The organism is Streptomyces sp. NPDC002825, assembly GCF_040295385.1.
In the GTDB taxonomy this organism is placed as follows: Bacteria; Actinomycetota; Actinomycetes; order Streptomycetales; family Streptomycetaceae; genus Streptomyces.
The window spans coordinates 130,271-186,969 of record NZ_JBEOVH010000010.1 but is presented as its reverse complement, the minus strand read 5'-3'; the positions used below and the strand labels follow the sequence as shown (position 1 = coordinate 186,969).

52 protein-coding genes (2 of these 52 running past the window's edge) are annotated in these 56,699 nt (G+C 73.3%); 21 read left to right on the top strand and 31 right to left on the bottom strand.

Annotated elements, in window-relative coordinates:
- Positions 1 to 381 carry the 3' portion of an ABC transporter permease gene (locus ABT041_RS16115; protein WP_351184486.1) on the top strand. Its footprint begins 462 nt before the window's first position, so 381 of the gene's 843 nt are visible here — the last part of the coding sequence; its start codon lies beyond the left edge, outside the window; the stop codon is at positions 379 to 381.
- An 18-nt stretch (positions 382 to 399) separates the two neighbouring features.
- Here ABT041_RS16115 and ABT041_RS16110 read toward each other — a convergent pair whose 3' ends face one another.
- The 4 genes from ABT041_RS16110 to ABT041_RS16095 form a co-directional block, all read right to left on the bottom strand.
- Complete coding sequence (locus tag ABT041_RS16110; RefSeq protein WP_351184419.1) at positions 400 to 2,673, bottom strand: protein kinase domain-containing protein; 2,274 nt, start codon at positions 2,671 to 2,673, stop codon at positions 400 to 402.
- A gap of 5 nt (positions 2,674 to 2,678) precedes the next feature.
- Positions 2,679 to 5,276 carry a serine/threonine-protein kinase gene (locus ABT041_RS16105; RefSeq protein WP_502976495.1) on the bottom strand — a complete coding sequence of 866 codons (2,598 nt, stop codon included), beginning with the start codon at positions 5,274 to 5,276 and terminating at the stop codon, positions 2,679 to 2,681.
- 107 nt (positions 5,277 to 5,383) lie between these two features.
- Entirely contained in the window at positions 5,384 to 5,881 is a 498-nt protein-coding gene (gene greA / locus ABT041_RS16100; RefSeq protein WP_351184415.1) for a transcription elongation factor GreA, read from the bottom strand.
- Between the two features lie 191 nt (positions 5,882 to 6,072).
- On the bottom strand, positions 6,073 to 6,474 hold the full coding sequence (locus ABT041_RS16095; protein WP_351184413.1) for a DUF4307 domain-containing protein: 402 nt from the start codon (positions 6,472 to 6,474) through the stop codon (positions 6,073 to 6,075).
- A gap of 98 nt (positions 6,475 to 6,572) precedes the next feature.
- On the opposite strand from ABT041_RS16095, the gene mca reads away from it, so the two are divergent.
- Both mca and ABT041_RS16085 read left to right on the top strand, forming a co-directional pair.
- Positions 6,573 to 7,454, top strand: a complete 882-nt coding sequence (gene mca / locus ABT041_RS16090) for a mycothiol conjugate amidase Mca (protein WP_351184411.1) — start codon at positions 6,573 to 6,575, stop codon at positions 7,452 to 7,454.
- Entirely contained in the window at positions 7,447 to 7,686 is a 240-nt protein-coding gene (locus tag ABT041_RS16085) for a hypothetical protein (protein WP_351184409.1), read from the top strand. Before mca ends, ABT041_RS16085 begins: the two co-directional genes overlap by 8 nt.
- Before the next feature lie 395 nt (positions 7,687 to 8,081).
- On the opposite strand, the gene ABT041_RS16080 is transcribed toward ABT041_RS16085, so the two are convergent.
- A complete protein-coding gene (locus ABT041_RS16080; RefSeq protein ID WP_351184407.1) occupies positions 8,082 to 11,465 on the bottom strand; it encodes a tetratricopeptide repeat protein in 3,384 nt (1,127 codons plus the stop codon).
- A 110-nt stretch (positions 11,466 to 11,575) separates the two neighbouring features.
- Here ABT041_RS16080 and ABT041_RS16075 point away from each other — a divergent pair, with 110 nt between their 5' ends.
- Complete coding sequence (locus ABT041_RS16075) at positions 11,576 to 13,597, top strand: thioredoxin domain-containing protein (protein WP_351184405.1); 2,022 nt, start codon at positions 11,576 to 11,578, stop codon at positions 13,595 to 13,597.
- A 90-nt stretch (positions 13,598 to 13,687) separates the two neighbouring features.
- Here the strand turns inward: ABT041_RS16075 and ABT041_RS16070 are convergent, their stop codons facing one another.
- Together ABT041_RS16070 and ABT041_RS16065 are read right to left on the bottom strand one after the other, a co-directional pair.
- Complete coding sequence (locus ABT041_RS16070) at positions 13,688 to 14,095, bottom strand: rodlin (protein ID WP_351184403.1); 408 nt, start codon at positions 14,093 to 14,095, stop codon at positions 13,688 to 13,690.
- 94 nt (positions 14,096 to 14,189) lie between these two features.
- Positions 14,190 to 15,230, bottom strand: a complete 1,041-nt coding sequence (locus tag ABT041_RS16065; RefSeq protein ID WP_351184401.1) for an LCP family protein — start codon at positions 15,228 to 15,230, stop codon at positions 14,190 to 14,192.
- Between the two features lie 174 nt (positions 15,231 to 15,404).
- On the opposite strand from ABT041_RS16065, the gene ABT041_RS16060 reads away from it, so the two are divergent.
- Positions 15,405 to 15,554, top strand: coding sequence for a hypothetical protein (locus tag ABT041_RS16060; RefSeq protein ID WP_351184399.1), 150 nt, complete (start codon positions 15,405 to 15,407; stop codon positions 15,552 to 15,554).
- A gap of 81 nt (positions 15,555 to 15,635) precedes the next feature.
- Here ABT041_RS16060 and ABT041_RS16055 read toward each other — a convergent pair whose 3' ends face one another.
- The gene (locus ABT041_RS16055; protein ID WP_351184397.1) at positions 15,636 to 16,046 is read right to left on the bottom strand and encodes a rodlin; all 411 of its coding nucleotides are present in this window, start codon (positions 16,044 to 16,046) and stop codon (positions 15,636 to 15,638) included.
- Positions 16,047 to 16,268: 222 nt separating this feature from the next.
- On the opposite strand from ABT041_RS16055, the gene ABT041_RS16050 reads away from it, so the two are divergent.
- Positions 16,269 to 16,679, top strand: a complete 411-nt coding sequence (locus tag ABT041_RS16050; protein ID WP_351184484.1) for a rodlin — start codon at positions 16,269 to 16,271, stop codon at positions 16,677 to 16,679.
- A gap of 200 nt (positions 16,680 to 16,879) precedes the next feature.
- On the top strand, positions 16,880 to 17,113 hold the full coding sequence (locus tag ABT041_RS16045; protein WP_351184395.1) for a chaplin: 234 nt from the start codon (positions 16,880 to 16,882) through the stop codon (positions 17,111 to 17,113).
- Between the two features lie 66 nt (positions 17,114 to 17,179).
- On the opposite strand, the gene ABT041_RS16040 is transcribed toward ABT041_RS16045, so the two are convergent.
- Both ABT041_RS16040 and ABT041_RS16035 read right to left on the bottom strand, forming a co-directional pair.
- Entirely contained in the window at positions 17,180 to 18,436 is a 1,257-nt protein-coding gene (locus tag ABT041_RS16040) for an FAD-dependent oxidoreductase (protein WP_351184482.1), read from the bottom strand.
- Between the two features lie 26 nt (positions 18,437 to 18,462).
- A complete protein-coding gene (locus ABT041_RS16035; RefSeq protein ID WP_351184393.1) occupies positions 18,463 to 19,770 on the bottom strand; it encodes a carboxylate--amine ligase in 1,308 nt (435 codons plus the stop codon).
- A 155-nt stretch (positions 19,771 to 19,925) separates the two neighbouring features.
- Between ABT041_RS16035 and ABT041_RS39030 the strand changes: the two genes are divergently transcribed.
- Positions 19,926 to 21,503 (top strand): glycoside hydrolase family 26 protein, encoded by a 1,578-nt coding sequence (locus ABT041_RS39030; protein WP_502976491.1) that lies wholly within the window; start codon positions 19,926 to 19,928, stop codon positions 21,501 to 21,503.
- A 27-nt stretch (positions 21,504 to 21,530) separates the two neighbouring features.
- Here ABT041_RS39030 and ABT041_RS16025 read toward each other — a convergent pair whose 3' ends face one another.
- From ABT041_RS16025 to ABT041_RS15985, 9 genes are all read right to left on the bottom strand, one after another.
- The gene (locus tag ABT041_RS16025) at positions 21,531 to 22,673 is read right to left on the bottom strand and encodes a GNAT family N-acetyltransferase (RefSeq protein ID WP_351184391.1); all 1,143 of its coding nucleotides are present in this window, start codon (positions 22,671 to 22,673) and stop codon (positions 21,531 to 21,533) included.
- A complete protein-coding gene (locus tag ABT041_RS16020) occupies positions 22,670 to 23,353 on the bottom strand; it encodes a YveK family protein (protein WP_351184389.1) in 684 nt (227 codons plus the stop codon). The genes ABT041_RS16025 and ABT041_RS16020 overlap by 4 nt, the downstream gene beginning before the upstream one ends.
- A 12-nt stretch (positions 23,354 to 23,365) precedes the next feature.
- Positions 23,366 to 24,493: a glycosyltransferase gene (locus tag ABT041_RS16015; protein WP_351184387.1), complete on the bottom strand. Its 1,128-nt coding sequence runs from the start codon at positions 24,491 to 24,493 to the stop codon at positions 23,366 to 23,368.
- On the bottom strand, positions 24,490 to 25,290 hold the full coding sequence (locus tag ABT041_RS16010; RefSeq protein ID WP_351184385.1) for a polysaccharide deacetylase family protein: 801 nt from the start codon (positions 25,288 to 25,290) through the stop codon (positions 24,490 to 24,492). Before ABT041_RS16010 ends, ABT041_RS16015 begins: the two co-directional genes overlap by 4 nt.
- Positions 25,190 to 26,863: a murein biosynthesis integral membrane protein MurJ gene (gene murJ, locus ABT041_RS16005; RefSeq protein ID WP_502976489.1), complete on the bottom strand. Its 1,674-nt coding sequence runs from the start codon at positions 26,861 to 26,863 to the stop codon at positions 25,190 to 25,192. The genes ABT041_RS16010 and murJ overlap by 101 nt, the downstream gene beginning before the upstream one ends.
- Before the next feature lie 448 nt (positions 26,864 to 27,311).
- Positions 27,312 to 28,631 (bottom strand): O-antigen ligase family protein, encoded by a 1,320-nt coding sequence (locus ABT041_RS16000; RefSeq protein ID WP_351184381.1) that lies wholly within the window; start codon positions 28,629 to 28,631, stop codon positions 27,312 to 27,314.
- A gap of 2 nt (positions 28,632 to 28,633) precedes the next feature.
- The gene (locus tag ABT041_RS15995) at positions 28,634 to 30,082 is read right to left on the bottom strand and encodes a sugar transferase (RefSeq protein ID WP_351184379.1); all 1,449 of its coding nucleotides are present in this window, start codon (positions 30,080 to 30,082) and stop codon (positions 28,634 to 28,636) included.
- Positions 30,079 to 31,215: a glycosyltransferase gene (locus tag ABT041_RS15990; protein WP_351184377.1), complete on the bottom strand. Its 1,137-nt coding sequence runs from the start codon at positions 31,213 to 31,215 to the stop codon at positions 30,079 to 30,081. The genes ABT041_RS15995 and ABT041_RS15990 overlap by 4 nt, the downstream gene beginning before the upstream one ends.
- Before the next feature lies 1 nt (position 31,216).
- Entirely contained in the window at positions 31,217 to 32,275 is a 1,059-nt protein-coding gene (locus tag ABT041_RS15985) for a DUF3344 domain-containing protein (RefSeq protein WP_351184375.1), read from the bottom strand.
- A gap of 382 nt (positions 32,276 to 32,657) precedes the next feature.
- On the opposite strand from ABT041_RS15985, the gene ABT041_RS15980 reads away from it, so the two are divergent.
- The 6 genes from ABT041_RS15980 (at position 32,658) to ABT041_RS15955 (ending at position 36,857) form a co-directional block, all read left to right on the top strand.
- Positions 32,658 to 32,897, top strand: coding sequence for a chaplin (locus ABT041_RS15980; protein ID WP_351184373.1), 240 nt, complete (start codon positions 32,658 to 32,660; stop codon positions 32,895 to 32,897).
- Between the two features lie 275 nt (positions 32,898 to 33,172).
- Complete coding sequence (locus ABT041_RS15975) at positions 33,173 to 34,009, top strand: hypothetical protein (protein ID WP_351184371.1); 837 nt, start codon at positions 33,173 to 33,175, stop codon at positions 34,007 to 34,009.
- A gap of 224 nt (positions 34,010 to 34,233) precedes the next feature.
- Positions 34,234 to 34,509, top strand: coding sequence for a hypothetical protein (locus tag ABT041_RS15970; protein WP_351184369.1), 276 nt, complete (start codon positions 34,234 to 34,236; stop codon positions 34,507 to 34,509).
- A gap of 235 nt (positions 34,510 to 34,744) precedes the next feature.
- Positions 34,745 to 35,650, top strand: coding sequence for a chaplin family protein (locus ABT041_RS15965; protein ID WP_351184367.1), 906 nt, complete (start codon positions 34,745 to 34,747; stop codon positions 35,648 to 35,650).
- A gap of 156 nt (positions 35,651 to 35,806) precedes the next feature.
- Positions 35,807 to 36,283, top strand: a complete 477-nt coding sequence (locus ABT041_RS15960; protein ID WP_351184365.1) for a hypothetical protein — start codon at positions 35,807 to 35,809, stop codon at positions 36,281 to 36,283.
- Between the two features lie 301 nt (positions 36,284 to 36,584).
- Positions 36,585 to 36,857 carry a chaplin gene (locus tag ABT041_RS15955; RefSeq protein WP_351184363.1) on the top strand — a complete coding sequence of 91 codons (273 nt, stop codon included), beginning with the start codon at positions 36,585 to 36,587 and terminating at the stop codon, positions 36,855 to 36,857.
- Between the two features lie 62 nt (positions 36,858 to 36,919).
- Here the strand turns inward: ABT041_RS15955 and ABT041_RS15950 are convergent, their stop codons facing one another.
- Entirely contained in the window at positions 36,920 to 37,786 is an 867-nt protein-coding gene (locus ABT041_RS15950) for a tyrosinase family protein (RefSeq protein ID WP_351184361.1), read from the bottom strand.
- The gene (locus tag ABT041_RS15945; protein WP_351184360.1) at positions 37,770 to 38,186 is read right to left on the bottom strand and encodes a tyrosinase family oxidase copper chaperone; all 417 of its coding nucleotides are present in this window, start codon (positions 38,184 to 38,186) and stop codon (positions 37,770 to 37,772) included. Before ABT041_RS15945 ends, ABT041_RS15950 begins: the two co-directional genes overlap by 17 nt.
- 150 nt (positions 38,187 to 38,336) lie before the next feature.
- On the opposite strand from ABT041_RS15945, the gene ABT041_RS15940 reads away from it, so the two are divergent.
- The 3 genes from ABT041_RS15940 to ABT041_RS15930 are packed head-to-tail and all read left to right on the top strand — an operon-like array spanning position 38,337 to position 40,528.
- Positions 38,337 to 38,840 carry a DUF5949 family protein gene (locus ABT041_RS15940; protein WP_351184358.1) on the top strand — a complete coding sequence of 168 codons (504 nt, stop codon included), beginning with the start codon at positions 38,337 to 38,339 and terminating at the stop codon, positions 38,838 to 38,840.
- Between the two features lie 19 nt (positions 38,841 to 38,859).
- Positions 38,860 to 39,507, top strand: a complete 648-nt coding sequence (locus ABT041_RS15935; RefSeq protein WP_351184356.1) for a vitamin K epoxide reductase family protein — start codon at positions 38,860 to 38,862, stop codon at positions 39,505 to 39,507.
- Between the two features lies 1 nt (position 39,508).
- Positions 39,509 to 40,528: a glycoside hydrolase family 26 protein gene (locus ABT041_RS15930; protein ID WP_351184354.1), complete on the top strand. Its 1,020-nt coding sequence runs from the start codon at positions 39,509 to 39,511 to the stop codon at positions 40,526 to 40,528.
- Here ABT041_RS15930 and ABT041_RS15925 read toward each other — a convergent pair.
- Entirely contained in the window at positions 40,491 to 41,096 is a 606-nt protein-coding gene (locus ABT041_RS15925) for a TetR/AcrR family transcriptional regulator (RefSeq protein WP_351184353.1), read from the bottom strand. The genes ABT041_RS15930 and ABT041_RS15925 overlap by 38 nt on opposite strands.
- A gap of 40 nt (positions 41,097 to 41,136) precedes the next feature.
- On the bottom strand, positions 41,137 to 41,823 hold the full coding sequence (trhA, locus tag ABT041_RS15920) for a PAQR family membrane homeostasis protein TrhA (RefSeq protein ID WP_351184351.1): 687 nt from the start codon (positions 41,821 to 41,823) through the stop codon (positions 41,137 to 41,139).
- 198 nt (positions 41,824 to 42,021) lie between these two features.
- Between trhA and ABT041_RS15915 the strand changes: the two genes are divergently transcribed.
- A complete protein-coding gene (locus tag ABT041_RS15915) occupies positions 42,022 to 43,839 on the top strand; it encodes a phosphoenolpyruvate carboxykinase (GTP) (protein ID WP_351184349.1) in 1,818 nt (605 codons plus the stop codon).
- Positions 43,840 to 43,962: 123 nt separating this feature from the next.
- On the opposite strand, the gene ABT041_RS15910 is transcribed toward ABT041_RS15915, so the two are convergent.
- The 7 genes from ABT041_RS15910 to ABT041_RS15880 form a co-directional block, all read right to left on the bottom strand.
- Entirely contained in the window at positions 43,963 to 44,895 is a 933-nt protein-coding gene (locus ABT041_RS15910; RefSeq protein WP_351184347.1) for a poly-gamma-glutamate hydrolase family protein, read from the bottom strand.
- 17 nt (positions 44,896 to 44,912) lie between these two features.
- Positions 44,913 to 45,503, bottom strand: a complete 591-nt coding sequence (locus ABT041_RS15905; RefSeq protein ID WP_351184345.1) for a hypothetical protein — start codon at positions 45,501 to 45,503, stop codon at positions 44,913 to 44,915.
- The gene (locus ABT041_RS15900) at positions 45,490 to 47,178 is read right to left on the bottom strand and encodes a substrate-binding and vWA domain-containing protein (RefSeq protein WP_351184343.1); all 1,689 of its coding nucleotides are present in this window, start codon (positions 47,176 to 47,178) and stop codon (positions 45,490 to 45,492) included. Before ABT041_RS15900 ends, ABT041_RS15905 begins: the two co-directional genes overlap by 14 nt.
- Positions 47,175 to 48,395 (bottom strand): toxic anion resistance protein, encoded by a 1,221-nt coding sequence (locus ABT041_RS15895; protein ID WP_351184341.1) that lies wholly within the window; start codon positions 48,393 to 48,395, stop codon positions 47,175 to 47,177. The genes ABT041_RS15900 and ABT041_RS15895 overlap by 4 nt, the downstream gene beginning before the upstream one ends.
- A complete protein-coding gene (locus ABT041_RS15890; RefSeq protein ID WP_351184339.1) occupies positions 48,392 to 49,528 on the bottom strand; it encodes a hypothetical protein in 1,137 nt (378 codons plus the stop codon). The genes ABT041_RS15895 and ABT041_RS15890 overlap by 4 nt, the downstream gene beginning before the upstream one ends.
- Positions 49,529 to 49,674: 146 nt before the next feature.
- Positions 49,675 to 50,070 carry an SCO4983 family protein gene (locus ABT041_RS15885; RefSeq protein ID WP_351184337.1) on the bottom strand — a complete coding sequence of 132 codons (396 nt, stop codon included), beginning with the start codon at positions 50,068 to 50,070 and terminating at the stop codon, positions 49,675 to 49,677.
- Positions 50,071 to 50,172: 102 nt separating this feature from the next.
- A complete protein-coding gene (locus ABT041_RS15880; RefSeq protein WP_351184335.1) occupies positions 50,173 to 51,384 on the bottom strand; it encodes a pyridoxal phosphate-dependent aminotransferase in 1,212 nt (403 codons plus the stop codon).
- 147 nt (positions 51,385 to 51,531) lie between these two features.
- Here ABT041_RS15880 and ABT041_RS15875 point away from each other — a divergent pair, with 147 nt between their 5' ends.
- Genes ABT041_RS15875 through mptB form a run of 3 tightly spaced genes read left to right on the top strand, consistent with a single transcriptional unit; the run spans position 51,532 to position 55,936 of the window.
- Positions 51,532 to 51,990, top strand: coding sequence for a hypothetical protein (locus tag ABT041_RS15875; protein WP_351184333.1), 459 nt, complete (start codon positions 51,532 to 51,534; stop codon positions 51,988 to 51,990).
- Positions 51,987 to 54,452, top strand: coding sequence for a bifunctional polysaccharide deacetylase/glycosyltransferase family 2 protein (locus ABT041_RS15870; RefSeq protein ID WP_351184331.1), 2,466 nt, complete (start codon positions 51,987 to 51,989; stop codon positions 54,450 to 54,452). Before ABT041_RS15875 ends, ABT041_RS15870 begins: the two co-directional genes overlap by 4 nt.
- A gap of 11 nt (positions 54,453 to 54,463) precedes the next feature.
- A complete protein-coding gene (mptB, locus tag ABT041_RS15865; RefSeq protein WP_351184329.1) occupies positions 54,464 to 55,936 on the top strand; it encodes a polyprenol phosphomannose-dependent alpha 1,6 mannosyltransferase MptB in 1,473 nt (490 codons plus the stop codon).
- On the opposite strand, the gene ABT041_RS15860 is transcribed toward mptB, so the two are convergent.
- Positions 55,910 to 56,699: the final stretch of an N-acyl-D-amino-acid deacylase family protein gene (locus ABT041_RS15860; protein ID WP_351184327.1), read on the bottom strand. 794 nt of this gene lie beyond the right edge of the window; 790 of the gene's 1,584 nt are visible here — the last part of the coding sequence; its start codon lies beyond the right edge, outside the window; it ends in the stop codon at positions 55,910 to 55,912. The genes mptB and ABT041_RS15860 overlap by 27 nt on opposite strands.

Below are 56,699 nucleotides of genomic sequence, written 5' to 3'. Positions count from 1 at the left end.
CCCAAGGCGCTCGGCGCCTTCGCCCTCCTGCTCCTCCTGGGCTACGCCTTCTCGTGGATCGGCGCGCTGATCGGCCTCTCGGTCCGCACCCCGGAGGCGGCGACCTCGGGCGGGCTGATCTGGCTCTTCCCGGTCACGTTCATCTCGATCGCCTTCGTGGACTCCAGCAACCTGCCGTCCTGGCTGCAGCCCATCGCCGAGTGGAACCCGTTCAGTGCGACCGTCCAGGCCTGCCGTGTCCTCTTCGGCAACCCCGGCGTCTCCACCTCCGACGCCTGGCCCATGCAGCACCCCGTGTGGGCGTCGCTGCTCTGGTCGATCCTGATCATCGCGGTCTTCCGGACGCTGTCGGTACGGAAGTACCGCTCGGCGACGGCATGAGCGGAACTCGGGCGGAACTCAGGGCAGGTAGGCGGAGACCACCTGTCCTTCGGGGAAGGCGAGGAACGCCGCCCCGCCTGCGGCGAGCGCCTCCGCCGGGAACTCCGGCTCCTCGGCGCCGTCCGGGAACTTGGGCCGGTAGTCCTCGGAGCCGTTCGCGCCGACGGGCCCGGTCGCGGGGTACGAGGTCACCCGGTCCTCGTTCACCGTGAGGAGCCGGTCGCCCGCGAAGTAGACCCGCTTCGCCGTCACGTCGGGGACGACCCACCGCCGCTCGCCGCTCTTCACGTCGTACGTGACGAGCGCGCCCGTCTCGCCGAGGACGGCCACCAGCCCCTTCCCGTTCACCGCGACCGGGGCCACCGCCCGGGTCCCCAACCGGTGCCGCGGGGCCAGGGTCCCGGCGTCGAGGACGGTGACCGCCGCGTCCTGCAGGCCCGTGCAGAGCACGCTCGCGCTCTTCTCGTGCACGGCGAGCGCGGCGCACGGCTCCCCGGCCCGGCCCACCACCCGACCCGTACCGGAGTCCAGCGCGACCGGCCGCTCGGAGCCCATCGCCACGAAGACCCGCCCGCCGCCCACGACGAGCTGCTCCGGCACCCCGTCGACCGGAGTGCGCCACAGCAGCTTGCGGTCCTTGAGGCGCACGGCGGCCACCAGCCCCTGCCCGTCCTCCCGCACGTCGAAGTACGAGGAGTACAGGACCCCGTCCACCAGGTCCGCGCTCTTCACGCCCCAGCCGCCGTCCGGCACCGGGATCCTGCCCCGCGCCCCGCCGTCCGCGAGACCGTACGCGCTGATGCCGTACTCGTCCGTCAGATACACCGCGTCGTCGACGATCGCCGGGTACCCGGGGCCGACCGGCGAGGTGTCGCGCCGGCCCGGCACCGTCCACAGCCGCTTGCCGTCCGAGGCGCGCAGCCCGACGGCCGAGCCGCCCGCGCCCCCGCACACGAGGACCTCCGGGGCGAGCGCGCAGGCACCGATCGGCATGTCCGTCTCCACCGACCAGGGCGACCAGCCGGCCGGACGGTGGGCGCGGTCCGCGCCGACCTCGCCGAAGTCATGGGTGTGGCCCGTGCCGCCGTACGGCAGGACGACCCGGCTCAGCGCGGCGACCGGCGCCGAGCTGCCGGCGCCGCTGCTCGGCGGCCCGGCGACCCCGCCCGTGGCCGTACCGCCCGTCCCCTCGTTCCGGTCGAGCAGCACCACGCCGCCGGTCGCCACCACGGCCACCGCCACCGCGCCCGCGACCAGCGCGCCCCACGGCCGGCGCCGCTGCGCGGGCGGAGCGGCCGGCACCGGCCGCTCCGTCATCGCGGTGGGGGAGTACGGCACGACCGGCCCGAGCGTCGGCAGCTCGGCCACGCCCGCGCCGGAGGCCGCCGCCTCCCCGGCGCTCCGGGCCGCCTCCCCGTACTCGGCGAGCAGCGAGAGCACCGCGCCGGGCCACGGGAACACCTCGGGCCCGCCGCCGCCCAGCAGCTCCACGAGCTCCGCGGCAGAGGGCCGCTCGGCCGGGTCGAGCCGCAGACACCGCTCCAGGACCGGCCGCAGCTCCGCCGGAACCCCGTCGAGCTCGGCCTCGGCCCGGCTGATCCGGTAGATCACGGCCGCCATCTCGTCGTCGTGGAACGGCCCCCGGCCGCTCGCCGCGAACGCGAGGACGGCGCCCAGGCAGAACACGTCCGACGCGGGCACCACCGCCCGGCTGCCCACCAGGTGCTCCGGCGACATGAAGCCGGGGGAGCCCACCACCAGACCGGTCGAGGTCAGCGCCGTCGCCTCGAAGGCCTGCGCGATCCCGAAGTCGATCAGCTTCGGCCCGGCCGCGGCGAGCAGCACGTTCGCCGGCTTGAGGTCCCGGTGCAGCACCTTCACCGCGTGCACGCCCGCGAGCGCCCGCGCGAGGGCGACCCCGAGGGCCCGGACGGTCGCCGCGGGCAGCGCCCCGGACCGCACGACGGCCTCCGCGAGCGAGGGCCCCGGCACGTACTCGGTCGCCAGCCACGGCGAGTCCGCGTCCGCGTCCGCGTCGACGAGCCGCGCGACCCCCGGCCCGTCCACGGTCCGCGCGGCCGCGATCTCGCGCCGGAAGCGGGTCCTGAAGTCCCCGTCGACCTCCAGGTCGTCCCGTACGGTCTTCACCGCGACCATCCGGTACGGATCGGCCGTGGGCGCGTCCGCACGGCAGGCGAGATGCACCTCGCCCATGCCTCCGGCGCCGAGGCGGGCGAGCAGCAGATAGGGGCCGTGGAGCCGCGGGGGGCCCGGCGGCAGTGCTTCCAGCACGGGGGCTACTCCTTCTCGCCGGGCAGCGCGACGGAGGCGACGGCCCCGGTGTCGTACACGACGTGGGCGACCCCGCCGAGCGGCAGGACCACCGGCGGCCGGATCTCCCGGTCCAGATAGGTGCTGTTCACGCGGTCGTACGGGTCCCTGGCGCGGGGCCCGGGAGCGCCCGGCACGGGCACGGCGCGCTCCTTGCCGGGGGTGCCGTCCCTCCCCAGCGGCACCACGTGCAGGGCGGAGAAGTCGGCGTACACGAGCGCGTTCCCCGCGATCAGCGGGTCGGAGACGAGCTGCTGCCTCCCGTCGGCGGAGGCGAGCGGGGGGAGGGGGTAGTGGCCGAGGGCCTTGCCGGTGGCCGGGTCGAGGACGAACACGCCTTCGGGCGCGCTCGTCGTTCCCCAGTCGGCCCAGCTCATGGCCCCCCTGTCGAGGACGACGGCGTCGTGGGCGGACAGGGCGGTCGGCCAGGCACCCGACCCGGCGACCGCGGCGGGCACGGGGAGCTTGCCGCTGCCCACCGGGGCGAGTGTCGTGGCGTCCAGGCGGTACAGCGCGAGCGGGGACTCGTTCCTGGCGTCGAGCGGTGCGCAGTAGGCGTACTTCCCCTGGACGTGGAGGCTGGCGCAGTTCTTGGCCTCCGGCGGGACCTGGCCGCGCTGCTGTCCGTTCTTCGCGTCGAACGACACGAAGCCGCCGTCGCTCAGCGCGTAGACGAGACCGTTCGCGTAGGCGACGGGCTCGAAGTCGCGGAACCCGCCCCGCGCGAGGTCGGCGTTGGTCAGCGACTTGGACCACAGCTGCCGGCCGTCGGCCAGAGCGAAGGCCGTCATCCGGTCCTTGTCCTCGCCGCCGGTCGGGACGAAGACCGTGCCGTCGCCGACGACGGGCTGGGTGCGCATCCCGGCCTGCGCGGTGTTCGCCTTCTCCCAGCGCACCGTGCCGCTGCGGGCGTCCCGGACCTGGAGGCGCCCGTCGGAGTGCAGCACGACGGAGTCGCCGTGGACGGCGGGGACGTTCGTGGTGCCCGCGATGAAGATCCCGCCGGTGGGCCCGATGAAGCTCATGTCGTCGCGGGGGTCCTTGACCAGGTCCGCGCTCCACAGCCGCTTCCCGTTCGCCGGGTCGAGGGCCTCGTAGCGCCCGTCGGTCGTCCGGCACACCAGCGCCTTCTCCCCGGCCGAGCAGCCGAACGCGGGGGCGGTCAGCTGCGCCCGCCACGGCTGCCAGCCGGCCGGGCGCTGGGCGGCGTTCTGCGCGACGACGCCCGAGGCGTCGGCGGGGCCTCGGTCGCTCACGCCGGGGACGCGGGGTCCGGCGGCCTTCGCGGGCGCCTGCGGCGGCGTCGTCGGATCGGGCCACAGGAGGTACGCGCCGAGCCCGCCGGCGACGACGGCGAGCGCGAGGGCGGCGGCGAGCGCGCGCCTCCGCCGCTTCCGGGGCGCTCCGGCGGCGGGCGTGGCGGGCGCGGTGTGCGCGGACACGGGCGCGAGCGTCGGTACGGAGTGCAGCCCGGGGACCGCCGGCGTGACGACGGGCCCGGACGCGACGGGCGCGGCCTCCAGGAGCGGCCCGCCCGCGGCGACGAGCTGGGCGAGCTCCCTGCCGTACTCGCCGATGTGGTCCCGTACGCCCTCCGGCCACGGGAAGACCTTCGCGGCCCCGGTGCCGAGCAGCCCGACGAGCGCCTCCGGCTTCGGCCGGTCCGCCGGGTCCACGGCCAGGCAGGCGGCGACCGTCCCGCGCAGCTCCTCCGGGACGCGGGACAGATCGGCCTCGGCCTGCGAGACCCGGTACAGGACGGCGGCGAGGGGGCCGTCGCCGAAGGGGTCCTCGCCGGTCGCCGCGTAACAGAGGAGCGAGCCGAGGCAGAACACGTCGGACGCGGCCGTGACCCGGCGGGCGCCGGCCACGTGCTCGGGCGACATGAACGACGGGGTCCCGACCATGAGACCGGTCGCGGTCATGGTGGTGGCGGTGCTGCTGCGGGCGATGCCGAAATCGATGAGCCGGGGGCCGTCGACGGAGAGCATGACGTTGCCGGGCTTGAGGTCCCGGTGCAGGACCCCGGCCGCGTGCAGGTCGACGAGGGCCCGGGCGACGTCCGCGCCGAGCGCCCGGACGGTGGCGACGGGCAGCGGCCCGCCGCGCCGCACGGCCTGCGAGAGGCTGGGCCCGGGGACGTACGCGGTGGCCAGCCAGGGCACCTCGGCGTCGGGATCACCACCGACGGGGGCGGCGGCGTAGGGGCTGTCGATGAGCGAGGCGACCCGGATCTCCCGCCGGAAACGGTCCCGGAAGGCGGGCTCCCCGACGACATCGCGCCGCACGGTCTTGAGAGCGACGAAGCGCCCACGCGCGAGACGACCCACGGAGGCGGCACCGGAACCGCCCGCGGCACCGTCACTGCGCCCGTCCCAGGAACCGCCCGCGGCACCGTCACTGCGCCCGTCCTCGGAGCCGGCCCCGGCACCGGAGCCGTCCCCGGCGTCCTCCTCGGCGTCTCGCGCGAGGAACACCTCGCCCATGCCGCCCGCGCCGAGGCGGGCGAGCACCTCGTACGGTCCGATCCGGCGTGGTGTGCCCTCGCGCAGCGGTCCCAGCACCTCGTCCTCCCCCTGGTGACGTGACGTCAGAACTCGCATCATTGCATGTGCATGCAGAACGAAGGGCCGGCCCCTCGGGGGCCGGCCCTTCGTTCACGCAGTGCGGCTCAGCCGGTGTACGGCTTCGCGCTGAGGATCCTCACCGTGGCCTTCTTGCCGTTCGGCAGCTCGTACTCGGCGTCCTCGCCCACCTTCTTGCCGTTGACGCCGACGCCGAGCGGCGACTGCGGCGAGTAGGTGTCGATGTCCTCGCTCGCGTACTCGCGGGAGGCGAGCAGGAAGGTCATCGTGTCGTCCTCGTCGCCGTCGAAGGCGATCGTGACGACCATGCCGGGGGCGACGACGCCCTCCTCCGCCGGGGCCTCGCCGACCTTGGCGTGCTCCAGGAGCTGGGTGAGCTGGCGGACCCGGAGCTCCTGCTTGCCCTGCTCCTCCTTGGCCGCGTGGTACCCGCCGTTCTCGCGCAGGTCGCCCTCTTCGCGCGCCGCTGCGATCTTGGCGGCGATCTCGGTACGCGCGGGACCAGTCAGGTACTCAAGCTCGTCCTTGAGCTTGGTGTACGCCTCCTGGGTGAGCCAGGTGACGTTGTCGCTGGTCTGGGTCACGGGTGCTCCTCGTAGGTACTGGGAATACAAAGCATCGCCCTACACGGGAAAGCGGTGCAAATCCCGGGCGGGCGAAACCACGAGCCTAACAATGAGTGGCGAAAAGCGGGAGGACATAAACCATAAAGATGGCGTCTCCCCAGGTCACCGTGGTGACTCGCCGGGACTCGACACCCCGTCCCTACCCACCGCTACCGCGCCGTACACCCGATGAGTTCGGCGCTCGTCGCGCGGGCGGTCGTACGGAGCGAGAAGACGCGGTCGATCCGGGTGGCGGCGTCGTCGACGCGGACGTCCTTGCGGGCCACCTCGGCGCCGTCCTCGGAGCGGGAGCGCAGCGTGCAGACGCCCTTGGCGTCCTTGTCCTTGCGGATCTCCAGGTGCACCTGGACCTCCTCGGCGCTCACCACGTCGAACTTGATCATCTCGGCGCTGATCTTGCTGTCGACGACGTAATGCCAGCCGAACCAGCCCATGACCCCGAGAAACAGGACCCCGAGCACCGCCCCGGTGATCCTGAGCTTGCGGTCGGCCCGCTCATCCGCGGAGCGCCCGTAGCGTCCCTCGGGCAGCTGCTCTCGCACCGCGCTCATGGGGGATCCTCTCGAAGCCGGGGGTGGCGGAATTTTCACTCCCCCGATTCCGTCACTATAGAGACCACGCTCCGCGTCGAATCACTGAGGATCGAGTCTTGACTGAGCAGCTGCGACTGATGGCCGTTCACGCCCACCCCGACGACGAGTCGAGCAAGGGTGCGGCCACGATGGCCAAGTACGTGTCCGAGGGGGTGGACGTCATGGTGGTGACGTGCACGGGCGGCGAGCGCGGCTCGGTCCTGAACCCCAAGCTTCAGGGCGACCCCTACATCGAGGCGAACATCCACGAGGTGCGCCGCAAGGAGATGGACGAGGCCCGCGAGATCCTCGGCGTCTCGCAGCACTGGCTGGGATTCGTCGACTCGGGCCTGCCCGAGGGCGACCCGCTGCCGCCGCTGCCCGAGGGCTGCTTCGCCCTCGAGGACGTGGACACGGCGGCCGGGGCGCTGGTCCGTGAGATCCGCTCGTTCCGTCCGCAGGTCGTCACGACGTACGACGAGAACGGCGGGTACCCGCACCCCGACCACATCATGACCCACAAGATCACCATGGTGGCCTTCGACGGGGCGTCCGACGCGGAGAAGTACCCGGAGGCCGAGTTCGGCCCGGTCTGGCAGCCGCTGAAGCTCTACTACAACCAGGGCTTCAACCGCCCCCGCACCGAGGCGCTGCACGAGGCCCTCCTGGCGCGCGGCCTGGAGTCGCCGTACGGGGACTGGCTGAAGCGCTGGGACGAGTTCGGCGGCAAGGCGCGCAACCTGACGACGCACGTGCCGTGCGCGGACTTCTTCGAGATCCGCGACAAGGCGCTGATCGCGCACGCGACGCAGATCGACCCCGACGGCGGCTGGTTCCGGGTGCCGATGGAGATCCAGAAGGAGGTCTGGCCGACGGAGGAGTACGAGCTCAGCAAGGCGCTGGTCCCGACCTCCCTCCCCGAGGAAGATCTCTTCGCGGGCATCCGCGACAATGCCTGACATGAGCGCACACCTGGCACTGACCCAGCTTGTCCCCTTCGCCGCCGAAGAGCTGGACAAGAACAAGGTGACCCCCGGCGTCCTCGGCTTCGTCGTCTTCGCGGCCCTGGCCCTTGCGGTCTGGATGCTGATGAAGTCGATGAACCGCCACATGGGCAAGGTCACCTTCGAGGAGGCCCCGGACCCGAAGGCCAAGCCCTCGGACACCCCGGCACCGACCCCCGGCAAGTAGCCAAGGAACGACCCCCCCCGTGTGGGCAATCGTCCCTCCCCCAGACTTCGTCCGGGGGGACCCCCAGGGCGGGAGGGTGGGCACACGGACGGCGCCCTCAGCGGCGCCTCCGCGTTCCGAGCCTGGACCCGCACCACCAGTGCACTGCGCACGGGGTGCGGGTCCATGCACGTGAGCCTCCGGCGCCGGTAGGGGCGCCGTCCGTTGTGCCCACCCTCCCCCAAGCTCTCGGCTTCGCTCGAGCAGGGGGGACCCCCATCGCCCTGGGGGCACCTCCCGGACGAAGTCTGGGGGAGGAACGCCTGCCCACAACGGGGGGTGGGCACCGCCCCGGCGGAACGCCTGCCCACAACGGGGGTGGGCACGGCCCCGGCGGTACGCAGGACCACAACGGCTCAGCTGACCGCCGGCACGCCCAGGACCTCCCGCGCCGGGCGGGACGGGAGCAGGCCCAGGTGCCAGGCCTGCCACGGGCCCGTCGGGGCGACGCCCCGGTCCAGGAGCAGGACGTGCGCCTCGACGCAGTCGTCGACCCTCGGGTCGCGCGCCGGGTGCCGTCCCGCCGCCAGCGCCGCGAGCTCCTCGCGCGCCGCCGCCACACCCGGCTCCGGAGTGCCCGGCGCCGCGTGCGGCAGCAGCCCGCACCGCAGCAGCCGCGCCCAGTCCGAGCCCCGCCGGTCGCCGTACCCGTCGAAGAGCGCGCGCGCCTCCTCGCACAGCGCGAGCGCCTGCGGGACGCGCCCGTTGCCGGCGTCGACGATCGCCAGCTCCAGACAGGCCCACGCCTCCCCGTGCGCGACGCCGATCCGGCGGAAGTCCGCCCGCGCGTCCACGAGCAGCTGCCGGGCGAAGCCCGAGTTCCGCAGGTTCCCCGCCCGCGCCGCCTGCTGGTCCCGGGTGACCCGCCCCAGCTGGTGCCGCGCACAGGCGAGCCCGTACAGGTCCCGCATCCGCGAGAACATCGACCGCGCCCGCCCCAGCTCCCGCACCGCCTCGTCCCGGTCGCCCCGCTCCTCCAGGGCCTGCCCCAGGTGGTAGAGCGTCCACGCCTCCCCGCGCGCGTCCTCCTGCTCCCGGTGCCGCGCGAGCGCCCCGCGCAGCTCCTCGACCGCCGCCTCGGCCTCCCCGCCCGCGAGCCGTGTCCGGGCCAGCTGGGTCAGCGCCCAGGCCTCGCCGCGCCCGTCGTGGACCCGCCCGTACGTCTCCAGGGCCCGCCGCAGCTCGCCCTCCGCGCCCGGCACGTCGCCCCGGAGCAGCAGCACCTGCCCCCGCTGGAAGTGCGCCCAGGCCTCGCCGTGCAGCGACTCGTGCTCCCGGTGCAGGGCGAGGGACCGGTCGAGCAGCGCCGTCGCCTCGGCCAGATCGCCCCGGTCCCGCTCCACCGCGGCCAGCGCGTGCAGCGTCCAGCCCCGGTCGGCGGCCAGCGACTCCGGCTCCTGGAGCGCGAGCGCCTCCCGCAGCCGCGCCGCCGCCTCGGTGAGCCGCCCCTGGTGGTGCAGCGTGATCCCGAGCGAGCAGAGCGCGAGCGCGGCCCCGGCGTCCTGATGGGCCTCCTGGTACTGGGAGACGACCGAGGTCAGCGTCTTGTGCGCCTTGTCGAGCTCGCCGAGCTGCCGCGCCGCGATACCGGTCCGCCACCGCACCGAACGGGTCAGCAGCCCCTGCCCGACGGACTCCGCCAGCTCGTTGATCTCGCCCAGCCGGTACAGGTCGCCCCGCAGCAGGCAGTAGTCGCACAGCGCGCTCAGCAGCCCGAGGACCGTCTCCTGGTCGACGCCCTCCGCGTGCCGCAGGGCCGCCGTGATGAAGCTGGACTCCTCGTCGAGCCAGCCGAGCGCCGCCTCCAGGGAGCCGAAGCCGTGCCCGTCGAACCGGTCGGCCCGGGTCGACATCTTGCCGTCGACCATCCGGATCACCGCGTCGGCGAGCTCCGCGTGGTTCCGTACGAGCCGCTCCTGCGCCGCCGCGATCTCGGCCGCGTCCTCCTCGTCCACGAGCCGGGCGGCGGCGAAGCCGCGCACCACGTCGTGCAGCCGGTACCGCTCCCCGCGGACGTGGTCGAGCAGCCCGGCGCCGGACAGCTCCCGCAGCCGGCGGGCGGCCTCCGGCCCGCCGCCCCCGCCGAGCAGCGCGGCGGCCGCCGCCGCACCGAGGGAGGCCCGACCGGCCAGCGCGAGCCGCCGCAGCAGCTGCCGGGCGTCCTCGTCGAAGTCGAGGAAGTACCTTACGGACAGGGCGCGTTCGACGGGGTCGGTGCCCCAGCCCGGCCGGGCGAGCACATGGCTCACCTCCTCCATCGAGCGGCGCCCGAGCAGCGAGCCCACGACCCGCAGCGCCAGCGGCAGGCCTCCGCACAGCTCCCGTATCCGCTCGAAGGCCTCGGCGTCGTACGGGCCGGGGTCCGGCCCGCCGGCCGCCGCGCGCAGCAGTTCCTCGGCCCCGGCGGCGTCGAGCGCGGCGACCGGCAGCGCGTGCACCTCGGCCGGTACGTCTCCGCCGAGGTCCAGCGGCTCCCGGCAGGTCACGAGGACGAGGCTGTCGGACCGCTCCGGCAGCAGGGCCCGCACCTGGGAGGCGTCGGCGGCGTCGTCGAGGACGAGCACCACGGGCACCCCGCTCAACTGCCGCTGGTACAACTCCGAGAGCCGCCGCACCTGTTGCTCCGCCGTCGCCCCTTCGCGGAAGAGGAGCCGGTCGCGCGGGGCGCCGAGCCGGTTGAGGAGGTGCAGCAGCGCCTCCCGGGTCGAGACGGGCCGCTCGCCGCTCGCGGCGCCCCGCAGGTCGACGACGCAGGCCCCGCGGAACTGGTCGCGCAGCGCGTGCGCGGCCCGCACGGCGAGGGCGGTGCGCCCGGATCCGGGGTCGCCGTGCAGCAGGACCACGGTGGGCCGGGTGACGGCGGAGGCCCTCCCGGCCTGAACCCACCGGGTGACGGCGGCCAGCTCCTCCCGCCGCCCGGCGAACACGCCACCGGGATCGGGCAGATGTCCGAAGGACCGCGCGAGCACGGCCCGGGCCCGGGCGGCGGCACTCCGATCACCCCCACGCACCCCCCGTCCACCGGCCCCGACCTCGACGCCCGGCCGCCCTCCGACCACGGAACCCCCGCCCTCACCCACCCGGTCCCGGGCCGCCGAAGTCCCACCCCCGGAACCCCCGACTTCACCCGCCCGCCCCTCGGCCCCCGAAGCCCGGGCCTCACCCACGGACCCCACGGCCTCCGCCGCCCGTACCAGCTCCCGCTCCCGCTCCAGGAACGGCCCCACCCCCCGTGCCTCCAGCGCCGTCAACCACTCCACCCGCAGCCGCTCCACCCCACCCGACTGCCCCCGCCCGCTCGGTTGCCCCGGCCTTGCCGGCCGCCCCGCCCCACCCGTCCCGCCGCGCCCGCCCGTCACCCGCAGCACCGTCGCCGCCGCCCCGGCCACCGCCACCGCCACCGCCACCGCCGCGCCCGCGCCGAGCGCCGTGCCGACCGCCGTGCCCAGCGCCAGGTCCGCGCCGAAGGCCGCCGCCGCGGCGACGCCCGTGACCAGCGCGGGCCCCCCGAGCGCCGAGCCGCCGAAACGGTCCGCCGGACGGGTGCGGCCCGCCGCCTCGGCCTCCTCCACCGCCCGCAGGTACGCGGCGTAGGCGTCCGCCGCCATCCCGTCCAGCTCCGCCCGCCCCCGCGCGAGCAGCGCCTCCGCGGCGGCCGGGGAGGCGCCGGAGGCCCGTACCTCCTCCCTCACGGCCCGTTCCAACAGCCCTTCGGCCTCGACCCGGTGACTCTCCCGCATCTGCGTTCCCCCTCCGCGCGTGCCCGACGAATCCGGCCCAGTGTCCTGCGTCGCGCGCGTCGGCGCGAGGGAGCGGAGAAAGGAGGAGACCGCTGCGGCAGGATGGAGACATGCCGAACCGACTGGCCCATGAGACCTCCCCGTACCTCCTGCAGCACGCCGACAACCCGGTCGACTGGTGGCCGTGGTCGGCCGAGGCCTTCGAGGAGGCCCGGCGCCGCGACGTCCCCGTGCTGCTGAGCGTCGGATACAGCTCCTGTCACTGGTGCCACGTCATGGCGCACGAGTCCTTCGAGGACGACACCACCGCCGCCCTGGTCAACGACAACTTCGTCGCCGTCAAGGTCGACCGCGAGGAGCGCCCCGACGTCGACGCCGTCTACATGGAGGCCGTGCAGGCGGCGACCGGCCAGGGCGGCTGGCCGATGACCGTCTTCCTCACGCCGGACGCCGCCCCCTTCTACTTCGGTACGTACTTCCCGCCCGAGCCCCGCCACGGCATGCCGTCCTTCCCGGAGGTCCTGGAGGGCGTCAGGGCCGCCTGGGCCGACCGCCGCGGCGAGGTCGACGAGGTCGCGGACCGGATCGTGAAGGACCTGGCGGGCCGCTCCCTGGCCTACGGCGGCGACGGCGTCCCCGGCGAGGAGGAGCTCGCGGGGGCCCTCCTGGCCCTCACCCGGGAGTACGACGCGACCCGCGGCGGCTTCGGCGGCGCCCCGAAGTTCCCGCCGTCGATGGCCCTGGAGTTCCTGCTGCGCCACCACGCCCGTACGGGCTCCGAGGGCGCCCTCCAGATGGCCGCCGACACCTGCGAGGCGATGGCCCGCGGCGGCATCTACGACCAGCTCGGCGGTGGCTTCGCCCGCTACGCCGTCGACCGGGCGTGGGTGGTCCCGCACTTCGAGAAGATGCTGTACGACAACGCCCTGCTGTGCCGGGTGTACGCGCACCTGTGGAAGGCCACCGGCAGCGACCTGGCCCGCCGGGTCGCCCTGGAGACCGCCGACTTCCTGGTCCGTGAACTCCGCACCCCCGAGGGCGGTTTCGCCTCCGCGCTCGACGCCGACAGCGACGACGGCAGCGGCAGGCACGTCGAGGGCGCCTACTACGTGTGGACCCCCGCCCAGCTGACCGAGGTCCTGGGCGCGGAGGACGCCGCCCTCGCCGCCGCCCACTACGGCGTCACCGAGGACGGCACCTTCGAGCACGGCAGCTCCGTCCTCCAGCTCCCGCAGCAGGCGGGCCCGGCCGACGCCGACCGGATCGCCTCGATCGCGGCCCGGCTCCTCGCCGCCCGCGAGGAGCGCGAGCGCCCCGGCCGTGACGACAAGGTCGTCGCCGCCTGGAACGGCCTCGCGATCGCCGCCCTCGCCGAGACCGGCGCCCTCTTCGACCGCCCCGACCTGATCGAGCGTGCGACCGAGGCCGCCGACCTCCTCGTCCGCGTCCACATGGACGAGTCGGCCCGGCTGACCCGGACGTCCAAGGACGGCCGGGCCGGCACCAACGCGGGTGTCCTGGAGGACTACGCCGACGTCGCCGAGGGCTTCCTCGCCCTCGCCGCCGTCACCGGCGAGGGCGCCTGGCTGGAGTTCGCCGGCTTCCTCCTGGACCTCGTCCTCGACCGCTTCACCGCCGAGGGCGGCGCGCTGTACGACACGGCCCACGACGCCGAGTCCCTCATCCGGCGCCCCCAGGACCCCACCGACAACGCCGCCCCGTCCGGCTGGACCGCCGCCGCCGGAGCGCTGTTGTCGTACGCGGCGCACACCGGCTCGGACGCCCACCGCGCCGCCGCCGAGGGCGCCCTCGGCGTGGTCAAGGCCCTCGGCCCGCGCGCGCCCCGCTTCATCGGCTGGGGCCTGGCCGTCGCCGAGGCCCTCCTCGACGGACCCCGCGAGATCGCCGTCGTCGGCGACCCCGCCGACCCGGCCTTCCGGGAGCTGCGCCGTACGGCCCTGGCGGCGACCACCCCCGGAGCGGTCCTCGCCACCGGAGCACCCGGCAGCGAGGAGTTCCCGCTCCTGAAGGACCGGCCGCTCGTGGCCGGGTCACCGGCCGCGTACGTGTGCCGTCACTTCACCTGCGACGCGCCGGTCACCGACCCGGCCGAGCTGCGCCGGAAGCTGTAGGGCCGGGCCGGGCCGGGCCGGAACGGGGACGGCCCCGCGACCCCTCCGAGGAGGGGCGGCGGGGCCGCGCCGTTGGCCGGGTGCCGCGACTCAGCTGTTGCCGGCGCCGTTGCCGGAGAGCACCGGGATGTCGCTGAGGATGTGCGACAGCGGCTCGTCACCCTTGGCCTGGGTGGAGTTCTCGGTGCACTGCTGGTTCTGCGGGGAGGACAGGACGTTGATGTCCTGGACGCTGATCGGCACGACGCCGACGATCGAACCGGCGTTGACCTTGGCGGGCAGGCCGATGCAGGGCTTGTTCAGGGACCCCTGGACGAGCGCGAACTGCGGGCTCATGTCGCCGTAGGTCGCGGAGTTGCCGAACTCCTGGTGCGCGCCGTTGCCGGACAGCGAGGTGGTGCCACCGTCGTCGGCGATCGCGAGCGCCTGACCGGCACCCGCCGCCGTCGCGCCGAGGACGGACGCGGCCACTGCAGCCGTCGCCAAGAGCTTCTTCATTGTTCAGGCCTTTCGGATACTGGCCCGCTGAGTGCCGAGCCGTGCTGATCAACTGGCCGGTGGCCCGGAGGTTCCGGGTAGTCCACCGGACGGACTACGGGCAGATGAGCGACGACCCCGTGTCCGGCTTGTACGTGGCCGCCGGGATCTGGCTCGGCGCGACGGCCGTGCGGGCGGGCAGCGGCCGGTCCTCGGCGAGGCTCCCGAAGACCTCCGCGGCCCCTTCCTCGTCCCAGCCGACGGTGGACCCGACGCCCTCGATGTCGGGGTTGAAGCCCCGTACGGGCACGGTCGCGAACTCCGTACGCTCCGGGGGCAGGTCCTTCAGGTGCGCGGCGAGCGTCAGCAGCTCGGCCGTGGAGATCCCGCGCTCGGCGGCCGCCGTCCCGCGCAGGGTCGCCGCGAAGGCCCTCAGCTGCTCGGGGTCGTCGAGGATCCCGTCGTGGAGACGGAGCAGGGTGTTCACGATGAACTTCTGCTGCTTCCGGATGCGGCCGAAGTCCATCTGCCCGTCGGCCTTCCGGGACCGCACGTACTGGAGCGCCTCGCCGCCCGCGACCCGCTTGGTGCCGGGCTGGAGGTCGATGCCGGTGGACGGGTCCTTGAGCGGCTCCGTCGTACAGATGGGGACGCCGCCGTCGACGCGGTTCACGGTGTCCATGAAGCGCCGGAAGTCGATCTCCAGATAGCGGTGGACCGGCAGTCCGGTCATCGACTCGACGGTCTCCACGGCGAACGCGGAGCCGCCCTCCGCCCAGGCGTTGTTGATCTTCGCCGGGTGGGCGGCGTGCACCTTGCCGGTGCGCCGGTCGCGGTGTCCGTCGGGGAAGGAGGCGAGGGAGTCGCGGGGCAGGCTGACGACGTCGACCCGGTCGTTCGCCGCCGAGACGTGCACGAGCATGATCACGTCCGTGCAGTCGCACTCCTTCCCGCCCAGGTGGAATCGTTCCTTCTCGTCCGCGGTGACGCCCGTGCGGCTGTCGATGCCGACGACCAGGAGGTTCAGCCCCTTCTCCGGGGCGGGGAGACCGGTGGGGGCGGCGGCGAGGGCGCCGGGAGCGAGGGCGGCGAGGGCGGCGAAAGCCGCCGCGGCGAGCAGCGGACGCCGGGCCGGCCGTAGACGCGGGAATTTCATGTCCGCACCGTATTTCGACCCGCTCGCACACAGGTACGCGACGCGACATGAACAGGACGAATCACTCTCCTGCTGCGCCTGTGTAATGATGCGGGAATCGCAGCGGAAGGAGCGAAAATGGCGCCGGATCCCGGAAAATGGGAACGGATGGCCTTCATTCCGAAGAGCCGATATGTGAGCGACCCGCCCCCGGCCGACAGCAATCCGGTCCCCCTCTATTCCGCACTGGTCGCCCAGTGGGTGCAGGCGGGACGGGCGGTGCCGGGGATGCCGGACAGGGAGTGGGAGCGCCTGATGGCGACCCCGGTCTGGCCCAACTGGTAGCACCGGCAACGGGGGAGACGAAAGGGGCCGCCCAGGAGGGCGGCCCCTGACGTGTGAACGTCGTCGTGCTCAGGCGGAACGTCAGTGGTTGTTGACGCCGTTGCCCGACAGGACCGGGATGTCGTCCAGGATGTGCGACAGAGCCTCGTCACCCTTGGCCTGGGTGGAGTTCTCGGTGCACTGCTGGTTCTGCGGGGACGACAGAACGTTGATGTCCTGAACGGTGATCGGCACGACGCCGACGATCGAACCGGCGTTGAGCTTGGCCGGCAGACCGACGCAGGGCTTGTTCAGGGAGCCCTGGACGAGCGCGAACTGCGGGCTCATGTTGCCGTAGGTCTTGGAGTTGCCGAACTCCTGGTGCGCGCCGTTGCCGGACAGCGACGTGGTGCCGCCGTCGTTGGCGATGGCGAGCGCCGGGGAGGCCACGGCGGCGGTGGCGCCGACGATGGAGACGGCTGCGGCCGCGGTGGCCATAACCTTCTTGATCACGGGAGTTCCCTTCTAGAACCGGCTCCGTGCAGGGAGCGACCTGATCAACAGGCCGTCGGACGCCGGGGTTCCGCTGTGTCACCCCCTTGGCGGAGCGCGCGCGGCAGCGCGAAACGCGGACACAGTCGAACGAGTGAAGCGCCGGAACCTAAGCCCGCGACCGCAGTTGATCCCGTCGCATCAATCAGGTCGATTGGTGGGAACAGGAACGGAATCACCGTGATCAAGAAGATTATGGCGGCTGCGGCTGTGACGGCCTCTGTTGTCGGCGCTTCTGCTGCGGCGGCCTCCCCGGCGCTCGCCATCGCCGACGACGGCGGCACGACCTCGCTCAGCGGCAACCACGCGCACCAGGAGTTCGGCAACTCCGAGACCAAGGGCAACCAGAGCCCGAACTTCTCGGCCGTCCAGGGCTCTCTGAACAAGCTCTGCCTCGGCGTTCCGGCCAAGGTCAACGCCGGTTCGATCGTCGGCATCCTCGTTCCGGTCACGGTCCAGGACATCGACGTCCTGTCCAACCCGCAGAACCAGCAGTGCGCGGAGAACTCCACCCAGGCCAAGGGTGACGAGCCGCTGTCGCACCTCGTGGAGGACATCCCGGTCCTCTCCGGGAACGGCGCCTTCAACGGCTGATCCGCCGCGCGGACGACAGGGCCGGAGGGAACGCCGCGTTCCCCCGGCCCTCTTGCGTACCGGGGCGGGCGTGCGGGTGGTGGTGCGGGCAATGGAGTGAAAGAACAGGTGCCCCTGTTATTCCGGTTTCCTTTGTGCGGGATGTTCGTTGTGTTCTGTGCCGCGGAAATGCATTCCGCCGAGGAAAGGATCCAGACGAAATGAACTGTAAGAAGGCCGCAGCCGTCGTCGCCGGAATCATCATGGCCATGGGTGTGGCGTCGCCGGCCTTCGCGGACGCGGAGGCGGAGGGCCTCGCAGTCGGTTCGCCGGGTGTCCTCTCCGGGAACGTCGTGCAGGTCCCGATCCACATCCCGATCAACGTCTGCGGCAACAGCGTGAACGTCATCGGCGCGCTGAACCCGGCCGCGTTCAACACCTGCGTCAACGCCTGAGTCCCGGCGCCCGCAGGCGCGGAGGGCCGGTCCCGGCGAGCAACCGCTCCCGTGACCGGCCCTCCGTCACGCCGTGACCGGCGCCCGCCCGCCCGTACGGGGCCGGCCGGGCGGGCCGGAACCGGCCTCCGCCCGCAGCCGTCGCCGGACGCCCTTCACCAGCCGTCCCGCCGTGTACTCGGCGCCGAAGACGAACCGCATCGACGGCCCGTACGAAGGGGCCGTGAGCAGACCGGCGAGGAAGAGGCCCGGCCAGGAGGACTCGAACAGGCCCCCGACCTCGGGGGCGCCGCCCGCGCCGACCCGCCGCAGCGCCCCGCGCAGGGCGGGCGAGAGGACCCCGGCCCGGTCCAGGCTCGGGGTGAAGCCGGTCGCCGCGATCACATGGTCCGTCTCCAGGACCGTCGTCCCGTGCGGCCCGGCCACGTCGAGCCGCAGCCGCTCGTCCCCGGTCACCCGCGCCGTGGTGATCCGCTGCCCCAGGCGGACGTCGCCGACCGCCGCGAACCGCTCGCGCAGCCACCAGGCGCCCGCCGGGCCGAGCGCCGAGTCGAAGATCCGCTCGCGGGCGCCGGCCGGGAACCGCCGGAAGATCCCCGGGGTGTCCGCGTACAGCCTGTTCTGCCAGCCGCAGCCGAGACCCGTGTGCGGGGCACGCAGCGAGGGCCACAGGCCGCGGTCGAGGGCCGGCGGCACGGTGTTCCAGCGCAGCCCGCCGGCCCGCGCGAGGATCCGTACGGCCCCGGCGCCCCGCTCGACGAGCAGTGCGGCGGTCTCCAGGGCCGCCTGACCTGCCCCGACGACGGTGACGTCACGGCCGGCGAAGCCGTCCAGCTCGCCGTGGTGGCTGGAGTGGGTGACGTACCGCCGGGGCAGTCCCCGCAGGGGGCCGGGGATCTCCAGGAAGGGCAGGACGCCGACGGCGAGCGCCACCGTCCGGGCGCGCACCGCCTCGCCGTCCTCCGTGCGCAGCTCGAAGCCCCCGGCGGCCGGCGCGACCGAGCCGACGAGCCGCTCGTCGAGCACGGGCACGGTCTGCCGGGCGAACCAGTCGCCGTACGCGGCGAAGAAGCCGACCGGCAGGGGCACGCCGTGCTCGGCGCGGACGCCCCTGGCCGCCGCGTAGGTGTCCAGGCCGTACGCCCCCTCCGGGTCGGAGAGGTGGGACGCCCAGGGCTCCGACTTCAGGAACATGCCGGAGGGCATGGCGTGCCAGGCCTCCATCGAGCGGCCGAAGGCGCGGAGGCGCAGCCCGTGGGCCGCGGCGTGGGCGGCCACGGACAGGCCGTAGGGTCCGGCCCCGACGACCACCAGGTCGTACATCGACTTCGACATCGTGCCTTCCGCGTTCATCGTGGGGTGAGCTGATCGGTGGAGGTACGGGCCGGGGGCGGGCCCGGTGTGACGGCAGGAGTCGCCCGGCGGGCCACGAGCGCCCGCCGCAGGGCCGCCAGCGCCCTGCGCAGCAGGTGCGCGAGCCAGGCGCGGCCCATGGCGAGCGCGGGCAGGGGGTCGTCGGCCGCGAACCAGGCGCACTCGGTCCGCCCGCGCGCGCCGCCCGGCTCGGGCGCGTACCGGCGGTGCGGGGAGGCGAGCAGGGACAGGGCCGCGTAGTTCTCGACCAGGAAGCGGCGGCCGTACACGGGGGAGTGCGGCGGTACGGGCCGGCCGGTGAGGTCCAGGTGGAGGGCCCGGACCACGTCCAGGCCGTCCGGGTCGGTGAAGAGCCGGAACTGGGCGCCGGGCCGCGGGTTGAAGTCGAGCAGGTGGTACGCGCCGGTCGCCCTGTTCAGCCGGAAGTCCAGGTCGCACACGCCCCGGTAGCCGAGCGCGTCGAGCAGCTCGCGGGCCGTCCGGTCGACGACCGGGTTCACCGTCCAGCGGCCGGAGGCGGTCAGCCCGGCCCCGTCCGGCCAGGAGCGCTCCTTGCGCCCGGTCGCCCCGGTCGAGCAGCGGCCGGCGGAGTCCACGTACCCGTGGAAGAACCAGTCGAGGTCCCGGCCCGCCGGGAGCAGCTCCTGGAGCAGCAGCCGGCTGCCGGCCTCCGCCGTCCGGGCGTACAGCTCACGCACCTCGGCCAGGGACCGAGCGATCGTGGTGCTCCGCAGCCCGCGGCCGGCCGGGAGCAGCCAGGGCCGGCTCCACTTGGCGACCACCGGAAGCCCGAGCGACCAGGCCATGGCGGCGGCCTCGTCGGCGCCCTCGGGGAGTTCGGTACGGGGATGGGGCAGGCCCAGGCCGGCGCAGGTCTCGGCGAGCGCAGCCTTGTCGGCGACCCGGAGCAGCTGCTCCTCGGTCTGCTCGGGCAGCAGGAAGCGCGAAACCAGTCCGGGGCGGCGGCGGGCCAGTGCGAGGGCGCTCACATCGTCCAGCGGCACGGCGAGCAGGGGACGGGAGGGGCCGTCGGTGATCTCCTCGGCGATGTCGTTCAGGAGGGCGGCGAGTTCGGCGGAGGAGTTCGTCCCGGGGCGCACGCGGGCCGAGCGGAGAAAACGGGAGCGGGCGACGGGACTGGTGCTCGATTCGATGACGGCGTGGACCGGAATTCCGGCCCGTCCCAGGGAACGGGCGGCGCCGAGCGTGCCGTGATGGAAGGGGTTCCGGTCGAGCCGCACAAGGACGGTGGGGACGCTGGTGTCGAAACGCTGGCGCGGCACGGCATGCCCTTCATATCGGTGCCCCAACCGGGCGATGAAATCCTCTAATGGACTACTGATCAGATGGAAGCGGAGTTCACGGTCGGCTTATTAGGAATACTTTCTGAGCATCGGATTGACGGACCATCAAATGGCGTAGATGTGAAGGAGTGGCCATGGCAGCTGCGTACCGGAGAACATCGAGAAGATGGTTGGGGGTGTTCACCGCCGGTCTCCTCGCCACGGGCTCGGTCGTCCTCTCGTCCCCCGCCCACGCCGCCGAATCCGCCCCGGCGAAGGACCCCGGACCCACCCTCGCCACCGCCATGGGGGCCTTCCTCGACTCGGGCGACCGAGGGGTCTCCCGCATCAGGCAGCTCGAAGGGTGGCTCGGCGGCCACGAGCTGCGCGTCGGCCACACCTACCTGCCCGGAGACCTCTGGAAGAACATCGAGGGACCCCCGGGCTTCCTCGACGCCTGGGCCGACTGGCGCAACGAGCGCACCGACCGGATGCTCGTCCTCAACGTGCCCATGCTGGAGCGCAACGAGGCCCGCGTCTCCGACCGGGAGGTCCGCCGCCAGCTCCAGCTCGGCGCCGCCGGCTACTTCGACCACCACTTCACGACCCTCGCCGAGCGTCTCGTCGAACAGGGGGCCCTCGACACCGTCGTCGTCCTCGGCTGGGAGATGAACGGCACCACGTACACCCACCGGTGCGCCCCCGATCCCGAGGCGTGGAAGAAGTACTGGAACCGGATCGTCACCGCGATGCGGGCCGTGCCGGGCCAGAAGTTCCGGTTCGACTTCAACCCGAGCCGCGGCCTCGACGCGATCCCGTGGACCGAGTGCTACCCGGGCGACGACGTCGTCGACATCATCGGCATGGATTCGTACGACCAGCCGTCGGGGAGCAGTTTCGACCGGCACGTCAGCGAACCGTACGGGCTCCAGAAGCAGGTCGATTTCGCCGCCGAGCACGGAAAGCAGATCTCCTATCCCGAATGGGGGCTCTTCCGGAACGGCGACAACCCGGAATACATGCGGCGCATGCTGGACTGGATGAAGCAGCACAAGCCGCTGTACCACACCATCACCGACTACTGTCCGCACGGCGTCTGGCAGTGCGACGACAATCCGCAGTCGTCGCTGGTCTTCCGGCAGGCGCTGTACGGCACGGAACCGGAACTCCCGACCGACCCGGTGGACCCGGTGGACCCGACGGTCCCGGAGCCGAAGCCCGAGCCGAAGCCGGAGCCGAAGCCCGAGCCCAAGCCGGAACCCAAGCCCGAGCCGAAGCCGGAGCCGAAGCCCGAGCCCAAGCCCGAGCCGAAGCCGGAGCCGAAGCCCGAGCCGAAGCCGGAACCCAAGCCCGAGCCGAAGCCCGAGCCCAAGCCGGAACCCAAGCCCGAGCCGAAGCCCGAGCCGAAGCCGGAACCCAAGCCGGAGCCGAAGCCCGAGCCCAAGCCCGAGCCGAAGCCCGAGCCGAAGCCGGAACCCAAGCCGGAGCCGAAGCCCGAGCCGAAGCCGGAACCCAAGCCCGAGCCGAAGCCCGAGCCGAAGCCGGAACCCAAGCCCGAGCCCAAGCCCGACTGCTGGGACCTGGACCTCGGTTCGTGGGTGGACCAGTGGCTCGGCGGGGCGGTCTGCGTCCCCGAGGAGAACTGGAAGGACGAGGAAGACCTCGACTGGAAGGACGAGGTCGAGCTCGACTTCGACTGGAAGGACAGCCTGAAGGAGGTCTGGCCCTTCTGACGCCCCTCACGGCGCCGGTGGCGGAGCTCATCCGCCACCGCCGCCGCGGCGGAGCAGCCGTCCCACCCAGGCCCGTTCCCGGGCCTGCCGGGCCGCCCAGCGCCGGGCGTCGGCCGCGCCCGCGCACAGCCAGAGGAGCGGCGCCGTACCGCGCCCGGTGAGGAGCAGCCGGCGGTTGCGGACCGGCTCGGGACGCCAGTGCTGCTTGTACGACTCGCTGCCGCGCAGCATGCTCAGCGTGGCCCGCCCGCCCGCACTGGTCTCACGGGCCCCGTGCCGCAGCAGCATCGTCGCGACGTCGACCTTGCGGGCGCGCAGCGCCGGGTCCGCGCCGTACAGATAGCCGCCCGCGAGCCGGGGGGACATCAGGGTCAGGTCGGCGGCGACCACGTCCCCGGCGAGCCGGAACTCGGTGACCATCGCGTCGCCCCGCTCGACCATGGGCCGCACGGCCCGGGTGAGGTGCTGGGCGAACCGCTCGCTGGTGTGCTCGGCGGTCACGCCCCGGCCCTGCCACTGGAGCTGATGGAGCCTCAGGAGCCGGTCGAGGGCGGCCGGGACCTCCTCGCCGGGCACCACGCGCGCGTCGATGCCGAGCGCGTCGAGCTTCCGGAGCTTGGCGCGGACCCGCTGGGCCTTCCCGGAGGGGATCCGTTCGAGGAGGCCCTCCATGGGGACGGCGGGCAGCTCCAGGCAGAGCGAGTCGGGCAGCCGGCGGCGCGGGCCGCGCCAGTGCGCGAAGACGCGTTCGCTGGCCGCTCCGGGCCGGACCTCCCGCAGGTCGAGGATGGCGCCCCGGGCGGCCCGCGCGAGGGCCCCCGCGAGGGCGGGCGCCGCCTCGGGGCAGTCGTCGTCGAGGAGGACGTCCGTGAAGTCGGTGATGGTGCCGCCGAGCTGGGTGAGGACGGGCAGCGGCCCGCGGGCGCGCATCAGGGGCGCGGCGGCGACGAGTGCGCCGTCCCCGCGCCGTACGAGCACCACCCGCAGCGCACCGGGCCTGCCGTACGAGAGCCACCAGGAGTGCAGCCAGGAGTGGGACTGGAAGGGGGTGGCGGAGGAGCAGCGCCCGTACAGCGCCGTCCACTCGGCCGAAAGCCGCCCGAACTCCTCCTCGTCACGGCAGATCTCGGTCCTCAGCGCTCTCCGGTCGAGCAGGCTTCTCGGGCTCACACCGCCTCCGCCGGGTGCGCGGCGACCGCGGGGGCGGGCACCGCGGCGGACGCGGAGGGCGAGGCCGCGGCGGACTGCCGGGAGTGCCGGGCCCCGTCGCGCGTGGCGGCGCGCTTCGGGCGGACCAGGAGGACCAGGCCGCCGAGGAGGCCGCCCGCGCAGCCGCCGACGAGCGCGGAGAGCGGCGCGGACGGGGAGACGGGGGCGACGGGCTTGGTGGCGCGGGAGAACTGGACGACCTTCACCCCGGTGTTCCCGGCGACGTGCGTGCTGTTCAGGACGAGCGCGCGGGCCACCCCGTCGGCCATCGAGACCGCCTGGGCGGGCTTGGCGGACCGCGCGGTGATCGAGATCATCGGCGCGTCAGGGGAGGTCGCGGCCTGCACGTTCTTCCGCAGGGTGTCGGCGGTGACCCCGGCCCACACCTGGGCGTCGCCGGTCACCGCGATGTCGGTGGCGACCCGCCCGTACGCCTGCGCGAAGCCCAGCACCGCCGCCGGGTCGGACTTCTCTGCCGGTACGACGATGACGTAGCTGGTCGCCGCGTACTCCGGGGTCTTCAGGGCGCCGTAGCCGCCGCCGAGGACCGCGCCGGCGAGGACGGCCGCCGGGAGGACCGCCCAGCGGCCGGGGGAGCGCAGACCGGCGGGCAGGAACGCGCGGGGTGGGGTGGTGTTCATGGTCGGGCTCTCTCACTTCGAGGGGGTGCCGTGGACGGCCTGGTCGTAGAGGGACATCAACTGCCGTGCGCTGTGCGCGATGTCGTAGCGGCGGGCGGCCTCCGGCTGCGGGAGCCGGGCGAGCCGGGCGTCCCTGATGCCGCGCAGCGCCGAGATCAGCTCGGGTACGGACTCGCCGATCCGGCGCGCCCCCGGTGCCGCGTCCGGGGGCAGGTCGTCGATCGCCGGGCAGGCCACGTACAGCACCGGGAGGCCCGCGGCGAGCGCCTCGACGACCGCGAGCCCGAAGGTCTCGTCGGGGGAGGTGGACACGAACACGTCCATCGCGGAGAGGAGTTCGGGCAGCGTCGGCCCGAGCGGGGCGACGGCCGGCGGGTCCTCGCAGGCCCCGGCGAGCAGGATCCGGCCGGCGGCCCCGCACTCCCGGGCGATCCGCAGCAGCTCCTCCCGGTGCTCGCCCTCGCCGACGAGGAGCAGCCGGGCCTCCGGCACCGACGCCACCGCCCGGACGAGCCGGTCGAACCGCTTCCCGGGCGTGAGCCGACCGACACCGCCGACGACGTACGCGTCCGCGGGGATGCCGAGGACGCCCCGGGTGAGGCGCCGGGCGCGCGCGTCGAAGGCGAACCGGCCGGTCTCGATGCCGTTCGGCACCACCCGGATGCGGTCCGGGGACACCCCCCAGTCGGCGAGCCGGCGGGCGACGCTGGGCGACACGGCGACCGTGGACGTGCCGAGCCGCTCGGAGGCCAGATAGAGGGCGCGGGTGCCCGCCGACAGCGGCCTGCCCTCGATCTGCGTCTCGCCGAGGGAGTGCTCGGTGGCGATGACCCGGCGCACCCCGGCGAGCCGGGCCGCCGTCCTGCCGTACACGCACGCCCGGTAGAGGTGCGTGTGGACGAGGTCGTAGCGGCCCTGCCGGACGATCCGGGCGAGCCGCGGCAGCGCCCCCAGGTCCCGGTTCCCGGTCATCCCGAGGTGGGTGACGGGCGTCCCGTCGGCCTGGATGCCCGTGGCGACCGCGCCCGGGTTGGTGAGCGTGACCACCTCGCTGCGGGTCGGGAGGTGGCGGAGCAGGAGCCGCAGCTGCTGCTCGGCGCCTCCGATGCCGAGGCCGGTGATGACGTGCAGGACCTTCACGGCGCACCGACCGCGGCCGGGCCGTGCGGGGCGGGGAGCAGGTCGCCGGGGTGACGGCGGCGCAGCGGGTGCAGGACGCGCTTGGCGGTGAGCCGCCAGGGGGTGTCGTTCTCCCCGATGTGGACGCGGGGCAGGGCGTACGTGCCGGTGTGCGGGCCCGGGTCGATCGCGCTGGCGTAGCGGTAGCCGGCCTTGCGCACGGCGTGGATCGCGCGCGGGTCGACCTGCCCGTACGGGTAGCAGAAGCCGTCCACCGTACGGCCGGTGATCTCCTCCAGGAGCTCACGGCTCTGCCGGGTCTCGGCGGCGAGCGTCGCGTCGTCGGCCTCGGTGAGCGGGACGTGCCGCAGGCCGTGCGAGCCGATCTCCATGCCGGCCTCGGCGATCCGCCGGATGCCGTGCTCGTCGAGCAGCGGTTTGCGCGGCCCGCCGGTGTCCCAGCCGTTCTCGCCGCCGAGGCGGCCCGGCAGGACGTACACCGTGGCCGTGAAGCCGTGCCGGCGCAGCAGCGGCAGCGCCGAGTCGAGGAAGTCCGCGTACCCGTCGTCGAAGGTCAGGCCCACGAGCCCCTTCGCGCGCCCCTCGGCGGTGGCGGCGAGCAGCTCCCGCACCGAGACCCCGCGCAGCCCCCGGTCGCCGAGCCAGTGCAACTGCCGGGCGAAGCGCACGGGGGAGACGGTCACGCGGTACGGATCGTCAACGGTGTCCGTGATCGAGTGGTACATCGCCACCCACAGGGGCGGCTTCCACAGGGGCGGCTTCGGCAGCAGACGGCGCAGCGCGGTGGCGGCGGGCATGGGGTGTCCTCCGGAAGGCGGAGCGGGGCAGGGGCGGGATCTCGGGCGCTTTGGCGGCGCAGGCGATGAAGAGCAGGAAGACGCCGACGACGACCAGGCCCGCGACGGCGACGGCGAGGACGGCGGAGTCGACGGCCAGCTGGCAGAGCCAGCCGGCGCCGGTGGCCCAGGCGCTCGCGGTGGCGAGCCGGAGGAGCCCCTCGCCGAGGTGGCCGACCCGGACCGGGACGGCCTGGCGGTGCGCGCCCCGCAGCAGCAGGACGGCGCTGAGGGTGATGCCGAGGGCGTTGGCGGCGGCGATGCCGACCGCGCCCCAGTAGTGGGCGCCGGGGACGCCGGCGGCGGCGGTCGTGACGAGCCCCGCGGCCATGGCGGCGGCGGGGTACCAGAGCGGGCGGGCGGCGGAGAAGTAGCAGCGGACGAGGGCGCCGACCATCGTCTGGCCCAGCAGGCCGAGCGCGTACACCCGCATGACGGCGGCGGTGGCGGTGGTGTCGTCGCCCGTGAACTCGCCTCGCTCGAAGAGCAGTTCGATGATCCGGGGGGCGGCGGCGATCACCGTCGAGGAGCCGACGAGCACGACGACGGCGGCGAGCAGCAGGTCCCGCTCGACCCGGCGGCGGGCCGCCTCCGGGTCGCCCGCCGCGAGAGCGCGGGCGACGACCGGGAAGCTGACCGTGCACAGCATCAGGGAGAGGATCATCGGCATCTGCGCGACCTTCTGCGCGTAGTTCAGATGCGAGATGGCGCCGGCGGGCAGCGGTGAGGCGAGGAACCGTTCGATCAGCGTCTGGGACTGGCGGCACAGCGAGAACGCGACGACGGGCGCGATGAGTCCGAGGACCAGGATGCGCCCCTCGCCGGAGCCGGCGGGCACGGCCGGCGCCGTCTGCCGCGGTGTCCGCAGCTCCCGCACCAGCGTGGGGGCCTGGACGAGGACCATGAGGATCCCGCCGACGGCGACCCCCGCGGCGGCGGAGCGCACGCCCCACGGCTCGCGAAGGACCAGGATCGTGCCGATGATCCCCACGTTGTACGCGACGTAGATCGCCGCCGGTGGCAGGAACCGGCCGTGCGCGCGCAGGGCCGCCGAGCAGTACCCCACCAGCGCGAAGGACAGCACGCAGGTCCCGGTGAGCCGGGTGCAGTCGACGGCGAGCGCCGGGTCGGGAAGCCCCGGGGCGAGCGCGGCGACCAGCAGCGGCGCCGCGACGATCAGGAGGACGGCGGCGACGCCGAGGGCGAGGACGATCCGGGGCAGCGTCCCGCGCACCAGGACGCGCACCGGGTCCTCGGACAGTCCGGTCGAACGGCGGGCGAGGGCGCGGGAGAAGGCGGGCACCAGGATCAGCGCCATCGCGTCCTCGATGAGCAGCGTCGAGGCGAACTCGGGCACCGTCCACGCCACCAGGAACGCGTCGGTCCCGGCGCCGGCACCGAAGTACCCGGCCATGATCTGGTCCCGCACGAGCCCGAGCAGCGACCCGGCCGCGGTGAGCCCGGCCGTCACGGCCGCCGCCTTCGCGAGGAACCCGCCGCCGCCCCCTTGCGCCCCGGCGCGGGCCGCCCGCACGCGCGCGTGCGCCCGGCGCCCTGGGGACGGGACGGGGGGAGCCTGCGGCGCGGACCCCGCCGGACGCCCGGCGGGCCGTCGCGCCACCCACCGGGCCCCGGCGATGAGCCCGACGGCAGCTGAGGCCCGGGCGGGCGATCCGGCACCGGCCCCAGGGGCGTCGGACGCCCGGCCGGCCCCGACGGCAGCGGTGACCCGGCCGGAGCCGGGCGCCCCCGCGCTCGCCCCGGCGGTGGCCCGGGCGGTGCGGACGGCCGTGGTCCCCGCTGCCGCCGCCGAACCGTCCCCCGGCAGCACGACGGCCCCCGGGGGCCACGGGGAGTCCGTGGGGCCCGGAGGCGTGGTGGGCCAGGGGTCCGTCAGCGGGGTGCCGCAGGGCGGCCGGGGCGAGGGGGGCGGCCCGTCGGCCCACGGCGTGTCCGTGGGCTCCGGTTCCCCGGCCCACGGGTCACGCACGCCTCACCTCCGCCAGCGACCACCAGGCCGCCAGACCGAACACGACGGACATGAGGACCGTCGAGGGCCCGCCGATGTCCGCGTAGAAGAAGTCGATGAGCTGCCAGGCGAGCAGGCCCGTCGCGACGAGCGCGCAGTCCGCGCCGAGCCGCTGCCGGCGCAGCGCTCCGACGAGCAGCGCCACCCAGCTGCCCGCCAGGGCGAGCAGTCCCACCAGGCCCTGCTCGCTGAGCACGAGGAGGTACATGTTGTGCGGGGACAGCAGCGGCTGGCGTGCGAAGGCCGCCCCGGCTCCGGCGGTGTCGCTGCCGGAGGAGAGCGCGAGGGAGGCGTTCGAGTCGCGGTACTGGGGGAAGCCCTTGAGGCCCACGCCCGTGACCGGCTCCGCCCGCCACATCCGTCCCGCGGCCGCCCACATCGTGTACCGGTCCGTGACCGACTGGTCCGGCGCGGCCGTCACCTGCGTGATGCTGGCGACCCGCTCCTTCACCATCTCCGAACCGATCCCGAGGCCGCCGACGAGGACCACCCCGAGCGCGGCCGCCACGAGCGCCACCCGGGCCGCCCGCCGGACCCCGGCGAGCAGCAGCTGGATCGCGCAGGCGAGGACGGTCGCGATCCACGCGCCCCGGCTGAACGACAGCACCAGCGGCAGGAAGAGCAGCCCCGCGCAGACCGTCGCGGCCGTGCGGACGCGCCCGGGACCGCTGCCGAGCGCGATCCCGACGGCGACGACGAGCCCGTACGCCACGACCGTCGCCATGCCCATCACGTCGGTGGCCCCGAAGGTGCCGACGGCCCGGACGTCCTCGCCCTGGTACGAGGCGCCCGTGCCGGTCAGGTACTGGCCGACGCCGACCGCGCCCTGGAGCAGCGCGAACGCGACCAGACCCCAGGCGACCACGGCGAAGTCCCGCCGGTCGCGGATCATCAGGAGCACGGCCGCCGGTACGAGCACGAAGACCTGTACGTAACGGGCGACGCCCGGCAGGCTCGCCGCCGGGTCGTGCGAGGTGATCGCCGCCAGACAGATCCCGAGCACCGGCAGGCCGAGGACGACGGCCGCCGCCCGGGTCAGCGGCCGGGTCCCGCCGCGCAGCACCCGCACCAGACAGATCAGGACCAGGAGCCCGGAGGCCGCGTCCGCGACCGTACCCGTGCCGCCGGTGCCGCCCTGCGCGCCGCCGCCGCCCGGGACGAGCAACAGCACGATCACGGCGAGGACCGGGGACAGCGCCCCGGCCCGGCGGGCCCAGTCCCGCGCGTCCGCCGTCTCCCGTGCCGCCGGCACCGTCGTCACGGCCGTGGCCATCCTCAGCTCCCCGTGGGTCGGACGAGCCCGGCCGCCGTGCGCAGCAGGATGCAGACGTCCTGCCAGAGCGACCAGTGGTCGATGTAGTGGTTGTCGAAGCGGCAGCGGTCCTCGATCGAGGTGTCGCCGCGCAGCCCGTGCACCTGCGCCAGGCCCGTGAGGCCCACCGGCATCCGGTGGCGGGCCGCGTACCCTGTGTGGATCTTGCTGAACTGGGCCACGAAGTAAGGGCGTTCGGGCCGGGGCCCGACCAGGCTCATGTCCCCGCGCAGCACGTTCCACAGCTGCGGGAGCTCGTCCAGCGAGGACTTCCGCAGGAAGCTGCCGGCCGCGCTCATCCGCCGGTCGCCCGCCACGTTCCAGCGGGTCGCCGCCTCGGTGTCGTCGGAGGGGCGCAGCGTACGGAACTTGAGCAGCGTGAAGTGGCGCCCGTGCTGGCCCACCCGCTCCTGCCGGAAGAGCACCCCGGGACCGTCCGAGAGCCGCACCGCCAGCGCGCAGAGCAGCAGCACCGGCAGCGCGAGCGCCAGCGCGGGCGCGGCGAGCGCGATGTCGAGGGCCCGCTTCGCGGCCCGGCCGCGCCGCTCGCCCAGCGGGACGACCCGCTGCCAGGCGTACCCCCACATGTGCGCGCCCATCGGCCCGTCCTGCTGCCGGCCGCCGACCCGCCAGGTGGCGCAGCCGTACTGCTGGAAGAGCGACACCAGACCCGGGTCGTCGTCGAGGAACACCGCGTCGCGCACGGCGTTCTGGATGACGGCCCGGTGGATCTCCTCGGTCGTGGTGAGCACCGGAAGCCCGGGCTCCCCGGCACTCCGGGCACCGCCCTGCTCCGGCACGCCCACGATGCCGACCGGCCGCATCCCGTACTCGGGGTGCTGGGCGGCCGCCGCGGCGAACCGGCGGGCCGCTCCCGTCCCGCCGATGACGAGCGCGGACCGGGGCCGCTCCCGGGCGATCCGCCGCCGCCGCGCGAGCAGCACCCCGCGGACCAGACACACCAGGGAGACATGGAGGGCGTACGCGGCGCAGAGCCGCAGCGGCCCGATCGCCAGGGCGGGGGAGTACGCGGCGACCGCGGCCGCCGCCAGGCACCAGGCGAACCCGGCGCGGGAGCCGAGCGCCGGCAGTTCGTCGAGGACCCGGGTGTGCGCGGCCGGCCGGTAGAGCCCCGCGTGCCCGTCGAGGACGAGGACGACCGCCAGCACCGGCAGCACGAGCCGGACGTCCTGGTGCGCCGCGCTCAGCACCGACGCGGCACCGAGCACGGCCAGGGCGTCGACCGCCACGAGCGCCGCCACACCGGAGCGTTGCCGCGCGCGGCGGTGGCGCGGCAGCGCGAGCCGGCCGGGCGCCCCGCGGCGCGGCGCGAGGGAGGCGAGGCCGAAGGCCTGTCCCGCCGTGGGCCAGGGGCCGGGCGAGGAGGGAACGCTGGTACTTTCCGTGGTCACTGCGCAATCGGCTCTCTGTGCTCGGCCCCCCGCACCCCGGCCAGCTCGCGGTAGACGTCCGCGACCGCCGCGCCCGTGCGCCGGACATCGAATCTGCTGAGGACGTGCTCATGGGCCTCGCGGCCCAGGCGGTGCCGCAGCTCCGGCCTGCCGAGGAGGCGGCCCAGAGCGGCGGCGAGCGCGGCCGGGTCCTCGGGCGGGACCAGGCACAGGGGTTCATGGGCGGGCGGCAGGCTCTCGCGCGCCCCGTCCACGTCGCTGACGACGACGGGCCGGCCGGCGGCCATGGCCTCCAGGGGCGCGAGCGCCATGCCCTCCCAGCGGGACGGCAGGACGACGAGATCCGCGGCCCGGTACCAGGGCACGGTGTCCTCGACGGCTCCGGTGAAGCGCACCGAAGGACCCGCGAGGGCCCGCAGCGCCTCCTCGTCCGGGCCGTCGCCGACCAGGACGAGCCGGGCCGCGGGCACCTCCGCGAGGACGGCGGGCCAGGCGGCGAGCAGGACGTCCTGCCCCTTCTGGCGGCAGAGCCTGCCCACGCAGACGACGGTGGGCGCCGGGTTGCCGGGCGGACCCTCGGTCGCGAACCGGACGGTGTCCACACCGTTGTGGACGACGGACCAGTCCGCCGTGACCCCGGCCTCCTCGCCGGTACGGCGCTCGGCCTCGCTCACGCAGAGGATCCGGTCCGCCCAGCGGGCGCCGAACCGCTCCCAGCGCCGGGCGAGCGCGGCGGTCCTGCCCTGGACCGCCTCGAAGGACCAGGCGTGCGGCTGATAGACCGTCGGAATCCTTCCGCGCACGGCGAGTCGGGCGCAGAGCCCGGCCTTGGCGCTGTGCGCGTGGACGAGCCCGGGCCGGACCGCGCGGATCACCCGCGCGAGCTCCCGCGTCTCACGGAGGACGGCGGGACCGGGATCGCGGCCGGCCCGCCAGTCATGGGTCTCGGCGCCCTCGGCGCGGACGGCGGCGGAGAGCCCGGTGCCGGGCGGGCAGGCGACCGCGACCCGCAGGCCGGCGGCGCGCTGGGCGCGGACCAGGTCGACGACGACACGGGCGACCCCGCCGTCGCCGGGCTGGACCGCGTGCAGGACGGTGACGGACCCGAGGTCCGTATCGAGTGGTGACAGCACGTCAGCGCCGGACGTCCGCCTGGAGGAAGACCGCGCCGAGCCAGACGGTGTCCTTCCGGCTGCCGACCCGGACGTGGACCCGGTCGCCGCCCGCGCGCAGCGCTCCCCGCAGGTCGAACACGTCGGAGTCGTACCCGAGGGTGTTCGTACGATCGGGTCGGCGTACGGTACGGCCGGCGCCGAATTCCGTGATGCTGGAGTTCAGTACGTCGTCCGCGGAATTGGCGGAATCGGAGAGGCGGGTGCTCTTCGACCGGCTCGTTTCCACCGTCAGGTAATCCCCGGAAGTGCCGCGGTCGCCGTCATAGGCGATCAACCCGAGACGCCCGGACACACCCTTCGGAAAACGGTTTCCCCCGATCGGCACGCGCAGCTCACCGGCGCGTGGACCGACCGTTTCGAAACCGTCCCAGACACTGATCCTGCGCAGCGGTTCCGAGGCCTTCTCGTACGCGGCGACGAGCGTCCAGCCGCCCCAGCCGCCCACCTTGGAACGGCCCATGGCCACATTGACCTGGGCGACGGTCCACTGCCCCGGGTGCGAGCGGCGGACCAGATCGGTGACGTCGGCGGAGGCCTGGAAGGCGTCGGCGCCGTCGGCCGTCCGGTGGCCGATCAGGGAGTCGGCGAACAGCGCCTTGTACTGCCCGCCCGGCTCGGCGATGAGCACGCGGCCGTTGTCCTTGGGCGGCTTCTGCTCGCCCACCCGCAGGTTCCCGCCCCAGTACAGACGGGCCCAGGTCACCCGGGCGCCCGCGGGCACCGCGAGCTCGGCGCGGCTGGAGTTGTACGTGTTCGGGTCGCTGTCCACGTCGACGTACCTGATGGTGGCGCCGTCGTTGACCCTCTCCGTGCCCTTCGCGCCCCTCGCGGAGGTGTTGGCGGCGCGCACGATCCCCCCGTGCTGCACGGCCTGGTGGCGCGCGGCGAAGGGAACGCGACTCGCCTCCCGGGGCTGGGGCGCCGCTGCGGAGGCGCCGGGCAGCGCGGCGGACAGGGCCGCACACGTCACGGTGCACAACACGCTGCGACGCACAGCGAGAAGCGCTGAATTCCGCATACAGGTTCTCCGCTTTGATGAGAGAAGGGAGGGAAGACCCGAGTAGGCCGGGGGAGAAGAAGGTGTCGTCCGCACGAAATGGGTGAACGCGCGGCGGGCCCGGAAGCAACGTTCGGGAACGTTATAACCCCGATGCGGGGCGATAGTAAGCATTAGATGCCCGGAAACGCTAACTCCCGTATCCGTGCGCCCGGTTCCTCGTTGTGCGTGTTGCGCCATTCCACGCCCACTCCCTCCAATGGCCCTCCTATGGCCCAAAGATCGGTTGAACGTCACCCGTTCGGGAGAGCAACCGATGAAAGCCCGGGGCGTTGTTGAGGGAGCCGGGCCGAACAGTCCGCGCAGTCCGAGTCCGATGAATTCGATCGAGGAGCGCCTCCCCATGTCCCGTATCGCCAAGGCCGTTGTCCTGACCGCCGGTGCCGCCGCCGCCGTCGCCGGTGCCGCCGGTGTCGCCGCCGCCGACGCCGGTGCCGAGGCCGCGGCCGTGAAGTCCCCCGGTGTCATCTCCGGCAACGTCGTCCAGGTCCCGATCCACGTCCCGGTCAACGTCTGCGGCAACACCGTCAGCGTCATCGGCGCGCTGAACCCGACCTTCGGCAACGCCTGCGTCAACGCCTGATCTCGCACGCCTGATCGGTCCTTCCGAAGCCGGTGCGCCCACCCGCCGGGGTGGGCGCACCGGCTTTTTCCTTGCCGGCACCGGGTCGGTACTCGTTCGGACGCACCCTCGTGCGCCGTCCGGTGCAACGGCGTACGCCCCTCCAGGGGGCAGGCCGAGGGGGCGGATTCACTCGAACGGAGGCGTGGCGCTCAGTAGTTCCGCGGTTGCGGAGCGCTATACCCGCAGGCACGGTGAGAGAGCAGTTGTCCGACGCATAAGGAAAAGGAACACATATGCGTCCCCTGGCTACACGCCGCCTCACCGCCCTGGCGATATCCGCCGCCATCACCCTCGGCATGGCGGGACCCGCCTTCGCCGGCGAACTCCATCCGTCCCCCGCGGCCGACCGGGCCGCCCACGCACCCCTCCCCGACGCCGACAGCCTCCTGGCCCAGGCCGAGGCGCTCGGCGAGCTCGGTTCGGTGACCACGCCCGTGACCGAACTCGTCACGGCGGCGCTCAAGGCCGACTCCGGCCAGCTGTCCGCCGCCGACGCCGAGTCCCTCAAGACGAAGATCGACGCGGCGGTCGACGAGGCGAAGGCCACGCTCCCGGCCCCGCTCCCGGACACCCCGGCACCGGAAACCCCGGTGACCCCGCCCGCAGCGGACCTCCCGGCGAAACCCCCCGAGCTCCCCGTGACTCCGCCCGCGGCCGACCTCCCGGTCACGCCTCCGGCCGCGGACCTCCCGGTGAAGCCGCCGGTCGCGGACACCCCCGTGAAGCCGCCCGTCACCCTGCCCGTCGCGGCGGCCGCCCTGGCGGGCGAGGCCGGCAAGGCCGCCCCGGCGGACCTCGTCGACGACGCGCTCGCGAGCATCCAGAAGGCCGTCGCCGGTCTGCTCGCCGCCGTCACCTCCGGCGATGCCGGCGGAGTCGTACCGCAGGTCACCTCGACCCTGACCTCGGTGGTCAACCTCGTCGTCGCCACCGTGCTCGGCAGCGGGCTGCCCGCACCGGACCTGCCCGGTCTGCCCAAGCTCCCGGCGCTCCCGGTCGCCGAGCTGCCCGCCGACTCTCCGGTCGCCGCGCCGGAGCTGCCGGTCAAGCCCGCGCTGTCCGACCGTTAGCACCCCCCACCCCTGTGCCGTCCCGGCCTCCGCCGGGGCGGCACGGGCGCGTGTGATCGGCAAATCACACCGGCCCGCATCGATCGGGTGCAGTACCGAGAAATCCTTCCTCCCGGAGTTTCCGGGGCGCTCACTCCTCGTTACAGAAGCAGAACGATGTACAGGATTCGGCCAAGAACCCTGTACAGAACGTGACTTGAAAGAACGACGGAAGGATTCACCTCATGAAGCCCACCAAGGTCGCCGCGGTCGTCGCCGGTTCGCTCATGGCCCTGGGTGCCGCCGCTCCCGCCATGGCCCAGGAGGCGCTGACCCCCACCAGCCTGAACGGTGGCCTCGACGCGATCGCCGCCAACGGGCTGAAGAGCGACATGCTGAGCAGCACCACGGACGGCTCCCCGGTCCAGACCGTCACCAAGGCCGCCGACCAGCTGAACACCGCCACCAAGGGCGCCCCGCTGCTCGGTGGCCTCCCGGTCCCCGGCGGCCTCGCGGGCTGACGCCACCTCAGTAGCACCTCTGCCACGGGCACTTACGGCGGCCTGCGCGACCGCTGTTCCTCACGGTCGGCTGATCGAATGATTTTCTGATCAGCTGCCGTGTGGCCCCGGCCGTACGCCGGGCGCCGACCCATACCCTCTGGCCGATCCCTCGTGAACTTCGGTGTGGATCAGGCCGGTCGGAGCGAGGGGGGATCCTCGCCGGTCTCTCCCTTGTCTCCAGAGGAAGAGCGGTATGCGGTCCATCATCAGCAGGAAAGTACTCACCGCGGCGGCAGCGACCGGCATTCTGTCGCTGAGCGGCGGATTCGCCCTGGCCGCCAACGCCCACGCCGGTGCGGGCGACGGGCCCGGTCCGGGCTCGGGCGGCCACGTCCAGGCCCCCCTGCCGGCGGACGTCTGCGGCAAGAGCATGGAACTCGGCGGTTACGTCGCCGCAGCCGTCGGCGACCTCTGCCCCCCGGCGGAGGAACCCGGCGGCTACGGCGAGGAGCCGGGTCCCACGCACCCGCCCCACACGCCGCCGACGCACACCACCCCGCCCACGCACACGACGCCGCCGACCCACACCACGCCGCCGACGCACACGACGCCGCCGACGCACACGACGCCTCCCACCCACACCACGCCGCCGACGCACACGACGCCTCCCACGCACACGACGCCGCCGACGCACACGACGCCTCCCACCCACACGACGCCGCCGACTCACACGACGCCTCCCACCCACACGACGCCGCCGACTCACACCACCCCGCCCACGCACACCACGCCCCCCACCCACACCACCCCGCCCACCCACCCGGGTCCCGGGGACTGTGACGAGGACTCGGGTTACGGGTGTGAGGGCCCCACGAGTCCGCCGAGCTCGACTCCTCCCACGCACACCGGCCCTCCCACGCACACCACCCCGCCCACCCACCCGGGACCCGGTGACTGTGACGAGGACTCGGGTTACGGGTGCGAGTGGCCGACGGATCATCCTTCGTCGCCCGGGCACCCCGGCCACCCCGGCCACCCGCAGCTCCCCGAGACCGGCAGCGAGCCCATGCTCATGGGCGCCGCGGCCGTCAGCGCCGCACTGATCATCGGCGGCACCGTCGTCTACCTCCGCGGCGGACGCATCGCCCGCAGGCACTGACCCCCCGGCGGTCAAGTACCGCGTCAATCAGGGCCCTCGCCTTCACCGGTGAGGGCCCTGCGCGTTGCTGCACATGGGTTAGTCCCGCGACGTTTCGGCCAAGGGGCTCGTTCTCCTCACATGACTCTGCGCTCTCACGCGGGCATGGGACTCCTCATGACCGCAATCGCCTCCGCCGCCCTGGCCTCCCCCGCCTCCGCCGTCGAGGCCCCGGTGATCGTTCCGCTCCAGGGCCTCGAGCCGGTCCTGCCGATGGACGCGCCGACCGTGGCGACCGGCGTTCCCGTCCCGATGCCCGGCGCGCCCACCGGCTTCCAGAAGGGCCTCGGCGCTCTCCCGGACGTCGCCCTGCCCAGCGTCCCGCTCACCGGCACCCTCCCGGAGACCGTCGTCGACGCGCCGCTGCCCGAGCTCCTCAAGGGCAGCGAGCCCGGCCGCGCCCTGCTCAGCAGCCCGCACTCGGAGATGAAGGCGGCCACCCCGGGCGCCGTCGTCGGCAACCCGCTGGAGGCGCCCCGCGGCAACGGGCTCGCCGGGCTTCCGGACCTGGCGAAGCCCCAGGTCGGTCTCCTCACCCCGGTGCTCAGCGGAGCCCTCGACCCCCAGCTGGGTCTGGCGCAGGACGCGGGCTGACGCGCACCGCGTCCCCGGTCATTCGTACGACCGTTGACCGGGCGGGTGAAGACACGATTCTTCCCCGCCACCCCAAGGGTTTTCGGTCGTTGCAAGAGAAGGCTTGTCGCATGGCCGCGGCCCGCGGGCCGAAGACGTCCCGTCGTATCCGGCGGCGGACGCCCTTCGGGTCGCGGGCCATTCTTTCGATTTTCCTTCTTCCCTTTCGGCCCAATGCCCGTGACCCCGACCGGGGAACGGCGTTGAACGGAAGTGACGGCCGTGATTCCTGCGGTCGCTTTCCACGTCCAAGGAGTTCTTGATGTCTCGCATCGCGAAGGCTGCCGCTGTTCTCGCCGGCACGGGTGCCGTTGCCCTCAGCGGAGCCGGCCTGGCCGTCGCCGACTCGGGCGCCGAGGCCGTCGCCGCCCACTCTCCCGGTGTCGCCTCCGGCAACGTCGTCCAGGTCCCGGTCCACGTGCCGGTCAACCTCTGCGGCAACACCGTCAACGTCATCGGGCTGCTGAACCCGGCGTTCGGCAACACCTGCATCAACGCCGACGGCGACCACGGTGACGGCGGCTACGGCGGCTGATCCCCCGCTTCATACGGATGTCCCCCCGGCCGACGGCCGGGGGGACATCCGTATGTGGGGGGTCAGGCGTACCGGTAGATCCGGCTGTGGTCGAACATCGACGCCGGGGTCACGCCCCAGGGCGCCATCGGCTCGTGCCTGGCGGCGACCTTGCGGTACTGCGCGTCTCCCAGGGGCAGCGGCTCCGCCGGCAGATAGCCCGCCCCGGGGTTCCGCTGCTGCCAGCGCGACCAGACGAGGTCGACGAAGGAGTGGTGCAGCCAGAAGACCGGGTCGTTCACCGAGCCGCCGCCGAGCATCAGGCCGCCGACCCAGCGGTGCACCCGGTTGTGGAGCCGGAACCGCTCGTTGCCCCGGCCCGGCGCCCAGCCCTCCAGGGCGTTGCGGAAGCCGCTGGAGCTCGTCGAGTTCCAGGGCGCCGCGTCGTACACCCGCTCGCGCATCACCGCGTCGAGCTGGGCCGCGGTGGGGAGCGTGATCGGGTCGCGGGGGCGGCCGAAGTCCCTGGTCAGATAGCGGACGTCGGTCATCGACTGGGTGATCTGCCACCGTCCGGCGGAGTGCGCGAACGGGCCCGTCATCACCTGGAGGTCGGCCCGGCGGCCGTTGCCGCCCATGAAGTCCTCGCCCCAGATCGAGGACGCCGGGGAGTTGTCCCGGGTCCAGTCCCAGTACGGGACGGAGACCGTCGGGTCGATCCGGCGCAGGGCCGTCTCGAACTCCAGCAGGAACTTGCGGTGCCAGGGCAGGAAGCTCGGGGTCATGTGGGCGATCCGGAGCCGGCCCTCCCCGTCGGCCGTGTAGTAGTCGATGTGGGTGCGGACGAAGCGGTCGTACGCACCGGTCCGCTTGAGCTCCAGGACGGCGGCGACGAACTTGCGGCGCTCGGCGCCGGTCAGATCGCGCTGGTTCTTACGCGTGTACACCACGCGGGCTCCCTCCCGTCGGGTCGGTGGGGACGCCGTGGGCGCCCGCGAGCGGGGAGAGCCGGGCCGCGCCCAGCTCGTCCACGGCCGCGCGGGTCGCCGCCAGGGGCGTCGGACAGGACTCGTAGTGGTCGATCGGGGTGACGTAGCCGCCGTCGGCGCAGCGCATCAGATGCAGGGGACGGCCGTCGACGAGGGCGGTCGGCTCGCCGCCGGGGCCGGAGAAGCCCAGGAGGCGACGGCCCCGGTACATCTCGTCGAAGGCGTGCGGATCGCTCGTGCCCCCCGATTCCGTGCGGGCCGATTCGGGTCGGGTCGCGACACGGCCGAGGGCACCGCCGGTGAAGGCGGTGACGGCCAGGGCGAACAGGGACCGCAGTGCGACGCGGCGCGGGACGATCATCAGTGATCTCCTGGTGGTCGGCTTATGCCCTCAGGGCACAACGATGAAAACCCGGGTTCGTTGCGGTGGATATGCCAGCGGCGTGAATGTCGGCCGTTCGAGTGAATTCGGCGCGGGGAAAGGGTGGTTGGAGCACTAGCATCCGTATTCATGACCACTTCCAACGTCGTTTCCTCGGCGCGCAGCGCCTCTCCGCTGGGAACTCTCACGGTGATTCCGTGGTCCAGCGAGCCCTCCGCCGAATCGGCGGGAACACCCTTCCTGATGGCCTATTCGCTCGGTGACGGCCGGGACGGGCCGGAGGCCGGTCAGCAGGCGATGCGCGAGGCCCTGGAGTCGATGGGCCTCTCGGTCGGCGACCGGCTCTTCGATCTGGGCAAGGACGCCGGGATCAACGCCTCGCTGCTCGTCGAGGGGGGCTCGGCCGTGCTCACGCTGCCCTTCCTGAAGGTGCAGTGCCCGGTGCCGGACGAGTGGCAGACGGCCGCCCGCGAGCAGGGCAAGGTCTACTTCATCTGCTCCGTACGGCCCTGGTCCGAGGGTGTGCCGGGCGAGCCCGTCGACGAGGCGCGGCTGCGGGCCTTCGTCTCGGACGAGGAGATGCTGGCCGACAGCGCCCACGTCCTGCTGCCGGTCCGCCGCGTCCAGGGCTGACCGGGAAGGGGGCCGCGTCATGGCGACGGTGAACGTACGGGGCGGGGTGCCGGTTCAGCGGCAGGAGGAGACCGAGCGGGAGACCGGCGGGCCGGTCGGCGCGAGCCGGGGCCTCGCCTGGCTGCTGCTCGTCACCGGGGCGGCGGGCGTGCTCGCCGGCTGGGTGATCACGATCGACAAGTTCCTGCTCCTGGAGGACCCCGGCTTCCAGCCCGGGTGCAGCCTGAACCCGGTCGTGTCCTGCGGCAACATCATGAAGAGCGAGCAGGCGTCGGTGTTCGGCTTCCCGAACCCGATGCTCGGGCTCGTCACGTACGCCGTCGTCGTCGCCGTCGGTGCCGGGCTCCTCGCCGGGGCCCGGTACCGGGGCTGGTTCTGGCTCGGCCTCAACGCCGGGATGCTCTTCGGGGTGGGCTTCTGCACCTGGCTGATGTACCAGTCGCTGTACGAGATCAACTCGCTCTGCCTGTGGTGCTGTCTGGCCTGGGTCGCGACCATCGTCATGTTCTGGTACGTGACCGCGCACAACGTCCGGGAGCGGCTGCTGCCCGCCCCGGCGGGGGTGCGGACCTTCCTCGGCGAGTTCACGTTCGCCCTGCCCGTCCTGCACATCGGGATCATCGGGATGCTGATCCTGACCCGCTGGTGGGACTTCTGGACGAGCTGACGTGCGTCGTCCCCCCTCCTGGTTCACCTGGCCGCGAGCCGCACTGACCGTGCTGCTCGCGGCCGTCGTCGTCCTCCTGCTCGTGCTGCTGCCCGGCAGGCTCGGGACGCGGACGGCGCCCGAGGCGGCGCCGGAGCCGCTGACGGGCGTCCCGTCGGGGTTCTTCACCGGCTCCGACGAGGCCGGGGTTCGCCGCATCGCCCAGGCCCAGGAGTGGCTCGGCGGGGACTCCCTGACGGTGGGTCACACCTATCTGCCGGGCGACCGCTGGTCCAACATCGAGGGGCATCCGGCGCTCTTCGGGCCCTGGGCCGGCTGGAAGGCCGAGCGGCCGGGCCGCCTCTTCGTGCTGAACGTGCCGCTGCTCGACCGCAACGAGGCCGGGCTGCCCGACACGGAGGTGCGGGCGGGGCTGCGGCGGGGTGCCGGCGGTGCGTACGACGGGCACTTCCGGACGCTGGGGGAGGGGCTGGTCGCGCACGGGCTCGGCGACGCGGTCCTGGTGCTCGGCTGGGAGATGAACGGCACCACGTACAGCCATCGCTGCGGCCCGGACCCGACGGCCTGGAAGGCGTACTGGCGGCGGGTGGTGGGGGTGCTGCGGGAGGTGCCGGGGCAGCGGTTCCGCTTCGACTTCACGCCGAGCCGGGGCCTCGACGCCATCCCGTGGCCGCACTGCTACCCGGGCGACGACGTCGTCGACATCATCGGGATGGACGCCTACGACCAGCCGGCCGGGCTCTCCTTCGAGGAGCAGGTCGACGAGGAGTACGGGCTCGCGCACCATGTGCGGTTCGCGGCGGCGCACGGGAAGCCCGTCTCGTACCCGGAGTGGGGGCTCTTCAGGAACGGGGACAACCCGGCGTACGTACGGGGGATGCTGGAGTGGTTCGCTGCGCACCGGCCCGTCTACCAGACCGTCACCGACTACTGCCCGCACGGAGTGTGGGAGTGCGCCGACAATCCGGAGTCGGCGCGGATCGTCAGGGGTGCGCTGGGGGCGCCGTCAGGCCGGTCCTGAGGGTGTCGACCGTGCGGTGCAGGAGGGGGAGCAGGTCGCCGGCCGTGCCCTGCTCGGCCCAGTACAGGGTCGCCTCGCGGAGTGCGCCGAGGACCGCCGCCGTGAAGATCCGCACCTCCAGGTCGTCCGGGTCCCGGCCGGTGCGGTCGGCGACCGCGTGGGCGAGGCGGCGGCCGGTCACCGCGGTGGTCTCGGTGAAGCGGGCGCGTACGGACGGGATCTCCACCATGAGCCGGGCGCGCAGCCGGGTCTCGGCGGGCTCCTCGCCGAGGGCGGTGCCGACCGCTTCGAGGACGACGGCGCGGAGTGATTCGAGCGGCTCCTCGCCGGCGGGGCGGGCGCGCAGCCGGGCTTCGAGGAGCTCGTCGTTCTCGTCGGTGAGGACGATGTCCTCCCGGACGGGGAAGTAGCGGACGACCGTGGAGGGGGAGACGTCGGCCTCGGCCGCGATCCGGTCCGTCGTGGCGGCGTCCCAGCCCTCCTCGGCGGCGAGCCGGTAGGTGGCCTTCCGGATCGCCGCGCGCGTCTTCGCCTTCTTGCGTTCGCGGAGGCCGGGGCGGTCGTTCATGACCTTCATTGTCCCAGCCCGTGCGGGCCGGTCGGGCCGGTCAGGCGTGCTGGTAGGCGACGAGCGAGATGCCGACGTAGTGGACGATGAAGGCCGCGAGGGTCAGCGAGTGGAAGACCTCGTGGAAGCCGAACCAGCGCGGGGAGGGGTTCGGGCGCTTGATGCCGTAGATGACGCCGCCCGCGCTGTAGAGCAGTCCGCCGACGATCACGAGGACGAGGACGGCGATGCCGCCGGCGCGCATGAAGTCGGGCAGGAAGAAGACTGCGGCCCAGCCCATCGCGATGTAGCAGGGCGTGTACAGCCAGCGAGGGGCGCCGACCCAGAAGACGCGGAAGGCGATGCCGGCGGCGGCCGCGGCCCAGACCGCCCACATGAGCGGCTTCGCCGTGGAGTCGGGGAGGAGCAGCAGGGTGAGCGGGGTGTAGGTGCCCGCGATGATCAGGAAGATGTTGGCGTGGTCGAGGCGCCGGAGGATGGCCTCGCCGCGCGGGCCCCAGTTGCCGCGGTGGTAGAGCGCGCTGATGCCGAAGAGCAGGCAGGCGGTGAGGACGTAGATCCCGCAGGCGATGCGCGCGCGGGGCGAGTCCGAGAGGGCGACGAGCGTGAGGCCCGCGACGATCACGGCGGGGAACATGCCCGCGTGCAGCCAGCCCCTGAGCCGGGGCTTCGTCGGGAGCGACGCGGTGCGCTCGATCGTGGTCACTTCCGGCGTGGCTGCAGTCATGAGACGGAATCCTAGCTACGGCTCCGTAGGTACCGGATATGAGTGGCGATGCTCACGTGTGCACCCCCCTGGACATATGGGCGAATCCGTCGGATGATCAAATGAGTGCGGTCGGCACCGGATGAGCAGCTACGACGCATCCGGGTCGCAGCCCCCACGGGGCATACAGCGGAATACACCCCTCAACAAGGAGCAATCGTGGCGCGCGACAACGCGGCTCCCCTTCCCACCCAGCACCAGGAGCTCGTCTCCTGGGTGAACGAGATCGCCGAGATCACCCAGCCCGACAACATCGTCTGGTGCGACGGTTCCGAGGCCGAGTACGAGCGCCTGTGCGAGGAGCTCGTCGCCAAGGGGACCTTCAAGAAGCTCGACCCGGTCAAGCGCCCGAACTCGTACTACGCCGCCTCCGACCCGTCCGACGTCGCGCGCGTCGAGGACCGGACCTTCATCTGCTCCGAGAAGGAGGAGGACGCGGGCCCGACCAACCACTGGAAGGCCCCGGCGGAGATGAAGGACATCTTCGCGGGCGAGAAGGGCATCTTCCGCGGCTCCATGCGCGGCCGCACCATGTACGTCGTGCCCTTCTGCATGGGCCCGGTCGGCTCCCCGCTCTCCGCCATCGGCGTCGAGATCACCGACTCCGCCTACGTCGCCGTCTCCATGCGCACCATGACCCGCATGGGACAGGCCGTCCTCGACGAGCTCGGCACCGACGGCTTCTTCGTCAAGGCCGTCCACACCCTCGGCGCACCGCTCGCCGAGGGCGAGGCCGACGTGCCGTGGCCCTGCAACACCACCAAGTACATCTCGCACTTCCCGGAGACCCGCGAGATCTGGTCGTACGGCTCGGGCTACGGCGGCAACGCCCTGCTCGGCAAGAAGTGCTACGCGCTCCGCATCGCCTCCGTCATGGCGCGTGACGAGGGCTGGCTCGCCGAGCACATGCTGATCCTCAAGCTGACCCCGCCGCAGGGCGAGGCGAAGTACGTCGCCGCCGCGTTCCCCTCGGCCTGCGGCAAGACCAACCTCGCCATGCTGGAGCCCACGATCTCCGGCTGGACCGTCGAGACCATCGGCGACGACATCGCCTGGATGCGCTTCGGCGAGGACGGCCGCCTCTACGCGATCAACCCCGAGGCCGGCTTCTTCGGCGTCGCGCCCGGCACCGGCGAGCACACCAACGCCAACGCCATGAAGACCATGTGGGGCAACTCCGTCTTCACGAACGTCGCGCTCACCGACGACGGCGACGTGTGGTGGGAGGGCATGACCGAAGAGGCGCCCAAGCACCTCATCGACTGGAAGGGCAACGACTGGACGCCGGAGTCCGAGACCCCGGCCGCCCACCCCAACGCCCGCTTCACCGTCCCGGCCGGGCAGTGCCCGATCATCGCGCCGGAGTGGGAGGACCCGAAGGGCGTGCCGATCTCGGCGATCCTCTTCGGCGGCCGCCGCGCCTCCGCCGTCCCGCTGGTCACCGAGTCCTTCAACTGGCAGCACGGTGTCTTCCTCGGCGCGAACGTCGCCTCCGAGAAGACCGCCGCCGCCGAGGGCAAGGTCGGCGAGCTGCGCCGCGACCCCTTCGCCATGCTGCCGTTCTGCGGCTACAACATGGGCGACTACATGGCCCACTGGGTCAAGGTGGGCGCCGAGGCCGACCAGGCCAAGCTGCCGAAGATCTACTACGTGAACTGGTTCCGCAAGAACGACGCCGGCAAGTTCGTCTGGCCCGGCTTCGGCGAGAACAGCCGCGTCCTCAAGTGGATCGTCGAGCGCCTCGACGGCAAGGCCGAGGGCGTCGAGACCCCGATCGGCATCCTGCCGACCGCCGAGTCCCTCGACACCGACGGCCTGGACCTGCCGGCCGAGGACCTGGAGTTTCTCCTCAAGGTCGACCGTGACGTGTGGCGCGAAGAGGCCGCCCTCGTCCCCGACCACCTCAACACCTTCGGCGACCACACGCCGAAGGAGCTGTGGGACGAGTACAACGCGCTCGTGGAGCGCCTCGGCTAGTCCCTCCCGAACTCGTGGTGGGCTGCCCCGAAACACCGCCCTGACCAGTGGGGTCACGACGGTCCATCACGACGCAACCGGCCCCCGGAGCCCCCTCAGGCTCCGGGGGCCGGCGCATGTCCGCTACAGGATGGTCTGGCCGGCCTCGACGGTGGCGACGGCCCGGCGGCAGGCGTCACGGAAGCCGAGGAAGCGGCTGTTGTTCCAGGTGGCGATCCGGCCGCTCTTGTAGTCGAAGTCCGTCGGCGCGGGGCCGAAGAGGGACCGGCGCATGTCCTCGGTGATCTCCAGCTGGGCGCCCGCACCGGTCAGCGTCCGGTTGCAGATGTTGTCCGTGGCCGCACCGGCGAAGTCCGCCAGGTTGTAACGGTCCCGCCACTCGTCGGAGAGGGCGTCGAGCGCGGGGAACCCGGCCTTGTTCAGCTCGTACACCAGCGCCTCCCGGAAGGTCTTGTCGAGACCGCCGACGACGACCAGCTTCGGGTCGGACTGCGAGGGCCAGACCATGGTGTCCGGAATGCCGAGCTTGCTGTACTGGCAGCCGTGCAGGCTCAGTGTGTTCAGGTGGCTCGCGGCCAGCGCCCTCGCGACGTGGTCGTCGCAGTTGACCGAGGTGACGTGCAGCTCGGTGTTGTTCGACGAGCGCATGCCCTCGAACATCCAGTAGTCGTGGACCGTGGGCAGCAGCGCGGGCTTGTTCGCGTCGGACGGGTCGTATCCGGCGATCGCCAGACAGAGTTCGGAGGTGCCCCGCTCGATCTGGCCGCCGTGGATGGCCAGGATCGCCGTCTTCGCGGTGTAGGTGCCCACCTTGGAGAGATAGCCGTCGAACTGTTCGTGACGCCGGGAGCGGCGGCCGAAGTCGGTGCCCTCGACGACGGGGTGTTCCGTGCTGGTGTAGAGGTCCGTGTTGCTGACGTAGAGGTCGTTCTCGCCGGTGGCGTACGCCGGTGCGGCCCCGGCGAGTTGGCCGACGAGCGGGGCGCCCGCCGTGGCGGCGGCGGCAAGCGCGGTGAGGACCGCGCGACGGGACGTGGTGCGCTCGGAGAATGTCATGCGCGGAACATAACTGATCACGGTCCGCGCTCCTCCAGATACCGGGTGTGGATCTCCTGGCGGATCGCCTCCGCCTGCCGGAGCGCGTCGGCGATGTCGGACGTCTCCTCGTGCAGCACCGACAGCTGACGCTCCAGGTGCTGCTCCGGAGGCTCCGCGCCCGGGGTGAACCGGGACCACCACCGTGTCCGTACGAAGGTGTCGACGGCCTCAGGGATGTCCTGGCGGACGGCCCGGCCCAGGACGTGGAGGTGCTCCGGGTCGCTCACCCAGCCCGGTTCGAGCAGCGCCTCGACCAGGGTGGTGAGCCCGGTGAGCTTCTCCCGGGCCGCGGACGGCAGCTCCACCTCGGCCAGATACTCCCGCAGCGCCGCGAAGTCGGCCCGCAGGGCGTCGAGTTGCTCGCCCGTGCCCGGGAAGTGCGGGGTGTCGGGACGCTCGGGCGGGGCGATCAGCGCCCCCGCCGCGTACAGACCGCCGACGACCAGCGGCCACAGGCCGCCCGCCGCGCCGGTGAGGGTGATCCCGACACCGGCCAGACCGCAGACGCTGCCGGTCAGGTTCTTGCGGGACTCGACGTACCGGAGGAGGCGGCTACTGGTACCCACGGATCTCCTCGAAGGCGCCGTCGAGCGAACCCCGGGTGGCGTCGAAGAGCTTGCCCCCGGTCAGGCCCGCGAGGTGGTCGAGCTCGCCCCGGTCGGAGTCCCCGAACAGGATCGGGAAGACCGGTGTGCGCTGCTGCTCGGCGGGGAGCGAGCGGTAGAAGGTGTCGAAGGAGGACGCCGGATCGCCGTCGTTCTCCCCGTCCGTCATCAGGACGACCGAGGTGAAGGTGTCGGCCGGGGTCTTCCCCAGGTAGGTGTACGCCTCCTGGAGACTGGTGTAGATCGCGGTGCCGCCGGAGGCCGAGAGCTTCGAGGCGTCGTCGCGGATGGCGTCGAGCGCCGCCTTCGGCGATGCCGGGTCGACCGTGTGCGTACGGACCTCGTCCTGCTTCACCGAGGAGCCGAAGGGCATCAGGGTGACCTCCTCGCGGTCCCGGAAGTCGCCGGTCAGCTCGATGAGCGCCGACTTCAGCCGGTCGAGCCGCTCGCCGGCCATGGAGCCCGAGGTGTCGAGCACGTACACCGTGCGGGAGGGCCGGCGCAGGGTGTTGTCGTACGCGTCGAGCAGACCGTCGGCGACCGCCCGGCTGCCCGGGAACGGCAGCTCGCGGCGCGCGTCCCGGGCGAGCGCCGAGGCCGGCCGGACCCCGGCGACCACCGGGCGGCGCAGGGTCGTCTCGGTGATCCGCCGCTGGGCGTCCGGGGTGCGCAGCCAGGTGGTGAGCCGGTTCGCCGCCTCCTTCGCCTCGGGGCGGGCCGAGGTGAGCAGGGTCAGCGGGTAGTCGGCGGTCACGACACCGTCGGACGGCCGGATCACGGTCAGCTTCTCGGGCGCGGACAGCAAGACGGACTCGTAGTTCACGAGCGCGTCGACGTCGCCGCGGCGGGCGTAGGCCGTGGCGAGCCAGCCGGACGAGCCGGAGGTCAGCTTCTGGCCGGTGAAGAACTCCTTGAGCTTCGGGGTGGCCTTCGTGACGTCCTGTGCGGTGAGGGCCGACTGCGCCCCGGACAGGCCGGAGGCGACCGAGACGAGCGCGGAGAAACCCGAGTTGGAGCGCTTCGGGTCCGTCATGCCGTACGTCAGCTTCCCGTCGGCGACCGCCCGGTGCAGCTGCGACCAGGTCACCTTCGCCGGATCCCAGCCGAGCCGGGCGACGGCCGCGGGCCGTACGCCGAGCGCCACCGGGGAGGTCATGATCGGCGTCTCGTTGGTGATCTTCTTCGCGGTGTCCGGGCGGAGCCGGAGGTAGTCGTTGGAGGAGAGCCAGACCGCGTCGTACGCCTTGTCGGCCTCGCCGGACGCGATGCGCTCGGCGGCGTCCAGGGTGCCGGCGTACGTGGGGCGGACGGTGATGCCGGTCGCCTTGCCCGCCTCGTCCAGGACCGGGCCCATGTCGGCCAGCTCGGAGGAGGCGAGGACCCGGAGGGTGCCGGACTTGAACTCCGTGCTCTGCGCTTCGGGGTGGTCGTCGCCGCCGCCGGAGCAGGCGGTGGCGAGGAGGGCGAGCGCGAGGGCGGCGATTCCGGCGCGGGCGGTGAGGGCTGCTCGGGAGGCGACGGTGGGGCGGGCGGTGACGGCGGCTCGGGAGGCGACGGTGGTGCGGGCGGTGACGGCTGCTCGGGAGGCGACGGTGGTGCGGGCGGTGAGGGCTGCTCTCGTCGTGCGGACGCTCATCCGAGACCACCGCCCTCGGTCTCTCCGGTGCGGCGGCTGCGCTCCAAGTGGGCGCTGGCCTCCTGGAGTTCGGCCGTCAGTGACTCGACCGTCGCCGCCATCGACTCCGTCGCCCGCACCTTGTACGTGTCGATGGCGTCGAGCGTCCGGTAGATCTGCTGGAAGGCGGTACGGAGCGTCTCCGCGCCCACCGCCGGGTTCGCCGCCAGGGCCTGGATGTCCCCGGCCTGCCGCTCCAGCATCTCCGCGTTGCCCCGGACGATGTCCTCGGTCGTCGAGCGCAGCGCGATCACCTGCTCGGTGACCTTCCGCTGGTTGTCGAGCGCGGAGGCGAGCATCACCGCGATCCGCAGCGCCGACAGGGTCGTCGTCGCCGCCCGGTCCACGCCCTTGATCAGCTCGTCGTTGTTCCGGCGGACCACGTCCATCGCCAGATAGCCCTGGGCGCAGACGGCGAGCTGGGTCAGCAGGTCCTGGTGCTTCTGCCGGACCGGGAAGAGGACGTCGGCGCGGAGCGCGTCCGCCTGGGCCGGGTCCGGGGTGAGGGCGATGCGCTCCTCGACGGCCGCGTCGAGGGCGTCGGTGAGCACCGCGTACTCCTGGAGCTTGCCCATGGTCTCCCACAGCCGGCCCCGCTCGGTCTGCAACGCGGCGTTGTCACGGCGCAGTTCGTCCTGGCCGCTGCGGAGTGCGCCGACGATCCGGTTCAGGGTGGCCTGCGAGGAGGCGTACTTGGCGACGTGGTCGCGCAGCCTGTTCCCTCCGGGCAGCTTCGAGAGGAGGCCCTTGAAGCCCTTGGCGGGGGTGTCCCGGGGGTCCAGGTCCTCGACCGTGCGGCGGAGTTCGACCAGGGAGGAGCCGACGCGGGTCTGCGCGTCGCCGCCGCCCGCGCCTTCGCCGAGGGAGCGGATCGTGCGGTCCAGCATGCGGTTCGACTGCTGCGCCGCGGAGCGGATCTCGCCCGCGCCGAGCGATGCGATCTCGTTGATGCGGCCCGTGAACTCGGGGGAGCGCGGGTCGAGTCCGGACAGCGAGCCGACGTACTCGACGGCCCGGCGGGACATCTCCGTACGGACCGACTCGTCCAGCGGCACCAGGCCGGAGGCCTGCTCGGCACGGACGACGGGCACGGGCTCGGGCGGGGTCAGGACGAGCGGGGCGTCCTGCTCGGGCGGTGTCAGGGCCATCGTCCTTCTCGGATCGGCGGGCGTGGTCATGCGGTGTCCCCCTGGTCGCGGGCCCGCAGCGCCATCTCGTGCAGCACCTTGCTGGTGGGCACGGGCGCCTGGCGGACTCCGGTCAGCGTCTGGTTGAGGTAGGCGGTGTGGCCTTCGGTCGCGGCGGTGAACTCGCTCGCCGCGCCCTGCGGCCGGAAGCCGTGGCGGACCGCGAGCTTGCGCAACTCGGGGTCGCTGGAGAGGAGTTCACCGAGCGCGCGGCCGTTGTCGGTGAGCGGTACGAGGGTGTGGTCGCTGTTGACCGTGGTGTCCGGGTAGAGGACGACGAGGTCTCCCATGGGCCGGCCGGCGAGCAGCTGGGCGGCGACCTGCGACTCGTACACGAGGACGAGCGGGTTGCCCACGCCGCTGACGAAGTCCCGGAACGGCGCGTCCGATCCGGACTGCTGGGCGCCCTGCACCTGCACCAGCTTCCGCATCAGCGGGGCCGTGCGGGTGACGGCTGCCTTGTCCCCGGCGACCCTTCCGCCGTCGGCGACATAGCTCGCGGCGGCGAGGTAGAGGGCGCCGGAGTTGGAGGCGACCGGGTCGGTGGAGGTGATGAAGAGGGTGCCGCTCAGTTCGGCGTGCCCGGCGGAGCCCTTGAGCTGCTGCCAGGTCCGGTCGGCGCGGGCCGCCGCGAGGTAGGCGTCCATCTTCAGGGTGCCGCTCGTCCCGCGCGGGCCGATGGTCGCCAGGCCGTTGCCGGCGAGGACCTGGGCGGCGGCGCTGTGCGCGACGACGACGAGCGGCGAGTAGAAGGGGCGTACCGGCGCGGAGGCCGCCTTGTCCTTCGTCTTCCGCTGCGCCTCGGCGCGGATCTCGTCGGCCGGGCCCTTGGAGGACGGGAAGGCGAAGTCGTAGCCGTCGAGCGGCAGTTCCTCCATGTCCCAGGACCCGGAGGTCTCGGTGGTCACGGTGAAGCCCTTGGCGGCCAGGGCCTTCACGACCTGTGGATCGGCGAAGAACTCCGCCTTCTCCGATCCGATGACTCCTCGCACGGTCTTCGTTGCCGTGCCTGTGTCCTTGTCGCCGCCCGTCACGAGGACGGCGGCCACGCCGCCGAGGAGCAGGACGGCCAGGACGATTCCCAGGATGCGTCTCACGCGGGCAGCGTGCTCGCGGAAACCCACATTCCAGGGGGAGTCGGGTGTACGGCGGGTGAAGGAGCGATCCCGGTACCGAACCGGAGCGGGGGGTGCCGTATGCCCCGTCGTCGTTCGGTGCCGTGGTGGTGGGCGCCCGGCCCGCGCGGTTCGTGCCGCGCGGACCGGGGCCGTCAGGGGGCGGCGACCAGGGAGGGTTCCCCGGCCAGCGCCGCGGTGTGCGCGTCCATCCGCCCGGCGGCGAGGATCGCGGCGGCCGTGTCGGCCCGGGAGGCGGCGACGACCAGTGCGCGGCCCGCGAGGGCGTGCGCCTTGCGGTGCAGGTCCTGCGCGGACGAACCGCTCAGTCCTGCGTGCCGCGCGGGCGGTGCGCCGCGCAGCCGCGCCACCTGCCGGGCGATGAGCTCGCCGGCCTCCGTGTCGCCCAGCTCGTCGGTGACGGCGAGCAGGGCGGCGAGGTGTCCTGCGAGCTGGATGTCCAGCTCCTCCTCGCGGGAGCGGTGGGGGTACGAGTCCTGGGCGTCGTCGGCCATCCGGTGGACCGACTTGGTGCGGATCGGTTCGTACATGGGATGGCCTCCTGAGGTGCTCTGCAGGCCATCCTAGCTTAGATTCGGTCTAAAGTTGAGCTGTATCCGGAGTGATGGGAAACGCTCCGGGGCGGACGGCGGTCAGGGCTGGCTGTAGCCGTCCAGGAACCGGCCGATCCGCGTCACCGCGTCCGCCAGGTCCGCCGCCGCCGGCAGCGTGACGATCCGGAAGTGGTCCGGCTCGTGCCAGTTGAAGCCCGTCCCGTGCACGACCATGATCTTCTCGGCCCGCAGCAGGTCCAGGACCATCTGCCGGTCGTCCTTGATCTTGTAGACGTTCGGATCGAGACGCGGGAAGAGGTACAGCGCGCCCTTCGGCTTCACGCACGTCACGCCCGGGATCTGCGTCAGCAGCTCGTACGCCGTGTCCCGCTGCTCGAGGAGCCGCCCGCCCGGCAGCACCAGGTCCTCGATCGACTGCCGGCCCTGGAGGGCGGCGGCCACCGCGTGCTGCGCCGGCATGTTCGCGCACAGGCGCATGTTGGCGAGGATCGTGAGGCCCTCGATGTACGAGGACGCGTGGTGCTTCGGGCCGCACACCGCGAGCCACCCGGAGCGGAAGCCGGCCACCCGGTAGTTCTTGCTCATCCCGTTGAACGTGAGGACGAGGAGGTCGGGGGCGATCGCGGCGGTCGGGGTGTGCGTCGTGCCGTCGTAGAGGATCTTGTCGTAGATCTCGTCCGAGCAGACGACCAGGCTGTGCCGGCGGGCGATCTCCGTCAGCTGGCGGAGCATCTCGTCGTCGTAGACGGCACCCGTCGGGTTGTTCGGGTTGATGATCACGATCGCCTTGGTGCGGTCGGTGATCTTCCGCTCGATGTCCGCGAGGTCCGGCATCCAGTCCGACTGCTCGTCGCAGCGGTAGTGCACCGCCGTACCGCCCGCGAGCGAGACCGAGGCCGTCCACAGCGGATAGTCCGGAGCCGGGACGAGGACCTCGTCGCCGTCGTCGAGCAGCGCCTGCATCGACATCTGGATCAGTTCCGAGACGCCGTTGCCGAGGTAGATGTCCTCGACGGAGAGCGGGATGCCCTTCGTCTCGTAGTGGCTCATCACCGCCCGGCGGGCCGAGAGCAGCCCCTTCGCGTCGCCGTATCCGTGCGCCTCGGAGAGGTTGCGGAGCACGTCCTCCAGGATGGCGGGCGGACACTCGAAGCCGAAGGCGGCCGGGTTTCCGGTGTTCAGCTTGAGGATGCGATGACCCGCAGCCTCAAGCCGCATCGCCTCTTCGAGCACCGGACCCCGGATTTCGTAACAGACGTTGGCGAGCTTCGTGGACTGGATCACCTGCATGACGAGAGCTTACGGCGGAGGCGGGCGCGATGCGGCGTGTTTTGGGACACGTCGGACAGCGGGGCGTGGCGGAGGCGTGCTGAGGAGTCTTGTCCGGAATGTGTGTGGACTCGCACAGCAGTGACGTGCTCTCTACAATGCGCGCACATGAGCCACCAGGACAACAGCGTCTTCGTCGACGCCTCGGGTCGACGCGGCCGCACGGTGCGGTGGGCGACGGCCGGAGTCGGCGTCGCGTGCCTCGGCTTCCTCGCCGTCGTCATCGCCGGATCCTTCGGCGCCGGACCGGCGGGAGGCCCGATGCCCTGGGCGGACGACGAGAAGCCGGACGCGCCCGCGCTCATCCAGCCGGACCCGCAGCAGTCCGGCGACTCCGAGGGCACGCCGAAGCCCAGGACGACCCGGAGCGCGACGGACCAGACCGCGTCCGCGACGCCCAGCGCGCGGGCCACGACCAAGGCCCCGTCCTCCACCGCCACCACCGCCGCCCCGGCCACCTCGGCCCCCGCGCCGACGGCCACCTCCGGAACGGGCAGCACCACCGACACCGGCGACGGCCCGGGCAAGGCCGACGAGGCTCCGGGCGCCACGAAGCGACCCAAGTGACCGGCGGCGGGCACGGGGGCCACGGGTACGGCGACGGGCACGGCGAACGGTACGGCGACGGGTACGGGTACGGCGACGCGCACGGGTACGGCGAGCGGCACGACGAGGGGTACGGGTACGGCGACGGATACGCGTACCCGGTGCAGCCCGGCCCCCTCGCGCAGCCCGACCAGCCGCACCCGCCCGGTCACCCGGGCCAGAACGGTGCGGAGTACGCGTACGGCCCGGGCGACGCGTTCGCGGCCCCGGAGGCGTACACCCCGTACACCGACCCCTACACCGCGCAGCCGGCGGACGGCCGGTACGAGACGTACGACGTCCCCGACCCCGTCCCGGACCGGGCCCCGGCCCCCGTCCCTCCCGCCGCGCCCCCCAGACCCGCCCCGCCCGTCGCCCCCCGCACGCGCCACGCGATGCGGCGGGACCCCCGGGCCCACTGGGCCATGCTCTGCCTGATCCTCCTCGTCGCCGCCACCGCGCTCGTCTTCGCCGGCTACGGCCGCCACGAGATAGCCGCCACCGGCGCGCCGCAGCCGCACTGCCCGACCACCCCCGCGACCCGCGGCGAAGGCCCCGTCGTCCAGGTCGACCAGAACGGCGTCGTCCGCAGCGCCACCCCGCCCGACGGCACCGTCGCCCTCACCTACGACGGCGGGCCGAGCCCGGAGTGGACCCCGCGCCTGCTCGACGTCCTCGCCGCGCACCACGCGAAGGCGACCTTCTTCCTGACCGGCGCCGAGGCCGCCGCCCACCCCGACCTCGTCCGCCGCATCGTCTCCGACGGCCACGAGCTCGGCTCGCACACGTACACCGACGTCGACCTCGCCCAGGTCTCGGACACCCGCGCCGACCTGGAGCTCTCCTTCACCCAGAACGTGCTCGGCGCGAGCACCGGCCTCGGCACCCGTCTGCTGCGGCTGCCCCACACCACCGGCCTCGCCACCTACTGCGAGGACCAGTGGGACGCCGGCCGCCGGGTCGCACAGGCCGGGTACGTCCTGGTCGCCGCAGACGGGAAGTCCGTCCTCCAGCTCACCGGCTCCCCGCGGGCCGTCGACGAGACCGAGAAGCTCCTCGCCCGACCCGGCGGCAGCACCCGCTACACCTCCGTCGGACAGGCCCTCGGCCTCACCGAGACCACCTACCACGTCTCGACGCTCGCCGAATGGAAGGGCGCCGCCTTCGTCCAGGCCCAGAGCGCGTCCCGGGGCTTCGCCGACACCATGACCTGGCTGCTCGTCGCCGCCGGCGTCATCACCGCCGTCCGGCTCGCCCTCCTGATCGGCGTCGCCCGCGTCCACGTCCGCCGCACCCGGTCCAAGCGCCGCCGCGGCGCGCCCCGGCTGCCTCCCGTCACCGAGCCCGTCTCGATCCTCGTCCCCGCCTACAACGAGGAGGCCGGGATCGAGGCGACCGTCCGCTCCCTGCTCGCCTCCACGCACCAGGCGATCCAGGTCGTCGTCATCGACGACGGCTCCTCCGACCGCACCTTCGAGATCGCCGAGTCCATCGAGGACCCGCGGGTGATGGTGGTCCGCCAGCCCAACGCGGGCAAGGCCGCCGCCCTCAACACCGGACTCGCCTGGGCCCACCACGACATCGTCGTGATGATCGACGGCGACACCGTCTTCGAGCCCGACGCCGTCCGCCGCCTGATCCAGCCGCTCGCCGACCCCCGCGTCGGCGCGGTCAGCGGCAACACCAAGGTCGGCAACCGGCAGGGCGTCCTCGGCCGGTGGCAGCACCTCGAGTACGTGATCGGCTTCAACCTCGACCGGCGCATGTACGACGTCCTGGAGTGCATGCCCACCGTCCCCGGCGCCATCGGCGCCTTCCGCCGGGGTGCGCTCGCCGGCGTCGGCGGCGTCAGCGAGGACACCCTCGCCGAGGACACCGACCTCACGATGGCGCTGTGCCGGGCCGGCTGGCGCGTCGTGTACGAGGAGTCCGCGATTGCCTGGACGGAGGCCCCGTCCACCGTCCGGCAGCTGTGGAAGCAGCGCTACCGGTGGTGCTACGGCACCCTCCAGGCCATGTGGAAGCACCGCAGGGCCGTCGTCGAGGGCGGCCAGTCCGGCAAGCTCGGCCGCCGCGGCCTCCTCTACCTGCTGCTCTTCCAGACCGTGCTGCCGCTGCTGGCCCCGCTCGTCGACGTCTTCGCCGTCTACGGACTGCTCTTCCAGGACCCCGGGCAGGCCCTCGGCGTCTGGCTCGGCTTCACCGCCGTCCAGGTGGGCACGGCCGTGTACGCGCTCCGCCTGGACCGCGAGCGGTTCGAGCCGATCTGGACCCTGCCGCTGCAGATCGTCGTCTACCGCCAGCTCATGTACCTGGTCGTCGTCCAGTCCGTCGTCACCGCACTCCTCGGCAGCCGGCTGCGCTGGCACCGCATGCAGCGCACGGGCACCGCGACCGAGACCCTGGACCGTACGGCCGCGGTGGGGCAGTCCACGGCGCGGTAGGTTGGCACGTCATGTGGGTCTTCAGTGCCTCCGGATGCCGGTGGCTGGGTGCGGGCGGGTCGCTCGCCGTCGCCGTGGGCGGATACGCGGCCGGCACCCTGCCGGTCCTCGGCGGCGGGCCGCTGTGGGAGCCGCGCGGCCCGGCGGTCGCGGTGGCCGGCGCGGTCCTGGCGACCCTCGGCCTGACCCTGCTCGTCGCCGCCTGGTGGCGCTACGGCGTCCTCCTCGCCCGCGGCCTGCGGGACGGGGTGCTCGCGACCCTCGCCTGCTGGACCGCGCCGCTGCTCCTCGCCCCGCCGCTGCACAGCGCCGACGTCTACAGCTACATCGCCCAGGGCGCGATGGTCCTCGAAGGCCACGACGTGTACGGGGCCGGGCCCTCGGTCCTCGGCCCCGGCGACCTCGGGGCCGACGCGGCGGCGAGCGTCGGCGGGAACTGGACGCACACCCCCGCCCCGTACGGACCGGCCTTCCTGCTCCTCGCCGCGGGGGTCGTCAAGCTGACCGGAGGGGCGGTCGTGCCCGCCGTCCTCGGGCTGCGGCTCGTCGCCCTCGGCGCGCTCCTCCTGATCGCCTGGGCCGTGCGCGGCCTGGGCGACCGTGACGGGGCGCTCTGGCTCGCCGCCCTCAACCCGCTGCTCCTCGTCCACGTCGTCGGCGGCATGCACAACGACGGCCTGATGATCGGCCTCATGCTCGGCGGCGTCCTGCTCGCCACGCGCGGGCGGTGGGTGCTCGGCAGCGTCCTCGTCGGCTTCGCGATGATGATCAAGTCGCCGGCGGCGGTCGCCCTGCTCTTCATCGGCATCCTCCTCGCGCGCGGCGGCGGCGTCCGCGCGCTCGCGAAGGGGCTCGTGCTGCCGGGGGCCGTCGCGGGGGCGGTGGCGGCGGGGGCGTCGGTCCTCGCCGGGACCGGGTTCGGCTGGCTGCGGACCCAGAGCGTGGCCGCGGCCATCCATACGCCGCTCTCGCTGACGAGCGACCTCGGTCTCGGGCTCGGGCTGCTCTTCGGAGGCGAGGCGGAGCCCGTGAAGGGGATCGTGCAGAAGCTGGGGCTCCTGCTCGCCCTCGCGGTCGTCGCGGCCCTCGCCCGGCGGGCGTACCGGGGCCGGCTCGACCCCGTCCTCGGACTCGGGCTCTCGCTCCTCGCGCTCGTGGCACTGTCGCCGATGGTGCAGCCGTGGTACGTGCTGTGGGGGACGGTCGTCGTCGCGGGCGTCGCCTGGCGGAGCCGGGCGGGGCAGGTGCTTGCGGTGCTGTCGGCGGTGCTCGTGTACGAGACGCAGCCGTCGGGACACACGCCGTGGTACGGGTTCGTGCTGGCGGGTGTCGTGCTGGTGGCCGGGCTCGTGTGGGTGCGGCGGGATCCGTGGCCGCCCGTCGAAGCCGGGGGCTTCGGCGAAGGCGCCGTTCCGCCCCAGCGCACGACCGGTCCACGCGCCGCGGTGACCCCCGGCTCAGCGGACCTCCGTCCTTCGGACTGAGCGGCCCGCCAGTACGTCCGTCCTGCGGCCGTCCTCCATGACGAACCTGCCGTCGACCAGGACGTGCGGGATGCCCACCGGGAGGGTGCGGGGGTTCCCGTACGTCGCGCCCGAGGCGACCGTCGCCGGGTCGAAGAGCACCAGGTCCGCCACGTACCCCTCCCGCACCAGGCCCCGGTCCGGCAGGCGGAGGCGGGCCGCGGGGCGGGAGGTCAGATGGGCGACGCACTCCTCCAGGGAGAGGACGCCCAGCTCGCGCACGTACCGCCCCAGGTACTCCGGAAACGTGCCGTACGCGCGCGGGTGCGGTTTGAGGCCCTGGAGGATGCCGTCCGAGCCGCCCGTGTGCACCCGGTGGCGCATGATCGTCCGGACGTTCTCCTCGTGGCCCACGTGCTGGAGGATCGTCGTGCCGAGCCGGTCGTCGACCAGGAGCCGGCGGGCGGTGGGCCAGCCGTCGACCCGGCGGCCCACGTGGTCCGTCAGGGCCGGGTCCGTGACGCCCGAGACCTCGATCGTCGCCCAGTCGACCGGCACCCCGTGGCAGCCGTCCGAGCCGAGCTCCTCCAGATGGTGCCGGATGCGTTCGGCCGTGGCGTCGTCCTGGAGCCGGGCCAGGGCCGCCTCCGGGCCGCCCTCGCTCGCCCAGCTCGGGAGCAGCGCGAGCAGGGTCGTACTGCCCGGGGTGTACGGGTACGTGTCGAGGCTGATGTCGGCGCCCGCGTCGAGGGCCGCGTCGAGGAGGGCCAGGAGCTCCGGCGCC

Coding starts and splice junctions, on each gene's coding strand:
- ABT041_RS16095 (WP_351184413.1), bottom strand. CDS start 6,474: ATGAGCGCGGTGCGAGAGCAGCTGCCCGAGGGACGCTACGGGCGCTCC.
- ABT041_RS16085 (WP_351184409.1), top strand. CDS start 7,447: ATGCCTGACATGAGCGCACACCTGGCACTGACCCAGCTTGTCCCCTTC.
- ABT041_RS16080 (WP_351184407.1), bottom strand. CDS start 11,465: ATGCGGGAGAGTCACCGGGTCGAGGCCGAAGGGCTGTTGGAACGGGCC.
- ABT041_RS16075 (WP_351184405.1), top strand. CDS start 11,576: ATGCCGAACCGACTGGCCCATGAGACCTCCCCGTACCTCCTGCAGCAC.
- ABT041_RS16070 (WP_351184403.1), bottom strand. CDS start 14,095: ATGAAGAAGCTCTTGGCGACGGCTGCAGTGGCCGCGTCCGTCCTCGGC.
- ABT041_RS16065 (WP_351184401.1), bottom strand. CDS start 15,230: ATGAAATTCCCGCGTCTACGGCCGGCCCGGCGTCCGCTGCTCGCCGCG.
- ABT041_RS16045 (WP_351184395.1), top strand. CDS start 16,880: ATGAACTGTAAGAAGGCCGCAGCCGTCGTCGCCGGAATCATCATGGCC.
- ABT041_RS16040 (WP_351184482.1), bottom strand. CDS start 18,436: ATGTACGACCTGGTGGTCGTCGGGGCCGGACCCTACGGCCTGTCCGTG.
- ABT041_RS39030 (WP_502976491.1), top strand. CDS start 19,926: ATGGCAGCTGCGTACCGGAGAACATCGAGAAGATGGTTGGGGGTGTTC.
- ABT041_RS16020 (WP_351184389.1), bottom strand. CDS start 23,353: ATGAACACCACCCCACCCCGCGCGTTCCTGCCCGCCGGTCTGCGCTCC.
- ABT041_RS16010 (WP_351184385.1), bottom strand. CDS start 25,290: ATGCCCGCCGCCACCGCGCTGCGCCGTCTGCTGCCGAAGCCGCCCCTG.
- ABT041_RS16000 (WP_351184381.1), bottom strand. CDS start 28,631: ATGGCCACGGCCGTGACGACGGTGCCGGCGGCACGGGAGACGGCGGAC.
- ABT041_RS15985 (WP_351184375.1), bottom strand. CDS start 32,275: ATGCGGAATTCAGCGCTTCTCGCTGTGCGTCGCAGCGTGTTGTGCACC.
- ABT041_RS15980 (WP_351184373.1), top strand. CDS start 32,658: ATGTCCCGTATCGCCAAGGCCGTTGTCCTGACCGCCGGTGCCGCCGCC.
- ABT041_RS15975 (WP_351184371.1), top strand. CDS start 33,173: ATGCGTCCCCTGGCTACACGCCGCCTCACCGCCCTGGCGATATCCGCC.
- ABT041_RS15970 (WP_351184369.1), top strand. CDS start 34,234: ATGAAGCCCACCAAGGTCGCCGCGGTCGTCGCCGGTTCGCTCATGGCC.
- ABT041_RS15965 (WP_351184367.1), top strand. CDS start 34,745: ATGCGGTCCATCATCAGCAGGAAAGTACTCACCGCGGCGGCAGCGACC.
- ABT041_RS15960 (WP_351184365.1), top strand. CDS start 35,807: ATGACCGCAATCGCCTCCGCCGCCCTGGCCTCCCCCGCCTCCGCCGTC.
- ABT041_RS15955 (WP_351184363.1), top strand. CDS start 36,585: ATGTCTCGCATCGCGAAGGCTGCCGCTGTTCTCGCCGGCACGGGTGCC.
- ABT041_RS15945 (WP_351184360.1), bottom strand. CDS start 38,186: ATGATCGTCCCGCGCCGCGTCGCACTGCGGTCCCTGTTCGCCCTGGCC.
- ABT041_RS15940 (WP_351184358.1), top strand. CDS start 38,337: ATGACCACTTCCAACGTCGTTTCCTCGGCGCGCAGCGCCTCTCCGCTG.
- ABT041_RS15935 (WP_351184356.1), top strand. CDS start 38,860: ATGGCGACGGTGAACGTACGGGGCGGGGTGCCGGTTCAGCGGCAGGAG.
- ABT041_RS15925 (WP_351184353.1), bottom strand. CDS start 41,096: ATGAACGACCGCCCCGGCCTCCGCGAACGCAAGAAGGCGAAGACGCGC.
- trhA (WP_351184351.1), bottom strand. CDS start 41,823: ATGACTGCAGCCACGCCGGAAGTGACCACGATCGAGCGCACCGCGTCG.
- ABT041_RS15910 (WP_351184347.1), bottom strand. CDS start 44,895: ATGACATTCTCCGAGCGCACCACGTCCCGTCGCGCGGTCCTCACCGCG.
- ABT041_RS15900 (WP_351184343.1), bottom strand. CDS start 47,178: ATGAGCGTCCGCACGACGAGAGCAGCCCTCACCGCCCGCACCACCGTC.
- ABT041_RS15895 (WP_351184341.1), bottom strand. CDS start 48,395: ATGACCACGCCCGCCGATCCGAGAAGGACGATGGCCCTGACACCGCCC.
- ABT041_RS15885 (WP_351184337.1), bottom strand. CDS start 50,070: ATGTACGAACCGATCCGCACCAAGTCGGTCCACCGGATGGCCGACGAC.
- ABT041_RS15880 (WP_351184335.1), bottom strand. CDS start 51,384: ATGCAGGTGATCCAGTCCACGAAGCTCGCCAACGTCTGTTACGAAATC.
- ABT041_RS15875 (WP_351184333.1), top strand. CDS start 51,532: ATGAGCCACCAGGACAACAGCGTCTTCGTCGACGCCTCGGGTCGACGC.
- mptB (WP_351184329.1), top strand. CDS start 54,464: ATGTGGGTCTTCAGTGCCTCCGGATGCCGGTGGCTGGGTGCGGGCGGG.